Origin of the sequence: Vibrio sp. Y51_MX_L26, from assembly GCF_024181935.1 — a bacterium.
GTDB lineage: Bacteria > Pseudomonadota > Gammaproteobacteria > Enterobacterales > Vibrionaceae > Vibrio > Vibrio diabolicus.
Genome location: NZ_JAMZAS010000001.1, coordinates 1 through 57,671 on the forward strand (window position 1 = coordinate 1; position 57,671 = coordinate 57,671).

The 57,671-nt window shown below is 44.5% G+C and carries 47 protein-coding genes and 2 pseudogenes (1 of these 49 running past the window's edge); 30 read left to right on the top strand and 19 right to left on the bottom strand.

Translation table 11 applies throughout. From position 1 onward, the window contains the following. Nucleotides 1–122 precede the first annotated feature (122 nt). From NL645_RS00005 to NL645_RS00045, 9 genes and pseudogenes are all read left to right on the top strand, one after another. A pseudogene (locus NL645_RS00005) lies at nucleotides 123–1,931 on the top strand (putative bifunctional diguanylate cyclase/phosphodiesterase); the annotation flags it as partial. A gap of 212 nt (nucleotides 1,932–2,143) precedes the next feature. Then, entirely contained in the window at nucleotides 2,144–3,337 is a 1,194-nt protein-coding gene (locus NL645_RS00010) for a glycine C-acetyltransferase (protein WP_253650917.1), read from the top strand. A gap of 44 nt (nucleotides 3,338–3,381) precedes the next feature. Then, a complete protein-coding gene (tdh, locus tag NL645_RS00015; RefSeq protein WP_047009590.1) occupies nucleotides 3,382–4,413 on the top strand; it encodes an L-threonine 3-dehydrogenase in 1,032 nt (343 codons plus the stop codon). 376 nt (nucleotides 4,414–4,789) lie between these two features. Beyond that, a complete protein-coding gene (locus NL645_RS00020; protein ID WP_253650918.1) occupies nucleotides 4,790–5,323 on the top strand; it encodes a spore coat protein U domain-containing protein in 534 nt (177 codons plus the stop codon). After that, nucleotides 5,324–5,860, top strand: a complete 537-nt coding sequence (locus NL645_RS00025; protein ID WP_237309164.1) for a spore coat U domain-containing protein — start codon at nucleotides 5,324–5,326, stop codon at nucleotides 5,858–5,860. Between the two features lie 39 nt (nucleotides 5,861–5,899). Next, the gene (locus NL645_RS00030; protein WP_253650919.1) at nucleotides 5,900–6,658 is read left to right on the top strand and encodes a molecular chaperone; all 759 of its coding nucleotides are present in this window, start codon (nucleotides 5,900–5,902) and stop codon (nucleotides 6,656–6,658) included. Between the two features lie 31 nt (nucleotides 6,659–6,689). Then, nucleotides 6,690–9,065 (top strand): fimbria/pilus outer membrane usher protein, encoded by a 2,376-nt coding sequence (locus tag NL645_RS00035; RefSeq protein ID WP_253651412.1) that lies wholly within the window; start codon nucleotides 6,690–6,692, stop codon nucleotides 9,063–9,065. Beyond that, complete coding sequence (locus NL645_RS00040) at nucleotides 9,062–10,033, top strand: spore coat U domain-containing protein (RefSeq protein ID WP_253650920.1); 972 nt, start codon at nucleotides 9,062–9,064, stop codon at nucleotides 10,031–10,033. Before NL645_RS00035 ends, NL645_RS00040 begins: the two co-directional genes overlap by 4 nt. Nucleotides 10,034–10,174: 141 nt before the next feature. Beyond that, nucleotides 10,175–10,894: a carbonic anhydrase gene (locus tag NL645_RS00045; protein ID WP_104972908.1), complete on the top strand. Its 720-nt coding sequence runs from the start codon at nucleotides 10,175–10,177 to the stop codon at nucleotides 10,892–10,894. 71 nt (nucleotides 10,895–10,965) lie between these two features. Here NL645_RS00045 and NL645_RS00050 read toward each other — a convergent pair whose 3' ends face one another. Continuing rightward, nucleotides 10,966–12,069: a mechanosensitive ion channel family protein gene (locus NL645_RS00050; protein WP_046875767.1), complete on the bottom strand. Its 1,104-nt coding sequence runs from the start codon at nucleotides 12,067–12,069 to the stop codon at nucleotides 10,966–10,968. Nucleotides 12,070–12,369: 300 nt separating this feature from the next. On the opposite strand from NL645_RS00050, the gene NL645_RS00055 reads away from it, so the two are divergent. Then, entirely contained in the window at nucleotides 12,370–12,717 is a 348-nt protein-coding gene (locus tag NL645_RS00055; protein ID WP_005375109.1) for a helix-turn-helix transcriptional regulator, read from the top strand. 91 nt (nucleotides 12,718–12,808) lie between these two features. Here the strand turns inward: NL645_RS00055 and lldD are convergent, their stop codons facing one another. Beyond that, nucleotides 12,809–13,948 (bottom strand): FMN-dependent L-lactate dehydrogenase LldD, encoded by a 1,140-nt coding sequence (gene lldD, locus NL645_RS00060; protein ID WP_253650921.1) that lies wholly within the window; start codon nucleotides 13,946–13,948, stop codon nucleotides 12,809–12,811. A gap of 315 nt (nucleotides 13,949–14,263) precedes the next feature. After that, complete coding sequence (locus NL645_RS00065) at nucleotides 14,264–15,955, bottom strand: L-lactate permease (protein WP_253650922.1); 1,692 nt, start codon at nucleotides 15,953–15,955, stop codon at nucleotides 14,264–14,266. Between the two features lie 162 nt (nucleotides 15,956–16,117). On the opposite strand from NL645_RS00065, the gene NL645_RS00070 reads away from it, so the two are divergent. Then, nucleotides 16,118–17,017 (top strand): LysR family transcriptional regulator, encoded by a 900-nt coding sequence (locus NL645_RS00070; RefSeq protein ID WP_005375112.1) that lies wholly within the window; start codon nucleotides 16,118–16,120, stop codon nucleotides 17,015–17,017. Nucleotides 17,018–17,138: 121 nt separating this feature from the next. Continuing rightward, nucleotides 17,139–19,172, top strand: a complete 2,034-nt coding sequence (locus NL645_RS00075) for a prolyl oligopeptidase family protein (protein ID WP_253650923.1) — start codon at nucleotides 17,139–17,141, stop codon at nucleotides 19,170–19,172. Between the two features lie 241 nt (nucleotides 19,173–19,413). Here NL645_RS00075 and NL645_RS00080 read toward each other — a convergent pair whose 3' ends face one another. Both NL645_RS00080 and NL645_RS00085 read right to left on the bottom strand, forming a co-directional pair. Continuing rightward, the gene (locus NL645_RS00080) at nucleotides 19,414–21,045 is read right to left on the bottom strand and encodes an ABC transporter ATP-binding protein (protein WP_253650924.1); all 1,632 of its coding nucleotides are present in this window, start codon (nucleotides 21,043–21,045) and stop codon (nucleotides 19,414–19,416) included. 86 nt (nucleotides 21,046–21,131) lie between these two features. Beyond that, the gene (locus tag NL645_RS00085; protein WP_253650925.1) at nucleotides 21,132–21,629 is read right to left on the bottom strand and encodes a hypothetical protein; all 498 of its coding nucleotides are present in this window, start codon (nucleotides 21,627–21,629) and stop codon (nucleotides 21,132–21,134) included. 187 nt (nucleotides 21,630–21,816) lie between these two features. Here NL645_RS00085 and NL645_RS00090 point away from each other — a divergent pair, with 187 nt between their 5' ends. From NL645_RS00090 to NL645_RS00100, 3 genes are all read left to right on the top strand, one after another. Next, the gene (locus NL645_RS00090) at nucleotides 21,817–24,177 is read left to right on the top strand and encodes a Lon protease family protein (protein ID WP_005394880.1); all 2,361 of its coding nucleotides are present in this window, start codon (nucleotides 21,817–21,819) and stop codon (nucleotides 24,175–24,177) included. 294 nt (nucleotides 24,178–24,471) lie between these two features. Beyond that, nucleotides 24,472–26,100, top strand: coding sequence for a methyl-accepting chemotaxis protein (locus NL645_RS00095; RefSeq protein WP_005394881.1), 1,629 nt, complete (start codon nucleotides 24,472–24,474; stop codon nucleotides 26,098–26,100). 397 nt (nucleotides 26,101–26,497) lie between these two features. Next, entirely contained in the window at nucleotides 26,498–27,457 is a 960-nt protein-coding gene (locus NL645_RS00100) for a porin (protein WP_253650926.1), read from the top strand. Between the two features lie 122 nt (nucleotides 27,458–27,579). Here NL645_RS00100 and NL645_RS00105 read toward each other — a convergent pair whose 3' ends face one another. After that, nucleotides 27,580–28,317, bottom strand: coding sequence for a flagellar brake protein (locus NL645_RS00105; protein ID WP_041853113.1), 738 nt, complete (start codon nucleotides 28,315–28,317; stop codon nucleotides 27,580–27,582). Between the two features lie 136 nt (nucleotides 28,318–28,453). Here NL645_RS00105 and NL645_RS00110 point away from each other — a divergent pair, with 136 nt between their 5' ends. Beyond that, the gene (locus tag NL645_RS00110; RefSeq protein ID WP_006741945.1) at nucleotides 28,454–28,729 is read left to right on the top strand and encodes a GNAT family N-acetyltransferase; all 276 of its coding nucleotides are present in this window, start codon (nucleotides 28,454–28,456) and stop codon (nucleotides 28,727–28,729) included. Beyond that, nucleotides 28,729–29,706 (top strand): ecdysteroid 22-kinase family protein, encoded by a 978-nt coding sequence (locus NL645_RS00115; RefSeq protein ID WP_253651413.1) that lies wholly within the window; start codon nucleotides 28,729–28,731, stop codon nucleotides 29,704–29,706. Before NL645_RS00110 ends, NL645_RS00115 begins: the two co-directional genes overlap by 1 nt. Nucleotides 29,707–29,749: 43 nt before the next feature. Here NL645_RS00115 and NL645_RS00120 read toward each other — a convergent pair whose 3' ends face one another. Further along, complete coding sequence (locus NL645_RS00120) at nucleotides 29,750–30,250, bottom strand: GNAT family N-acetyltransferase (RefSeq protein ID WP_046875775.1); 501 nt, start codon at nucleotides 30,248–30,250, stop codon at nucleotides 29,750–29,752. Nucleotides 30,251–30,645: 395 nt separating this feature from the next. On the opposite strand from NL645_RS00120, the gene napG reads away from it, so the two are divergent. From napG to NL645_RS00140, 4 genes are all read left to right on the top strand, one after another. Beyond that, a complete protein-coding gene (napG, locus tag NL645_RS00125; RefSeq protein WP_006741942.1) occupies nucleotides 30,646–31,416 on the top strand; it encodes a ferredoxin-type protein NapG in 771 nt (256 codons plus the stop codon). Next, nucleotides 31,416–32,270, top strand: a complete 855-nt coding sequence (gene napH / locus NL645_RS00130; RefSeq protein WP_253644825.1) for a quinol dehydrogenase ferredoxin subunit NapH — start codon at nucleotides 31,416–31,418, stop codon at nucleotides 32,268–32,270. The genes napG and napH overlap by 1 nt, the downstream gene beginning before the upstream one ends. A 204-nt stretch (nucleotides 32,271–32,474) precedes the next feature. Further along, the gene (locus NL645_RS00135; protein ID WP_005394895.1) at nucleotides 32,475–33,656 is read left to right on the top strand and encodes an MFS transporter; all 1,182 of its coding nucleotides are present in this window, start codon (nucleotides 32,475–32,477) and stop codon (nucleotides 33,654–33,656) included. Between the two features lie 171 nt (nucleotides 33,657–33,827). Continuing rightward, on the top strand, nucleotides 33,828–34,139 hold the full coding sequence (locus tag NL645_RS00140; RefSeq protein WP_043884592.1) for a YrhK family protein: 312 nt from the start codon (nucleotides 33,828–33,830) through the stop codon (nucleotides 34,137–34,139). Between the two features lie 124 nt (nucleotides 34,140–34,263). On the opposite strand, the gene NL645_RS00145 is transcribed toward NL645_RS00140, so the two are convergent. From NL645_RS00145 to deoD, 9 genes are all read right to left on the bottom strand, one after another. Beyond that, entirely contained in the window at nucleotides 34,264–35,103 is an 840-nt protein-coding gene (locus tag NL645_RS00145) for an energy-coupling factor transporter transmembrane protein EcfT (protein ID WP_253650927.1), read from the bottom strand. After that, entirely contained in the window at nucleotides 35,100–36,839 is a 1,740-nt protein-coding gene (locus NL645_RS00150; protein ID WP_253650928.1) for an ABC transporter ATP-binding protein, read from the bottom strand. Before NL645_RS00150 ends, NL645_RS00145 begins: the two co-directional genes overlap by 4 nt. A 6-nt stretch (nucleotides 36,840–36,845) precedes the next feature. Continuing rightward, a complete protein-coding gene (locus tag NL645_RS00155; protein ID WP_005375133.1) occupies nucleotides 36,846–37,394 on the bottom strand; it encodes an ECF-type riboflavin transporter substrate-binding protein in 549 nt (182 codons plus the stop codon). Nucleotides 37,395–37,731: 337 nt separating this feature from the next. Further along, nucleotides 37,732–38,862 carry an HlyD family secretion protein gene (locus tag NL645_RS00160; RefSeq protein ID WP_005394904.1) on the bottom strand — a complete coding sequence of 377 codons (1,131 nt, stop codon included), beginning with the start codon at nucleotides 38,860–38,862 and terminating at the stop codon, nucleotides 37,732–37,734. After that, a complete protein-coding gene (locus tag NL645_RS00165) occupies nucleotides 38,862–39,242 on the bottom strand; it encodes a DUF3302 domain-containing protein (protein WP_006741936.1) in 381 nt (126 codons plus the stop codon). Before NL645_RS00165 ends, NL645_RS00160 begins: the two co-directional genes overlap by 1 nt. A 243-nt stretch (nucleotides 39,243–39,485) precedes the next feature. Next, nucleotides 39,486–41,069 (bottom strand): diguanylate cyclase, encoded by a 1,584-nt coding sequence (locus NL645_RS00170; protein ID WP_006741935.1) that lies wholly within the window; start codon nucleotides 41,067–41,069, stop codon nucleotides 39,486–39,488. Further along, entirely contained in the window at nucleotides 41,053–42,537 is a 1,485-nt protein-coding gene (locus NL645_RS00175; RefSeq protein WP_164665883.1) for a lipopolysaccharide assembly protein LapB, read from the bottom strand. The genes NL645_RS00170 and NL645_RS00175 overlap by 17 nt, the downstream gene beginning before the upstream one ends. A gap of 160 nt (nucleotides 42,538–42,697) precedes the next feature. Further along, a complete protein-coding gene (locus tag NL645_RS00180) occupies nucleotides 42,698–44,167 on the bottom strand; it encodes a hypothetical protein (RefSeq protein WP_005394913.1) in 1,470 nt (489 codons plus the stop codon). A gap of 71 nt (nucleotides 44,168–44,238) precedes the next feature. Further along, a complete protein-coding gene (deoD, locus tag NL645_RS00185; protein WP_005394915.1) occupies nucleotides 44,239–44,949 on the bottom strand; it encodes a purine-nucleoside phosphorylase in 711 nt (236 codons plus the stop codon). A 397-nt stretch (nucleotides 44,950–45,346) separates the two neighbouring features. On the opposite strand from deoD, the gene NL645_RS00190 reads away from it, so the two are divergent. The 5 genes from NL645_RS00190 (at nucleotide 45,347) to NL645_RS00210 (ending at nucleotide 50,353) form a co-directional block, all read left to right on the top strand. Beyond that, nucleotides 45,347–46,297, top strand: coding sequence for a DUF523 and DUF1722 domain-containing protein (locus tag NL645_RS00190; protein ID WP_046875782.1), 951 nt, complete (start codon nucleotides 45,347–45,349; stop codon nucleotides 46,295–46,297). Continuing rightward, on the top strand, nucleotides 46,287–47,090 hold the full coding sequence (locus NL645_RS00195; protein ID WP_005394919.1) for a MerR family transcriptional regulator: 804 nt from the start codon (nucleotides 46,287–46,289) through the stop codon (nucleotides 47,088–47,090). Before NL645_RS00190 ends, NL645_RS00195 begins: the two co-directional genes overlap by 11 nt. A gap of 19 nt (nucleotides 47,091–47,109) precedes the next feature. Further along, entirely contained in the window at nucleotides 47,110–48,525 is a 1,416-nt protein-coding gene (gene phrB / locus NL645_RS00200; RefSeq protein WP_253650929.1) for a deoxyribodipyrimidine photo-lyase, read from the top strand. Between the two features lie 6 nt (nucleotides 48,526–48,531). Continuing rightward, nucleotides 48,532–49,458: a L,D-transpeptidase family protein gene (locus NL645_RS00205; RefSeq protein ID WP_005394922.1), complete on the top strand. Its 927-nt coding sequence runs from the start codon at nucleotides 48,532–48,534 to the stop codon at nucleotides 49,456–49,458. Nucleotides 49,459–50,143: 685 nt separating this feature from the next. After that, nucleotides 50,144–50,353 (top strand): hypothetical protein, encoded by a 210-nt coding sequence (locus NL645_RS00210; RefSeq protein ID WP_253650930.1) that lies wholly within the window; start codon nucleotides 50,144–50,146, stop codon nucleotides 50,351–50,353. A gap of 176 nt (nucleotides 50,354–50,529) precedes the next feature. Here the strand turns inward: NL645_RS00210 and NL645_RS00215 are convergent, their stop codons facing one another. Both NL645_RS00215 and NL645_RS00220 read right to left on the bottom strand, forming a co-directional pair. Beyond that, entirely contained in the window at nucleotides 50,530–50,730 is a 201-nt protein-coding gene (locus NL645_RS00215; protein ID WP_253650931.1) for a hypothetical protein, read from the bottom strand. 615 nt (nucleotides 50,731–51,345) lie between these two features. Beyond that, nucleotides 51,346–51,812: pseudogene (locus tag NL645_RS00220) on the bottom strand (Sbal_3080 family lipoprotein). Between the two features lie 483 nt (nucleotides 51,813–52,295). Here NL645_RS00220 and NL645_RS23165 point away from each other — a divergent pair. After that, nucleotides 52,296–52,616 carry an AHH domain-containing protein gene (locus NL645_RS23165; RefSeq protein ID WP_309474387.1) on the top strand — a complete coding sequence of 107 codons (321 nt, stop codon included), beginning with the start codon at nucleotides 52,296–52,298 and terminating at the stop codon, nucleotides 52,614–52,616. Next, the gene (locus NL645_RS00225; RefSeq protein ID WP_193279572.1) at nucleotides 52,616–53,191 is read left to right on the top strand and encodes a hypothetical protein; all 576 of its coding nucleotides are present in this window, start codon (nucleotides 52,616–52,618) and stop codon (nucleotides 53,189–53,191) included. Before NL645_RS23165 ends, NL645_RS00225 begins: the two co-directional genes overlap by 1 nt. A 281-nt stretch (nucleotides 53,192–53,472) precedes the next feature. On the opposite strand, the gene NL645_RS00230 is transcribed toward NL645_RS00225, so the two are convergent. Continuing rightward, nucleotides 53,473–53,727: an Lpp/OprI family alanine-zipper lipoprotein gene (locus tag NL645_RS00230; RefSeq protein ID WP_005375145.1), complete on the bottom strand. Its 255-nt coding sequence runs from the start codon at nucleotides 53,725–53,727 to the stop codon at nucleotides 53,473–53,475. 552 nt (nucleotides 53,728–54,279) lie between these two features. On the opposite strand from NL645_RS00230, the gene NL645_RS00235 reads away from it, so the two are divergent. Next, a complete protein-coding gene (locus NL645_RS00235) occupies nucleotides 54,280–55,623 on the top strand; it encodes a DEAD/DEAH box helicase (protein ID WP_104972894.1) in 1,344 nt (447 codons plus the stop codon). Between the two features lie 326 nt (nucleotides 55,624–55,949). Next, on the top strand, nucleotides 55,950–57,671 hold the 5' portion of the coding sequence (locus NL645_RS00240; protein ID WP_253650932.1) for a prolyl oligopeptidase family serine peptidase. It continues 276 nt past the right edge of the window; the window shows 1,722 of its 1,998 coding nt (coding positions 1–1,722); the start codon lies at nucleotides 55,950–55,952; its stop codon lies beyond the right edge, outside the window.

Genomic DNA, 57,671 nt, shown 5'->3' on the forward strand with positions numbered 1-57,671 from the left:
ACTGCTGATAATTCATGGTAGTACTGCTTGTTTCTTTGGCGAGAAGAGCGTACCACTTTCAGCAGTTGGCTTCCTCTTCTACACCTTTCCATGAATGTCGCACTTATTATCTGAAATCGGGAGTCATTAAGCAAGTTAAGTTCTCTGGAAAGCCAGTTGCCTTTCTAATTGCAGATCTCAATAAAAACATTGTTATTGATCAGCTCACTAATCAAGAGCACGAAGACAGTTATAGCCGGATGGTGCTCAAAATAAAAGACGTTGAGATGGTCGTATGGGATACAATAAATAAAACGTCTTCTCATAATAAAGATGAGAATTATTTAATATCTGAAGCCGTTGATGGAAAGATATATTTTGAAGTGCCTGTTGAAAAACATCACTTCAAACTTATGGCTTGGTTTGAGCCTTTGAGTGAGCGAGATATTTTTACATCACGGATCTTCATTCTCGGTTTGAGTATTCTTGCTGTTATGGTTGTTATTGCGCTGTGTTATGCGTTCATTACAAACAATAATAGAATTGAATTGAAAATTAAACTTGAAGAAGAGAAAAAGCGAAAAGACATTCTTTCTCAACAGAACCAAAAACTAACTAACGAAATTGAACGCCGAAAAGCGTCTGAAAAAGAACTCGCCTTCCAAGCTAAATACGATACGTTGACTAACTTGCCTAATCGCAGCTACGGTTCTGAGAGACTGGCTTTGGAGTTGATTAGAGCGTCACGTAGTGGTTCAAAAGTATTGGTCATGTTTATTGATTTAGACCACTTTAAGCAGATTAACGATTCAATGGGTCACTTTGTTGGGGACGAGATCCTTAAACTTAGTGCTCAACGACTTCATCAAGTCGCGAGAAAAACAGACTTACTGGCGAGAATTGGTGGGGATGAGTTTTTATTAGTGATTCCTGACTTGCCTGATAATGACACCGCGAAGCGCGTTGCTTCAAGCGTGCTTTCGGCGTTTAACGATCCATTTGTATGGAACAACCATGAATTCTTCTTGAGTAGCAGCGTCGGAATGTCCGTATTTCCGGATGATGGAGATAATGCCGAGCAGCTCCTCGCCTGTGCTGACATGGCGATGTATCGCGTGAAGCAAGATGGACGCGATGCCTTCTGCTTTTATAACCACAATATGAACCAAGACTTGCAACGCTATTTGGATTTGGAAAATCGACTAAGAAATGCCATCTCTAGTCAATTACTAGAGTTGTATTATCAACCTATTATTGAGCTAAGCAGTGGTAAAATTGTTGGCGCAGAAGCGTTAATGCGTTGGAATGATGAGAAGTACGGATTCGTAAATCCTGAAGAGTTTATCTCTATTGCTGAGAAAAATGGCTTGATTCATCAAATTGGTGAATTCGCTATCCAGCAAGCGTGCCGCCAAGCGGCGCAATGGCAAAGTCTGACGCCGCTGTTTGTTTCTGTGAATTTCTCCAGTGTTCAATTTAGGTATTGTGATCGCTTACTTGCGTTTATTAAGAAAAGCCTTGAGGAATCTGGTCTTCCATCAGATAAGTTCGATATTGAGGTGACAGAGAGCCTTCTCTTTAACCACGACTCAGAGCTATTAGACATGCTCAATAACTTAAGAGCGTTAGGCACTAAGCTTACCATCGATGACTTTGGTACGGGCTATTCTGCGTTGAGTTACTTACAGAAATTTCCGTTCGATCGCCTTAAGATTGATCGCAGCTTTATGCAAAATATGTTCGAAAATGACTCCGATCGTGAGCTCGTCAACGTGATCATTGCAATGGCGAAAGCGCTGAACCTTAAGATTGTTGCTGAAGGCATTGAAGAACAGCGTCATGTCGATTATCTAAAAGACTTAAACTGTGAGTTCGGGCAAGGTTTCCACTATAGCCGCCCGTTACCAGCCAAAGACTTTGAAGCACTACTTAAACAACCAACTGGGCGATAACTCCTTTTATTACAATATTATAGGAAAGCATTAATTGAATTCGTGCCTTGAATTCATTAATGCTTTTCCACCTTAAGGGATAATCCTTCTTCCTTCCTTGAATTACACTACAATTAATTGATGAGCGATAGCCCGTGATGCCCGTCACATAAAGGCTCAACCTAATTCTAAACGAGTAAATACTCGCCAAAATAACCAGGAAGGAATTTCAAATGTCTTCTGCATTCTACCAACAGATTCAGCAGCAAATTGAAGAAGTGAAGGCTGAAGGTCTTTACAAATCAGAGCGCGTAATCACGTCTCAGCAGCAAGCGGCTGTTAAAATCTCTACCGGTGAAGAAGTATTAAACTTCTGTGCAAATAACTACCTTGGTCTTGCTAACCATCCTGCGCTAATTGAAGCGGGTAAAGCGGGTATGGACGAACACGGCTTTGGTATGGCGTCAGTACGTTTCATCTGTGGTACTCAAGACATCCACAAAGAGCTTGAGCAGAAGTTGTCTAAGTTCCTAGGTAAAGAAGATACGATTCTTTACACCTCTTGCTTCGATGCAAACGCAGGTCTGTTCGAAACCATTCTCGGTAAAGAAGACGCAATTATTTCAGACGCACTAAACCATGCGTCAATCATCGACGGTGTTCGTCTATGTAAAGCAATGCGCTTCCGTTACTCAAATAACAACATGGAAGAGCTAGAGCAACAACTGATTGCTGCGAAAGAAGCAGGCGCACGCCATATTCTTATCGTTACAGACGGCGTGTTCTCAATGGATGGCGTAGTGGCGAACCTTCCGGCTATTTGTGACCTAGCTGAAAAACACGGCGCACTGACCATGGTTGATGACTCTCACGCGGTTGGCTTCATGGGTAAAACGGGTGCAGGTACACACGAATACCACAATGTGGTTGACCGTATCGACATCATTACAGGTACGCTAGGTAAAGCAATGGGTGGCGCTTCAGGCGGTTACACATCAGGTAAAGCGGAAGTGATCGACTGGTTACGTCAGCGTTCTCGTCCATACCTATTCTCTAACTCTGTTGCACCAGCAATCGTAAACGCTTCTATCCGCGTTCTAGATCTACTAGAAGAGAGCGGTGACCTACGTGACCGTCTATGGGAAAACGCAGCACACTTCCGCGCACGTATGGAAGATGCTGGTTTCACAATGGGCGGCGCTGACCATGCGATCATTCCAATCATGTTAGGTGATGCGAAAGTTGCAGCAGAATTTGCTGAGCGAGCACTAGAGAAAGGCATCTACGTGATCGGCTTCTCATTCCCTGTGGTACCAAAAGGCCAAGCGCGTATCCGTACTCAAATGTCAGCAGCGCATTCTCGTGAGCAGCTAGATCGTGCAATTGATGCGTTCATCGAAGTTGGTAAGGACATGGGTCTTATTTAAGACTCTAGGTCCTAGATAATAGGGCCTTTAATTAAGGTTACATTATGAAAATTAAAGCATTATCAAAGCTAAAGCCTGAAGAAGGCATTTGGATGACTGAGGTTGAGAAGCCTGAAGTTGGCCATAATGACATTCTGATCAAAATCAAGAAAACCGCTATCTGTGGTACGGACGTACACATCTACAACTGGGACGAATGGTCACAAAAGACAATTCCAGTTCCTATGGTTGTCGGTCACGAATACGTGGGTGAAGTGGTTGCGATTGGTCAGGAAGTTCGTGGCTTTGAAATCGGTGACCGCGTATCTGGTGAAGGTCACATCACTTGTGGTCACTGCCGTAACTGTCGTGGCGGTCGTACTCACTTGTGTCGCAACACGATCGGTGTGGGTGTAAACCGTGAAGGCGCATTTGCAGAATACCTAGTGATTCCTGCATTTAACGCGTTTAAGATCCCTGACGAGATTTCTGACGATCTAGCATCGATCTTCGACCCGTTCGGTAACGCGGTACACACTGCGCTTTCTTTCGATCTAGTTGGTGAAGACGTGCTCATCACTGGTGCTGGCCCAATCGGCATCATGGCCGCCGCAGTTGCGAAACACGTCGGCGCTCGTCATGTGGTTATCACAGACGTAAACGAGTACCGTTTAGAGCTAGCTCGTAAAATGGGTGTAACACGCGCAGTAAATGTTGCTGAAGAGAAGCTTGAAGATGTAATGGCTGAACTAGGCATGACAGAAGGCTTTGACGTAGGCCTAGAAATGTCTGGTAACCCAGCGGCATTCAACTCAATGCTAACCACAATGAACCACGGTGGCCGTATTGCATTACTCGGTATTCCACCATCAGATATGGGCATTGATTGGAACCAAGTGATCTTCAAAGGCCTAGTTATCAAAGGCATCTATGGTCGTGAAATGTTCGAAACATGGTACAAGATGGCTTCACTGATTCAATCTGGTTTGGATCTATCACCAATTATCACGCACCACTACAAGATTGATGACTTCCAAGAAGGCTTCGATGTCATGCGTTCAGGCATGTCTGGCAAAGTGATCCTTGACTGGGAATAATCTGCTCAAATAAGAAAGCGCTCCGAAAGGGGCGTTTTTTTCGTTTTTTAAACGCTTAGATTTTTTATTATTTAGCTCACACCCTATCTCTTTTCGTTTCTAAAAGCTGTCTAATTCAGAAAAAACTGCCTTCTTCGTGTTTCAACGTATGCAGAATACACTAAAGACCTTCTATTTAATATGGTTAATTGGTGGTTTTATATTCCAACCTAAAAGAATATCTCGGTGTAAAGCTCTGCTTTTCTTTTGACAACTACAATTAACTGACTTCTTTTTATCTTTTTAATCTTGATATGCACTTTGTTTTATTTGTTGAGCTATAACTAATAATACAATCATCTGTATAGAGTTCACAGAGATAGAAATGGAGCTTCATATGAAAAAATTTTTTTTGATTATTCCCTTGTTATTTACAGTGTTGAGCTTACAAACGAGGGCAGAGACAATTAGCGGTACGATAGACGTTTCGATCAATTTAGTGGAAGGCTGTGTCATTAATGGCAACAATGCGGTGAACGGTTCCAGTAATATTGGTTTTGGCTCATTAAATTTTGGTGACGTTCCGGCCATTTTTACTGAGCAAGAAGCAGTCTTGACTGGGGAAGGTGGTACGGGGATCGAAATACTTTGCAGCAATGGAGTCACGCCTACTTTCTCTTTAGTCAGTGGTGCCAACGATCCCAGTTCGACGACAGGTAATCACGCAATGACCAACGGATCCGAGTTTGTGGATTACACTCTCTTCACTGATTCAGATCGTTCTACCCAGCTTACCTCGAGTAACCCTATAGCACTCTCTACATTTAATGGTGTTGATTCAGAGACCATTAATTTGTACGCCACGGCATACGGTACCAGCAGCGTCGCAGGAAATTATGTTGATACACTAAACGTAACTCTGAGTTGGTAAGTGAACTCTATATTACTCAAAGCATTTTTATTCACCGCCTGTGCCACTTTTTCCTATCCTATTTTTGCCGCGCAGAGTGAAACTTTCCAAGTGTCAGCAACCATTGATACGGGATGTCTGATCAATGGTGCGCTGACAGAAGAGAGTAACACTCAAATTGGAACAATAGGAGAGTTAAACTTTGGTGAACATTCTGCTATTTATGCTGCGGAAGTAGAAGGCAGCATCACCTACAACGGTGGGCTTACGTTAAGTTGTACCCCTGGCATAGCCATGAATATTAAGATTGACGGTGGTTTGAACGCTTCGGTAGGGGTACGCAAGCTGAAGCACACAGAAAAGTCGAGTACGGTGGATTATTTATTATTTGAAGATGCAGAACACTCTCAAGTATTAGACATTGATACCCCCTATTCTGTTGGAACTAATGAAGACCCTGACAACATTCAGGTGCCAATTTGGGCAAAGGCGATATTAAATGGAAATGAAATCGCTGGTATTTATACAGATACTCTTACCTTAACGCTTGAGTGGTAAGCGCTGTTTCGAAGAAATGATAACCTTCGGAGAAATTAAATGGATTTAATAATAAAAAGACTGGTTTTCGTCACTATTTTCTTATCAACGTTAACTTCACAGGTCTATGCTAATTCTCTCCTTATTTGGCCTATTTACCCTAAAATATCTTCTGAATCGAATGCGACATCAATTTGGATGGTTAATCAAGGCACTGAAGATTTTTATTTGCAGGTTCGTATTTTTCAGTGGGGGCAGAAGGATGGGCAGGATACATATGCGCAGCAACGACAACTGATAGCTACGCCTCCTTTTGTGAAAATTGCACCTGGTGCCAAGCAACTTATTCGTATATTAAATCAAGATGGAGCGCTTTCGAATAAAGAGTACGCATATCGTATTATCATCGATGAACTCCCGCCAGCTAAAGGGCCTCAAGATGAAAATAAAGAAAATGATCTGGCAGTAAAAGTGAGAATGAGATATTCCATACCATTGTTTATGTACGGTAAAGGGATGAAAAGACAATCCCAAGGAACAAATGAAGTTTGGAGCGGACTACAGGCAAAGATTATAAAGAGTAAAGATAAGAACCTTATTCATATAGAAAACACCAGTAATCACTATGTCAGATTAGTCAACCTAGCAGTGACCGCGCCAAACCAATCGCCTTTTATCGTTTCGAAAGGGTTAGCAGGGTATATATTACCTGAGCAATATAAAACGTGGCCTATTTCTTACTCCAATATGAAAAATATAAAAGTAAAGGCGGATATTGAAGGTAAGCGTTACGTTATTCCACTCGAACAAAATGAATAAGATTTTATATCTATCTTGTTTATTTACCAGTATGACGCCTGGCGTGGGTTGGTGCGACAACGTAGTGACCCATTTATCGCAGTTACCTAGTCCTGAAAACTTTTCTTATGAGAACTTTGAAAATATTCATTTGTCGTTAGAACTAGTAATTAATCAACGACCGACTGGTTTAATCGCGGATGTTGAACGTAAAGGCGAGCGTTACTTCGTGTATAGAGACGATTTACTGTCTGCTGGCGTGGTCGCGGATGTATTACCTGGGACGCAAGAGAAGTTAGACATAACATCAATATCGGGTGTAGAGGTCGATTATTTGCAATCGTCACTGCAATTATCAATCAAAGTGCCTCCGAATTGGTTGCCGATGCAACGTTTTTCTGCGCAGAACAGGAGGCGTTTTTCCCCTGCTAAATTCGGAACTGGTGGGTTATTTAATTACAGTGTGTTTGGTGTTTATGATCACGAGAGCAGTCAAAAAGAAGTATCTATTAACCACGAATTGAGAGCCTTTTCCGAATTCGGCGTACTTTCTACGACGGGAATATTTAAATCTAACCTTCATCGAGACGTTCAAGTGCAGCAAAGTAATAAATATACGCGCTTCGACACAAGGTACGAATATGTTGATCAAAGTCGTCGATTGCGCTTTGAAGTAGGGGATTACATTGTGAGGCCCCTTGCGTGGAGTCAACCAGTTCGAATGGCTGGTATTCAACTGTCACATGACTTCTCTATGCGTCCAGACGTGGTTACCGCACCTTTACCTGCATTTTATGGCGAAGTAACTGCTCCCACGACGTTAGATTTATTTGTAAACGGATTAAAAACCGATTCAATGTTTGTGGGGCCGGGACCGTTTGTTATCAATGATATTCCAATGGTATCGGGAGCTGGTGAAGCGACAGTGATTGCAACGGATGCCCAGGGAAGGCGGACTGCAATGACCAGTCCATTTTTCCTTTCAGCTAACTTGCTGAAGGCTAACTATACCTCTTACAACGCTAGTTTTGGTGCTTTACGCCGAAACTATGGCAACGCTTCAAATGACTATGGCGATGGTGCTGTTGTCGCAGCTGCGAGGCACGGAATGACAAACTGGCTAACGTTGGAGGCACAAACCGAAGCGAAAGATGACTTAATTGTTGCGGGAGTCGGTTTTGTTACCAACCTATTCAATATGGGAACGATTGATGGGGCGGTAAGGTTTAGCAATTATGAGCAGAGAGCGAGTTCCTATTCAGTTGGTTATAGTTATCAATCTCGAATGTTTAGCTTTGCCGCTCGTACCCAAGTTGAGAGCGAGGGATTTTACACGCTCTCCCAAACACCAGAGAGCTTGAGAAGTGACGGCACTAACGAGCGAGAGAATTTGTCTCGGCATGTCTCTCAGATAAATGTTGGCGCCCGGTTGAATGAGTTGGGTTCGTTATCAGGGGGATACTTTGATGTTCAGCAAACCGACTCTCGATCGAGAATACTTAATGTAACTTACAGCCGCTCGCTTCCGTTCGATATCAACATGTCATTATCGTTTAATCGAAACATCGGTGGGGAGGCCGTTACGTTAGCACAATTCTCATTACCTTTGAGCGCTTTCTCTGGTAGCGCGGGATTAACCATGAAGCGTGAAAGCGATGGTCATCTTAGTGGCCGTGCTAGTGTTAGTCGACTTGCGCCGATTCGAGGTGGTTGGGGAATCAACTTAGCGCATGATATTAATGAAAAGCCTGACAATAGAAAGCAGGCCGATGTTACTTACCGAGCCTCTTGGGCGGAGTTCCGAGCGGGCTTAAACGGGACGAGTGGTAATTACGATTATTTTGCCGAAATGTCGGGTTCGGTTGCGTCACTCGATGGTGAAATATTCCCTGCAAATAATGTGTACGATAGTTTCGCTGTTGTCAGTACTAGCGGTTTTGAAGGTGTGCCCGTCAAATATGAGAATCAAGTCGTTGGATTGACTGATGATGACGGTTACTTACTTGTGCCGTGGGCAATGGCATATTACACCGCAAAATATGAAATTGATCCGCTTAGATTACCAGCCAATGCTTTTTTCCCAACAACAGAACAATACGCGTCGATACATTCTGGGTACGGCTATTTGCTCGAGTTCCCAATAGCTTTGCAAGTTGCGTTAAGCATGGAGGTTGTTGATGAAAATGACGCCTACTTGCCATTAGGAACTTATGGTCAATCAGATACTGGAGTGGTAGGGCAAATTGGTTGGGATGGAGTGACGTATTTTGAGGGGCGTAATGTAGGTGAGTACATTATCTTTTACCCCGAAGGCTTTCCACCATGTAAAGTATTTATAACGGGACTCTATCAAACACGGAGCGAGAAAATACAGACATTAGGTAAACAAGTCTGCACGAAAGAGCAAAAAGCAGAGGTACAATTATGAGTCGGTATTCTCGTTATCTTTGGTTTTTTCTTCTTTTTATATCGTCCGGTAACATGGCTTGTGAGCTCACTGCGCCGACGCCTTTGATTCAATTTGGAAGCGTTTCCTCGTTTACCGTTTCAACTATTCAGCAACAGAGCTCAGCCCAGCCTCACGCAGGGATAACGTGTGACTTTTCTACACTTGTTTCTTTGTTGAGTGGCGACTATGTGTCTGCAACGTTTAACAGTACTAACGATGGGCGATTGCTTAATGCGGCGGATATTAGTTCGGAACTTAGCTATCAGATGTTTGGAGATCCAAGCCTTTCGCAAGAGTACATTTTTGGCCAAACTTACAATTTTTTTGAAATTGGGCTGCTCGATTTACTAGGTTTATTTGGCACTCAAGCTGAATTTCCGCTTTATGCCCGGACAGGAGCTGGTAGTAATCTCTCAGCAGGGACTTATCGAGACCAAATTACGGTGTCTTGGATTTGGAATTATTGCTCAGGAATTGGAGTTGGAGGCGTATGTCTTGGGCGAGAAACAGGCAATGCACAAAGCTTGATTACGGTAGAGTTAGAAGTCACTCCCGATTGTATGATCACGGCGCCAGATATTAATTTTGGTTCATCACCATTGGTGGCAGGTTTTGACCCTGTCAGTCAGGTTATATCATTAACCTGTACCAAGAACAGTGCTTTTACCATTGGTTTAAACGACGGTGTGAATGCCTCCGGAGGCCAACGACGCATGGCATCTGGCGGTAACTATTTGGAGTATGAAATCTATAAATCCTCATCGACGGAGCGGTGGGGGGGTACTGGTTCTGAACGTCGTGAACAGAGCGATGTGGATACGGGTGACACCATTCCCGATGGCATCACTCCGCAGAACTTCAATTATCGCGCAGAGATAATAACAAGCCAAACCACCCCACCATCTGGCACTTATACCGACTCGATAATCGTTGATGTTCAATTTTGAGCATCATATCAATTGCATAACTAGAGGCATCTATTCCAAAAAACTTTTGTAATCATAGTTTTCACTCTATTCCCGCTTAATTCTGTGCGATTAGTATGGTTTTGTTTTCACAACATTTAACTTGAAGGAATAAGGAAAACTATGAAGAAGTCACTGGCAGCACTAGGTTTGGCGTTGGTATTTACAGGAACAGCTTACGCAGCAAGCTGGGGTTACGAGGGGAGTCACGGGCCTGAGCATTGGGGCGAGTTTGCGTCTGAATGTTCCAAAGGTCAAAACCAAAGCCCAATTAATATTGTCTCCGCAGCAGAAGCGAAGTTAGACAAATTGCAGTTCGACTACCATGGCAAAGCAATCTCATTGCTCAATAACGGCCACACCCTGCAAACCAGCCTAGAGGGTGACAACACACTGTTGATTGATGGCAATGCATTCACGTTAAAGCAGTTCCACTTCCATACTCCGTCAGAAAACCATGTGGATGGCAAAGAATACCCATTAGAAGCGCACTTTGTGCATGCTGATACAACTGGCCATTTGGCGGTTGTGGCTGTGTTTTTTCAATCCGGAAAAGCGAACCCAGATTTAGCGAAGTTACTGGCAAACATACCAAGTAAAGATCAAGGTGTAGAGATTAAATTGCCATTTGAAGCGGATGCGTTGCTTCCAAAAGACAAAGCGTATTATCGCTTTAATGGCTCACTAACGACACCACCATGCTCTGAAGGGGTACGTTGGTTAGTGATGAAAGAAGCACAAACCATTTCCCCTGAGCAGATTAAAGCGTTTACGAAAGTGATGGGGAAAAACAATCGTCCCATCCAACCATTGAATGCTCGTATGGTGTTAATGCAACACTAACCAATCCAAGCAAATAAAAATGAAAAAGCCCGCTTGAATAAAGCGGGCTTTGTTATTGGTATTAATGGAAATTAGAAGCCGTGATCTTCTTGCTCCTCAGCTTTTATCATTTGAACTGGGTCGAGCTTGAGTGTTTGAGTTGGGAAGGCGATATCTGCTTCGTGTTCTTTAATGATGTTAATTACTTGAAGAAGAACATCCTGTTTAACCTCATGGTATCTCACCCAATTCACGGTTTTTGTGAAGGTATAAATGAAGAAATGCAGTGACGATGGACCGAACGTATCGAAGTTGACGATAAGCGTTTGGCGTGCATCAATATCTTTGTGATTCTTAAGCATCTCTTTCACCGCTGTAATGATTTGCGGCATTTTTTCGGCGTCGTCGTAACGAAGTCCAATTTTTTCGTAGATGCGTCGGTTTAGCATGCGAGATGGGTTTTCTACGACTATGTTGCTAAACACAGAGTTTGGCACATAAAGAGGACGCTTATCGAAAGTTCGGATGATGGTCATTCTCCAGCCAATTCGTTCTACCGTACCTTCAATTTGGCGATCTGGAGAGCGGATCCAGTCGCCAACTTTAAACGGTCGATCGAAGTAGATCATAAGGCCGCCAAAGAAGTTTGACAGCAGATCTTTCGCCGCTAAACCAACGATTAAACCACCGACACCACCAAAGGTGAGCAATCCTGACAGAGACAAGCCAAACGCCTGCATCACAGTGAGAATTCCGACGGTAATAAAGAACAAGCGCGCGACTTTAGCTATCGCTTGTACTGTGGTTTCATCTCGGTTTTTTTGTTCTAGGACGTACTCTTCAACATTGGTGATGAGTCGCATAACGGTCCAGACGAAGATACTGATCACCAAAATCAGTTTCAGCGTGCTTAACCAGTTTATTTTATCGTTGAGCTCGCTCTCTAATATGATGCCGATAGAGACGGTTGCTGGCCAACACCAAATGAGTGTACTGACTGGCGCTTTTAGCGCATCAAGCAACATGTCATCCCAGTGGAAAGGGGTTTTCTCTACTAGTACTGCGAGACGAGAGCGGATCAGTCGCCAAGCTATCCAAGCAATAAAGCTGGCGAGTGTAATGAAAAGGACACTCCCACTCCAATCTTGATGAGATGTTTCAATATAGCTTTGCAAATCGGTAAACCACTGTGACATATGTAACTTCTTTCTAGTGAACCATGGAAGGAAAGGTAGCAGATATTACTCCTTCACCCCAGTGATTTCCTTTAAATCATTTACTTATGTTTAAATCGCCTGAGGTAGGCTAGTTCGTGAGGTGAAAAGTGAGTGGTCGAAACTGGGTGATGAGCCGCCGTTCCATTCGTGCGCGGAGCTTCGTCATCTCCGATATGCGTTGATATTTGAACGATCAATTATAACTTCTCTGACTTATCGCTAACATTTATCTTAAGTAAGTGTGAGAGTGTATTGGCTCTTGAATTAGCGGAGGCAGATATGGAATTTACAGAGCTGGATCGAAACGCGCTCTACGACATCTGGATGTCACAAAAAGCCAAAATGCACATCACTCAAATGGAAATGGCGAAGCGCCTTGGTTTGAGTCTACACGAGTTTTCTGGCTTGTTACGTGGTAATTCTCCACTGACGCTAGGTTTTGTAAAACAGCTATGCGAGCAGCTACATGTACGTCCTGGTCAGGTGATTCCGTCTTTGACGGAGCGTGATCTATCTGCATCTGGTACGGTTTATTTACAAAATCGTGTGACGGTGGATGGCGATATCAGTAACGTGTTTATCGACGGAAACCAAGTCGTGATCGAGTACGTTCACCAAGTTAGTTAGCTTGCTCGTCAAATTATCGGGTTGAAGAGCAATAAAAAACGAGCCAACAGTGGCTCGTTTTTTCGTTTCTGTTTTTAATCGCCTGCAAAGATTATGGGATTTTCACTAGCGAATCGCGAGAAAGATCCGCGATAGACTTCGCGCCAGTAAGCGTCATAGCTACACGCATTTCTTTGTCGTACAGATCCAGTAGGTTTTCAACGCCTGCGCCGCCTTGTGCAGCCAATGCGTACACAAATGAACGACCAAGCAGTGTGCAGTCAGCACCCAGCGCGAGCATACGAACCACATCAAGACCAGTACGGATACCAGAGTCAACAAAGATCTTAAGATCGCCTTTTACCGCATCTGCAATGCTTGGTAGTGCTTTAGCACTTGAAAGCACGCCATCTAACTGACGACCACCATGGTTAGATACTACAATGCCATCCGCGCCGAAACGTACCGCATCTTTTGCATCTTCTTCGTCGAGGATGCCTTTGATGACCATAGGGCCATCCCAAAAGTCACGAATCCACTCAAGATCTTTCCAGGAGATAGACGGGTCGAAGTTTGCGCCTAACCAGCCGATGTAATCTTCTAGTTTTGTTGGTTCGCCGCGATACGTTGAGATGTTACCTAAGTCGTGCGGCTTACCAAGTAGACCCACATCCAGTGCCCAGCTTGGGTGGCGCATCGCCTGGAAGACACGACGCATGGCTGCGTTAGGACCACTCATGCCTGAGTGCATGTCACGGTAACGCGCGCCAGGAACTGGCATATCAACGGTAAACACCAGCGTTGTGACGCCCGCAGCTTTTGCACGCTCAAGCACGTTCTTCATAAAGCCACGGTCTTTAAGCACGTAAAGCTGGAACCACATTGGACGTTCAATTGCAGGTGCGACTTCTTCTATCGGACAAACCGAAACAGTCGACATAGTAAACGGGATGCCTTTTTTCTCGGCTGCTTTTGCTGCTTGCACTTCGCCTCGGCGCGCGTACATACCAGTTAGACCAACAGGAGCTAGCGCGATTGGCATTGCCAGTTTCTCACCGAAGATCTCGGTTTCTAGGCTCAAATCTGTCATATCGCGTAGGATGCGTTGGCGAAGAGCGACATCACCCAAATCGTCAGTATTACGCTTCAGCGTGCGTTCGTCGTAAGAGCCGCCATCAATATAATGGAATAGAAACGGGGGAAGCTTGGCTTTCGCGGCAGCGCGGTAGTCAGTAGAAGCTGAGATAATCATAATGGTGTCCTAGCGGTTATTCTAAGCAAAGTTGTGGAGCAATTTGCTCTTTCGTTGAGCCTTCATCGCAAAGCAGTGAAGGCATCAAAATGAGTATAGTTACCTATGGTTCACTTACTTTTGAACTGCTGATGTTGGTAACTCATTTACATAATTGATTGAAAAATTTTGTTAAATCACTCAATCAGTTATACAAATTGGAAAGGATGACACAGCTGCCGGGGGGATTGATGTAGCAAGCTAAATCAACATGTCGGGGTAGTAGTGCTGACAGCTGTGTCAAATTTGGCAGGGCTACAAACCCTGCGTTTCGCGTTACTTCATCAAGACATCTGTCATTTGGAGGCCGTAAATCAACACCAAACCAATAATGCCCGTCATTACAATGTAGTAGAACGTAGGGATAATCGTCTTACGCAATGTTGCGCCTTCACGACCAAGTAAGCCTACGGTGGCTGATGCGGCAACAACGTTGTGAATCGCAATCATGTTACCTGCGGCTGCGCCAACGGCTTGAAGCGACACAACAATCACACTCGAAATAGACAGTGTTTGTGCCACTTCGAATTGGAACTGGCTGAACATCATGTTTGAAACCGTATTTGAGCCAGCGATGAACGCACCCAGCGCACCAACGGTGGCACTTAGTGCTGGGAACGCAGAACCGACAAGGTCAGAGGCAAAGTTAGCTGTTGTAACCGGCATACTTGCTAGGTCAGCGCCGTTAATACCAGAGTTGATGAAGATACGAACCATCGGGATGGTAAATACCAAGACAAACCCCGCGCCAATCAGTGTTTTGCTTGACTCGCCAAACGCTTCACGCAATGGCTTTGCGCTGCCGCTTTGTAACATTGAGGCAAGCAGTGCGACAAACACGAGGATGCCACCTGGCAGGTACAATGGCTGAATAGCGGCACTCACACCAGTCTCACCAAGAATATTGCTGAACGACAAACTTACGCTTTGTACAAAGCCTTTCAGTTCTGGGCTTACGCGGCTTGCGACGAGAATTACCGTCAGCATTACATATGGAACCCAAGCTTTTACGATGCTCATTGGTTTGCCTGGATTGTCGTTTAGATCGACTTTTAGCGAGCCCAGCCATTCAGCAGGCCATTTGTCTTCGCTTTCGAAATCCCACTTAGTCTTTGGTACTAAGAAGCCTTTTTTGGCTGCGGTAACAACAATAGAAAGACCAACCAAACCACCGATTAGTGAAGGGAATTCTGCGCCCAAGAACACACCGGTTAACGCGTATGGCACAGTGAAAGAGACGCCTGCGAATAACGCAAATGGTAGAATATCCAGACCTTCACTCCAGCTTCTGTTCTTGCCGAAGAAACGTGTTAACATCATCGCCATTAATACAGGGATCATCGTACCTACAACAGCGTGAATCACAGCAACGTGCGCGGTGATATCTTGCAGGTACATTTCCCATGTTGCGCCTTGTGCAGCCAAAGACTCACTGATGTTATGGGTGTCTAAACCTTTGTTTACACCCACGATGATTGGCGTACCCACCGCACCGAATGAAACAGGCGTTGACTGAATCATCATGCCCATTAGGACAGCGGCTAGCGCAGGGAAGCCGATTGCAACCAGTAGTGGCGCAGCAATTGCTGCCGGGGTACCGAACCCTGATGCGCCTTCAATGAATGAGCCAAAACACCAAGCAATGATGATGGCTTGCACACGGCGGTCAGCTGAAATATCGGTAAATCCATTACGGATAGTGGTGATCGCTCCAGTGTGTTTTAAAGTGTTGAGCAAGAAGATGGCACCAAACACGATCCATAGAACAGAGACAGTAATGCCTAGCCCTTGGAATACAGAAGCCAGTACGCGATTGGCTGACATATCCCAAAACATTAGGGCAATAGCGACGGTTAAACCGAACGCAACAGGCATGGCTTTTTTAGCAGGCCAGTTGAGACCAACCAATAAGATGGCGGCAACAACAATTGGCGAAAATGCCACTAGGGCAAGTAGGGTTTCACTCATTTGTACATCCTTCGTACGCTGACTTCTCGAACGGTGTCAATCCGCTGTAGAGGTGACTTTTTGTTGTAATGGTTTTGTTAATTTGGCGTGAATTTACTCCTTTATTTTTTGTTGATATAGGGAAATAATGAAAATAATTAATTCCAAAAGTGACATAATCGTATGAGAGCAGACGACTTAATCCTATTTTCTCAAGTAATCGAACTGGGCAGTTTTAGTAAGGTTGCAGAAGCAAATAACCTTACAAATTCGGTAGTTAGCAAAAGAATGGCAAGGTTGGAGGAAGAGATAGGGGCGCAGCTATTATATCGAACAACGCGTAAATTGACCTTAACCGAAGCAGGTAAGGTGTTACTCCACAGTGCTAAAAATGTGAAGCAGGCCACTCAGGAGGCTATGGACGCTGTTGCAGGCTTTGGAGAGAATGTGAGCGGTCACATAAAAATGTCCGTGCCGTGTATCTCTGGAGATTTGATACTTGCTGATGCCGTTGCGGAATTTTGTAACCTTCATCCGGGCCTGACCGTGGATATGTCATTGGATAATCGCTTTGTCGATTTGGTGGCTGATGGTTACGATTTAGTCATTCGAACTGGCTACCTAGCCGACTCCAGTTTGATCGCACGACATATTCTCGATTCCCAATGGGTGGTATGCGCGTCCCCTTCATATATCGCTAAAAATGGGAAACCGATCGAGCCGATTGATCTCACCACGCACAATTGTCTGCAATACGCTTACCAAACCACAGGTGCAACGGATTGGGAGTTTAAAGGAGAAGATGGTAATTACATCGTCAAAGTATCGGGCTGTTTTTCTACTGATAACGCGACCGCATTACGTAAAGCCGCTCTGGGCGGCCATGGTATAGCTTACGTCCCGCGATGCTTGGTGTATCACGATATTCGCAATGGCCAACTGGTGGATATTTTTCCTGAACTAGTGGGTAAAAAGTTGGGTATCTATGCGGTGTACCCGTTTACTCGTCAACCACCGAATAAAGTGAAACTGCTTATTGAGCACATTCGTGATCGTTACTTAACGATATCTCATTATTTCTAGTTCCTTCATAGATTTAAAACAATGTCGTTGAAATCAATATTGGGTGCTCTAAGGTAATCACCGCAATAAAACGATATGAAAATAAACAACTTAATAAAAACAACGGAGTAACACGGACGTTATGCATTACCCAAAAACACGTAAAGATTCTGTCGTGGACACTTACTTTGGTCACGACATTGCCGACCCTTATCGCTGGTTAGAAAATGATCGCAGCGAAGAAACCGCACAATGGGTTTCGGGTCAAAACTCAGTGACCTTCGATTTCCTGGGTCAGGTCCCGTACCGCCAACAAATCCGTGATTTGGTCGCGAACAGCCAAAACTACGAAAAATATTCCCAGCCATTTGTACGTGGTGACTACACCTATTTCTACAAAAACGACGGTTTGCAAAACCAAAGCGTATTGTATCGCCGTAAAGGCGAGGGAGAAGCCGAAGTCTTCCTTGACCCAAATACGTTCTCTGAAGAGGGCACGACCTCTCTTGGCGAAGTCAGCTTCTCGAAAGATTATCGTTTGGTCGCGTATTCCATCTCGGAAGGGGGCAGTGACTGGCGCAAGATCTTTGTTATTGATGCGGAAACCAAAGAACAGTTAGAGCCTGAGATTGTGGATGCGAAGTTTATGTCGATTTCTTGGCGGGGCAGCAAAGGCTTCTATTACTCAAGCTATGATAAGCCGCAAGGCAGTGAGTTATCTGCGCGAACTGAACATCACAAGCTTTATTATCATGAACTTGGTACACCTCAGTCTGAAGATAAAGTGATTTTCGGTGAGTTGGATACGCAGGTTCACCGTTATGTGTCTGGTACCACGACGACGGACGATCGCTTCCTCATTATTTCTGGCGCAGAATCCACATCGGGTAATCGTCTGTTTTATATCGATTTACAGTCTGAGTCCCAAGCGATTGTGACGCTTCGTGATACAACGCAAGGCGACACCTACTTGATTGATAGCCAAGACGAAACCTTGCTGCTTTACACCAACCTAGATGCGCCGAATGGCAAAGTTGTCAGCTACAACACCCGAACAGCGCAATGGATGGATGTGATTGCTGAACAAGAACAGCCGTTAGAAATCAGCAAAGGTGGCGGTTATCTGTTTGCGACTTATATGGTGGATGTACTTTCTAAAGTGCAGCAGTTTAACTACCAAGGTGAATGGATTCGAGATGTTGAACTGCCGGGAGAGGGTACGGCTTATGGTCTAGCGGGTAAAAAAGAAGAAACCACGCTGTATTACACCTTTACTAACTACGTGACGCCACCGACGATCTTCTCATTTGATGTTGAGTCTGGTGAATCGACGCTGTTTCAAGAATCAAAAGCGCCATTCGATCGCAGTGAGTATGAATCAAAACAGGTGTTCTACACCTCAAAAGATGGCACGCAAGTTCCGATGATCATCTCATACAAGAAGGGCATCGCGCTTGATGGCAGTGCGCCAACCATGCTGTATGGTTACGGCGGTTTTAACATCAGCCTCACTCCGATGTTTTCTGGCAATGTGGCCAACTGGCTGGAATTGGGTGGTATTTACGCTGTAGCCAACATGCGAGGCGGCGGTGAATACGGTAAAGCTTGGCACAACGCAGGCACTCAGCAGCAAAAGCAAAACGTATTTGATGACTTTATTGCGGCGGCGGAATACCTGATTGAAAACGACTACACTAGCTCCGAGCGTCTAGCGATTCGTGGTGGTTCAAATGGCGGCTTGTTGGTTGGTGCGTGTATGACGCAACGTCCTGAGTTATTTAAGGTGGCGCTGCCAGCCGTAGGTGTGCTTGATATGCTCCGTTACCACACGTTTACGTCTGGAGAAGGCTGGAAGTATGACTATGGCACGTCTGAGCAAAGCGAAGCGATGTTCCAATACTTGCTTGGCTACTCTCCTGTTCACAATGTAAAAGAAGGCGTGCAGTATCCTGCGACATTGGTGACAACCGCCGATCACGACGATCGTGTGGTTCCAGCACATTCGTACAAGTTTATTGCGGAGCTGCAAGACAAGCAGCAAGGCGCTAATCCAGTATTAATACGCATTGATGTCAATGCAGGTCATGGTGCAGGGATGCCGCTGAGTAAGCAAATTGACCTCACCACAGACGTGTATGCATTTACGTTATACAATATGGGTATTGAGTCGATTTAATGCCTTAGTTGCTCGAAGCTTCTGAGAATAAAAAATGCCGCGACACTGTCGCGGCATTTTTCATGGTTGGGGGAACTCAATTCATACTGTTTACCAGTATTTGAGCCAGGTTGACTAAGTCTGACTCTTGAACCAACCAGTCTCGGCGGCCAAACCGAAAGGCAGCTACGCCATTCTTAAGACAAGATGAAATCATCACCTTTTCTTAATCCTAGTTTATGAATATGAAACTGTGATGAACCTAAGCCGCATTGTGCTGATTTTCACTGTTTTCAAGATCAAATGAGGCATCTATCAGTTTTTTCGTGTAGTCATTTTTAGGGTTTTGGAAAATATTTTCGGCTGTACCTTGTTCCATGACCTCGCCTTTTTGCATGACAAGAACACGATCAGAAAGGGCTTTGACGACTGATAGATCGTGGCTAATAAACAAGTAGCCAATGTTATGCTTTTTCTGCAAATCTTTCAGGAGATCAATCACAGTCAGTTGAACCGAGCGGTCCAATGCAGAGGTCGGCTCATCAAGCAAAATAAACGAAGGTTCAAGGATCAGTGCTCGCGCGATAGCAATACGCTGACGCTGGCCTCCCGAAAACTCGTGCGGATAACGGTTGATGGACGCGGGATCTAAGCGAACCTCTCGAAGCACGTCGCGTGCTTTCTGCATACGTTCTTTTTTACTCAACATTGGCTGGTGGACAGTTAATCCTTCAGTGATGATCTCGCCGATAGTCATACGAGGAGAAAGCGAACCATAAGGGTCTTGGAACACCATCTGAACGTCTTTTTTCAGCTCAAAACGTTCTTTGTTTGTCAGCAAAGCCATATCTTGGCCTTTGTATTCGATTTTACCTGTGGATGGCAGGAGGCCTATCAGTGCGCGGCCGAGGGTAGACTTGCCTGAACCGGATTCCCCAACAATCCCGAGTGTTTCCCCTTGTTTGAGCTCAAGAGAAATGCCTTTTACGGCTTCGAAGTACTCATTTTTACTGGCAATAAAATGCGACTTTATCAAGAATTTGACTCGTATATCGTCAGCTTTTAATAGTTGTGTAGCACTCTCGCTAATAGGGTCCTTACTGCCTTTTGGAATCGAGTTAATCAGCATACGAGTGTATTCGTGCTTTGGGTCTTCGAAGAGTGTTTGCGTTTCGCCTTCTTCGACGACTTCCCCTTTACACATCACAATGACACGGTCGGCAAAGTGTTTTACAACGCCTAAATCATGAGTAATAAAAAGTATCGCCATGCCCATCTGAGCCTGAATTTCTTTAATCAGGTGCAGCACTTCTGCTTGAACCGTGACATCTAACGCGGTGGTTGGTTCGTCGGCAATTAAAATATCGGGTTCGTTAATCAGTGCCATCGCAATCATGATGCGTTGCAACTGACCGCCAGAAAACTCGTGCGGATATTTGCTGTACGCTTTCTCTGGCTCTGGCATGTGAACCAGTTCAAACAGCTCTAACACTCTCGCTTTGGCTTTCCGTCTATCCACTGGACGGTGGCACATGATGGCCTCAGCAACTTGGATCCCCACCCGCATGTATGGGTTCAGTGAGGTCATCGGCTCCTGAAAAATCATACCGATACGATCACCGCGAACGCTTTGCATTTCACGCTCCGTTTTATCCAAGATGGAGCTACCCTCAAACATGATGGATGAGTCCGTATGCAAAATAGCGTTGTCTGGCAATAGTTTCATCAGTGCATTGGTTGATACTGACTTGCCAGACCCAGACTCCCCAACGATGGAAAGCGTCTCGCCTGCTTTTAAATCGAAGCTAACATTCTTTACTGCATCGACGATCCCATCGTTTGTCGTAAAGCTGACCGATAGGTTATTCACCGAAAGAATGGTTTTAGAAGACATCACAGATCCTTGTGGTTGATAAAGCAAATGAAACACAAGCAATGGGCTGCGCTAAGTCTGGCAGACCTCATTGCTTGGATTCTAGATTAATTGTACAGGTGAGAAGGCGAAGACTTTGCCGAACTCATCGCTTGCAAATGCAAAAACTGCTCATGTGCGCGCGTCACATGGTTTAGCTCAATCATCCATTGAGCATTACGTTGAGCGGAGCAAAATGCCGCCATATGAGCTAATAAGTCTTCACTTTGTTGACCAAGTAAATGACCCACACGCTCAATAAGTTCATGATTCTCTAGTTGCAAGAATTGGAATAGTGCGTACGTTTGATTGAGTGTTGAAAAAGCATCGTGCTGCAATCCGAGTTTGTTGAGAATCTCCGATTGTGCGACGCACGCATCTCTCAGCCCGGTGATGAGACAGACAAACTGACAAGGTTTGGTGTGAGCATTTTCGAGCGCCGAATGAATGTGGTTGGGTAGATTGCTGAGTACATCGTCGTATAAACGATGTGCTTCGGGCCAATGGCCTTGTTCCATCAATTGCTCTGCTTTCAAGTAGCGCATCCAGCATTGCTCAATATTCATGTCCATCTCCACAAGAGTTGATTTGTTTTGATATTAAATGAAATTGATTATCAATTGCAAGTGCGTATTGATATCACTTTTGTGCTCATAAAATGTCCAATCAAACTAGGGTGGAAGGTAAATCACTTAAAATTAAGCAAATAATCTCTACACTCAAATGACGAAAATAAGAAAAAAGGAAGTGGATATGGCAATACTAAGATTGGAAGCTAAGCAGCTATATTCTGTAGCAGATCTAGAGAATATGCCATGTAAGTCGACCAAGGAGTTACCTCCAATTGATGAGATTGTGGGCCAAGAGCGCGCGCAAAAAGCGGTCGAGTTTGCGATGTCCATCAAAGAGAAAGGGTATAACATCTACGCCATTGGTCAGAATGGGCTAGGTAAACGCACCATGATCCTGCGCTATCTGAATCGTCACCAGCACGATGCAGCAGCCTTGTTTGATTGGTGTTACGTTGCGAACTTTGAAGATACCCGCACACCCAAGGTATTGAAGCTGCCTTGTGGTATCGGGAATAAGTTACGTGTTGATATTGAAGCCTTAATGGGCAAACTACTGAATGCTTTACCCCTAGCGTTCGACAATGAAATGTACTTTAGCCGCGCTGAGCGATTAAAAAATCAATTGGCAGCGAAACAACAAAACGAGCTGGACCGCATTAGCCGAGAGGCAAAAGAGAAAGGCATTAGCTTGACGCTTACCACACAAGGCGATTATCAGTTTGTCGCCATGAATGGTGACGAGCTTCATACGGAAGAGTCTTTTGATGCACTAAGTAAGAAAGAGCAAGAGCAGTTCAGCGATGCTATTGATGAACTCGAAGTACGATTACGTTCGATGGTCCGTGAACTCACAGAGTGGGAAGAAACTTACAGCGACAAAATCAAAAAGCTTAATGATGAAGTGACGCTCGATGTGATTACTCACTTCATTAAAAAGCTCAAAGTGGATTACGCAGAATATTCTGAAATCAAAACGTACTTAACTGAGCTGCAAAAAGATATTGTTGAAAACGCAGATATCTTCCTTGACCAAAGTGGTGAGCAAGGCGAAATTGCGACGGCGTCGTTGGATAAAAAATTACCACGTCGTTATAAAGTGAACGTCTTGGTAAGCCGCAACAGCAGTGACTTTCCTATCGTTGTTGAAGAAAACCCCAATTACCATTCGCTCTTCGGTTCGATTGAGACAGCCACTTTCAAGGGAACCGTATTTACCGACTTTTCGCTGATTCGTGCGGGGAGTTTGCATAAGGCGAATGGCGGCGTTCTGTTAATGGATGCACAGAAAGTGCTTGAACAGCCTTACGTTTGGGATGGTTTGAAGCGCGCACTGCGTGCTCGTCAATTGAGCTTTACCTCCCTAGAAAAAGAAGTGACATTGACAGGGGCGGTATCACTCGATCCCGAGCCTATCCCGCTCGATATTAAAATCATTCTGTTTGGTGACTACCGAACTTATCAATTGCTGCAGCATTACGATCCAGAGTTCAGTGAATTGTTCAGAGTGACAGCGGATTTTGAAGATGAGATGAAGCGAACGCCAGAGTCGGAACTGCACTATGCGCGCTTTATTTCTAGCGTCGTGAACGACAACAATATGCTGCACTGTGATAGAAAGTCCATGGGACGGATTATCGAATACAGTTCACGCTTGTCTGGTGATCAAACCAAGCTATCACTCCACTCTGCCAATATTGCGAATTTATTACGTGAGTCAAACTACGTTGCTCGTCAAGCCAACTCCAACATGATCCGTATCGGTCATGTGGAGGAGGCACTCAAGAACCAAGAAATGCGAGTGAGCCGATTACGCGACAATGTGATGGAAACGTTTGTTAACGGTACAACCTTGATTCGCACTGAAGGGAAGGCTATCGGTCAAGTGAATGCCCTCTCGGTATTAAGCACTAGCGACTACATGTTTGGCGCGCCGAATCGCATCACCGCGACGACGTGTTACGGCGATGGGGATGTTATCGATATCGAACGCAGTGTGGATTTGGGCGGCAGTATTCACTCTAAAGGCGTGATGATTCTATCGGCCTACTTGTCTTCCGTGTTTGGTAAAACGGCGCGAGTACCATTAACCACAACGATTACGTTTGAGCAATCTTATGGTGGTGTCGACGGTGATAGTGCCAGCATGGCAGAGCTATGTGCTGTGGTGTCTGCTTTTTCAAAGCAACCAAACCGACAAGACATTGCGATTACAGGCTCGATGAATCAGTTTGGTGAAGCTCAGCCGATTGGTGGTGTGAACGAAAAAATTGAAGGCTTTTACGATGTGTGTGTGATTAAAGGTCGTCATGAAGGGCAGGGGGTCATTATCCCGCAATCTAATGTTCATAACTTGATGCTCCGTTCCGACATCGTGAAAGCAGTAGAAAAAGGTGAGTTTAATATTTGGGCGATTGATCATGTCACTGAAGCCATCGAGCTGTTCACGGGGAAAGTCGCCGGTGAGCCAACCGATGAAGGTTCTTATCCAATAGATACGATTTTTGGCCTTGCTCAAGCTAAGCTCAATTCGTTGAGAAAATAGCCTAAAACCGCCCTAAATGTGAATGTATCTCATCATAAGTGATCACAATTTATCATAACGACAATATCCCGACACTACTGTCGGGATATTGTCAATAACAGATTGAAAATGGGGACTTTTTGTACTAGACAAAAGTGTGATCGACCTCTAATATTCGCCACTTGTTTATTCGTCTGGGAACTTTCCCGTCGCAAGGAAGCATAGATATTCAAATAACCGAAATGCAGCTTCAGTATTGAGAGTTGCTTGAGTTCGTTTGGATATAGGCATCACGCATACAACTGAGGTCCAGTCATGCAGTTATCACTGAAAAATTTGTCAGTACGAACGCAAATTTTGGTTCCGGTATTATTTACCGCGATTGTTTTGTTTATTGCTTTGTGGATTACCAAAAACAATCTTCAAGCTGAGCAAGATGTTATTGCTTCCAACCAAGAGTCTTTGGTTTTCCATAAAGACACTTTGGCGCGTATTGACGATGAAATTTATCCACTTCGTATTACAGCGGTTTACGCTATCTACGACGCTTCCCGTCGTGAAAATTTTCTTAATGAATTGAAAGAAGGCTTAAAGCAGGTTGAAGCAGATTTAAGTGCGATTGAAGCTCGTAATCTGTTTCGTGAAGATGCGATTAAAGTTCGCCAAGCGATTGAAGCCTATGTTCGATATTCAGAGCGCTCAGTGGCTTTCTTTAACCAGTACGATCAAGGCTTGAAGTCGGACAGTGAGTACCGTGCATTCATTAAAGAGTACCGTAATGTTGGCCGAGAAATGGTTCAACAAATCAATACTCTGTCGAAGCATGTGAATGACCAAGCAGAGCAGTCGACCATAAGAAGCCATCAACAGAATGAGCGTGTACAAAACAACGCTATGTTGACAGTTCTTGCGGTATTTGCGTTCTCATTGGTCGGGGCGTGGATCTTATCAGGCATGATTGTTACGCCTATTCAAAAACTTCAAGAAGTTATGCGTCAGTTGGCAATGGGCAACTTATCAGTTCGCGCAGATGTAGATGGTGATAACGAAATTGCGAAGCTGAGCAAAGATGTTAACCAAACAGCAGAACAGCTTTATAACACGGTCGACCAGCTAACTCGTATCAGTGAAGAGGTTGCCTCGGCATCGACTGAGCTTGCCGCAGTAATGACGCAAGCAGAAGCGAATGCTCAGCTAGAGCTCGCTGAGATAGAACAAGTTGCATCGGCTGTTAATGAACTTGCCAGCACCGCAAACAACGTGAGCGATAACGCAACGTCTGCGGATTCGACAGCTCGCGAAGCTGATGGTCTTGCGCAATCAGGTCTGGCTATCTTCCAAGAGAGCGCAGAAGCAAGCGCACAGATGTCTCAGGCATTGAACGATGCAGCGCAAGTCGTACTGCGTTTAAAAGAGCAGTCGGTTCAGATCAACGACGTTATTGAAGTGATTCGCGGTGTCTCTGAGCAGACCAACTTACTCGCATTGAACGCTGCGATTGAAGCTGCGCGTGCTGGTGAGTCTGGTCGTGGTTTTGCGGTTGTTGCGGATGAAGTACGTATGCTCGCGGCACGGACTCAAGACTCGACTCAAGAGATCCAAACGATTATTGAAGAACTTCAAGCGCAGTCTGGGCTTGCGAATGACAGCATGCAAGTCAGCCTTGACATGCTCAGTCGTAACAACGAACTGACGCAACAAGCGAATGAGGCATTGGTTGGTATTACCGAGTCGGTAGCCAACATTAACGATTCAAACACGCAAGTGGCAACCGCAGCCGAAGAGCAGTCTCAAGTCACTCAAGACATCAACCGCAACGTGGTTAACATGTCTGAACTGGTTAACCAGAATGTGGCGGGTATTAGTCAAAGCGCAAGCGCGAGTACTGAGCTTTCATTACTTGCAGAGAAGCAGAAAGAGCAATTGAGCTTCTTTAAGCTTTAATTCGCTATTCGCCTAACAAAATGTATAAATCCCTGAGCTATTGCTTGGGGATTTTTTTGTTTGTGAGAAACTGATTTAAAATTAGGAAGTCTATCTAAAACAGTCATTTAGTGAAAATATTTTGCGAGCAAAATCACATATAATGAGATTGTTTTTACATTTTTTGCGTCAATTTTTTTTGACGCGAACGATTTTTTTACCTCAACCGATAACTTGATGGTTGAGAGGTATTCATATCGTCATTTTACTTGGTGTTTTCTTCTATAAGTGCTGTTTATTCAACGCGTTGCGTGAAAAATAACAGCTGCTACTATGCCGCCAGTTTTCTCGTTGGTACAGAAAAGTCCTGTTTTTCTGGTGAGAAAATACATATAAAACAATGATATGGAAAATAACAATGAAATTAAAAACTTTAGCTGTAGCAGTGGCGCTAATGGCATCAGGATCTCAAGTTGTCGCTTCAGAACTATACAACCAAGATGGCACTTCTCTTGAGATGGGCGGCCGCGCTGAAGCGCGTCTTTCTATGATGGATGGTAAGGCAAAAGACCGTACTCGCATCCGTCTTAACTTCCTATGCAAACAGGAAATCAATGAAAACCTATACGGTGTTGGTTTTTGGGAAGGTGAGTTCGAAACAAAAGAAGAAGGTGCCGTAGATAACAACAGTGATCTTGAAACTCGTTACGCTTACGCAGGCCTAGGCGGTAAATACGGTGAAGTAACTTACGGTAAAAACGACGGTGCATTATTCGTTCTTACTGACTTTACCGATATTATGGCTTACCACGGTAACACTACAGCACTTAAGCTGCCTGTATCTGACCGTACAGATAACATGCTTTCTTACAAAGGCCAATTCGAGCAACTAGCTGTACGTGCTAGCTACCGCTTTGCTGATCGCACAACAGATGCAAAAGGTTTTACAGACAACGAGGAAGATGGCTTCTCTCTATCTGGTATCTACGCATTTGCTAATACTGGTATTGAACTAGGTGCTGGTTATGCAGACCAAAACGATAGTGATGAGTTCATGCTTGCTGCTGCATACTCTGTAGGTGATTTCTACTTCGCTGGTAACTACACAGGCGCAGACGTGGATGTTGCAGGTGAGTCTGCGGATTACAAAGGCTACGAACTAGCTGCATCATACACTATGGGTCAAACTGTATTTACTTCTACGTTCAACAAAGGTGAGCTAGAAGATGCTGATACTGTAGAAAACCTAGCTGTTGATGTTACTTACTACTTCAAGCCTAACTTCCGTGGCTACGCATCATACAACTTCGATCTAATGGATAACGAAGGCGCTGATGAAAAAGATGAGCTAGCGCTAGGTCTACGTTACGACTTCTAAGTCGAAACTGTTATCTAAGATACTGCCTTATTCTTAGTAAACAAAACCCCTTACTTTACAGTAAGGGGTTTCTTGTTTTCCGGGTATCAAAACTGGCCGCTACTTGGTGCTCATTATCAAAGCTACCTTTTTAGTGTGAGTTTAGTCCCATCAAATTTTAGGTGACTCAGGAGACTTTTAGCGTTGGTTTTACCAACCTCATCAAACTCCATTCCATAGCGAGCATGGTGTGTCGATTTTTGTAAGTTACAAATACGACCTCGCAATGGCGCGAGCATGTGGCTTTCACCGGGCATGGTTAGGTCCAATGAAACGCGATCACCAACCTGAAGTGGTCGGCTCATTGGTGATGTCACAAAGCGGCAGCCACTACGAGATAAATCTCTTATCTCGCATTCAGTTCGATAGGCTTCTAAACAAACGCGCGCTCTCAAATTCACTTCGTAACGTACTTCTTTACGAAGCTGAAAGACCTGCATGGTGTTAGGTAGACTTAGCACTAAAATTGGATACGGGTCGCCGAGTCGGTGCTGCAATTGCGCCCGAAATGGAATGACAGCACCTTCCCCTCGATGAGAGTACGCTTTTACATTGATCCAAAAGCCTTCTTGAAAATAGAATTTCAAGTCCTCATCGGAGATGTTCGGAACCTCTATCAATGCGGTATTATTTGAGTGACAGCCGACAAATGTGCTGGTTGTAATAAACTTGGTACCAACAGGTGTCGTGACGTTTAAACTTACTTCACTGCCATGTTCGACCATTGCCATTGCATCGGTGCTATTTAGTGTACTTGCCTGACGTTCGGGTGCCTTCTTGCTTTGCAGAGGTAGTTTGCCGTCTCTGGCAATAGGGCTCATATTTCTCATTATTATTGTCGTACCTGATTTGAGAAGGTAATGGCGTGAAGTGACAGAGCACTTCCGCATGGTGTTGATTCTATTCAGTGATATAGTTTGATTCAATCAATCCGTAACAAAAATTAGAGAGCAAGATATGCATAAAGTAACTCATGAAGTTGAAAACAACACATTTTGGGTTGATTTAGAACAAGGTTATAAAGCCAAGGTGGTTTATCAGCTTGAGAATAATGTCATGCACATCACATCAACCGTAGTTCCTGAAGCATTACGAGGTAAAGGGTACGGAAAAGTGATGATGGAAGCGGTATTGCCAGAAATTGAGGCACTCGGTTATCAAATCAAACCAGTCTGTCCATATGTCATTCATTATATGGAGAAAAACCAAGCGTGGTCACATCTGCTTGCATGATGATGAACGACAACCACCAACGTTACCAAAGCATTGGCCAGGAGCTAAAGCTCGGGAATTATCAAGCGGTAGAAGTCATACAATCGCTATGGGGAGGCTATGGTGAGTTAGTCCGAGTTAATTATTCAACTTGTTCGGTGATCATTAAGCATGTAAAACTCCCTAAGTCTTCAGAGCACCCAAGAGGTTGGAATACTGACCGATCTCACCAAAGAAAGCTGCACTCTTATCAGGTGGAAGTGAATTGGTATACGCATTTTTCCAGAGAGGTGAGCACTCGCTGCCGAGTACCACAAGGTCTAAAAACGTTCCAATCGGAGAATGAATGGCTCATCGTGATGGAAGATCTCGCCGAGGCAGGCTTTCCAAAAGTCATCACCGATGCAAAGCTAGAACATCTACGAGCCTGCCTTGCTTGGTTGGCGAACTTTCATGCGCGCTACATCGGTGTTCGCTCGGATAAGCTGTGGCATAGCGGCACGTATTGGCACTTGGCAACCAGACCCGATGAGCTTGAGGTGCTGCAAGACACCGAGCTAAAAAATTATGCTCAATTGATAGATCAAACGCTTTCGCAAGCCAAGTTCAAGACTTTTGTACACGGTGATGCCAAATTGGCGAACTTCTGTTTTGATCGAGAAGAATCAAGCGTTGCTGCGGTCGACTTTCAATACGTCGGACAGGGCTGTGCGATGAAAGATGTAGCACTGTTCATGAGCAGCGCCGTCAAGCCAGAACGTTGTGCAGAGATGGAAGTTTGGGTCTTGGATACGTATTTTGCTCAGTTGCAACAGGCGTTAATGGTTTATCAGCCGAATCTTGACCCCAATGAAGTCGAGCGTGAATGGCGTCCTTTGTTTGCGGTTGCTTGGGCTGACTTTCAGCGCTTTGTGAAAGGCTGGAGTCCTGATCACTGGAAGATCAATCCCTACACAGAAGCATTGACTAGCAGAGCGCTGACTCACTTACGAAAGTGAGTAGAAGTTTAAGAAGAAAAGCCTCCAATTAGGAGGCTTTGATTTATTTTTTACTTGGCCTGATACGTGCCATGTAATAGGTATTGATGAACTCGCCATCTCGGAAGGAGCCATCAATCGCCTCTCCTTCAATTTCAAAACCATGCTTTTTGTACAGGCCAATCGCGGCCTCGTTGTCGGCATTCACTTCTAACTGGATGCGTCTTACATTCAACCAGTTATCCGCCAACTCGATGATGGTTTCAATTAACTTACTTCCCACGCCTAGGCCGTGAAACTGGTCGTGAACGCCAATACCAAACGCGGCCGTGTGCGCCGTTCTTGGACGCTGCGAGTGGTGAAAGCCAATGTTACCCACTACTTTACCATCGATTTCAGCGACGTAGCTATAAACGCCTGCGGGCATATTTGACAATCGTTCTACCCACATTGCGAGCGAAGGTTTTGGGAGTTGCAGGGTTTCACGTTGTGCTTTTGGTTGTGAATAGATTTCTACGAGTGCCGCTGCGTCTTCAACGGTTGTTGGACGTACGATAATTTCCATGCTTCTCTCCTTCGCTTTTTAGTATTAATTTTCAATCTAACCACAGTTCCTTATTTTGGATAGTATTTTTTGAGGTTTGAGAGATAAACACCTTTTAAATTAGGTTGTTATAGCGATGTTTTTCTAAATTTTAGTAGTCATTTATCTTTGAATTTAGCGAATAGATTGCAAAGGTGTTGAATTATTGTACTGAAAATGGCGTGCACGGCAGAGTATCGTGGTGAATTTCATGTTGGAGGAAATAAATGGAATTATTCAAACTGTGACGACGGCACTGTACATCAGTTGACTTGAATCAATTGAGGGTGGAGTTACCTCTTATGAGGTATGGGGAAGAGGTACGTTTAGCGCTATTTATGCTTAACTTGATAAAGGAGTTTCGTTGAGGAAATAGCATGAAATCCTCTCAGTCTAAAACATCGCAAAGTCGGCGTCGATTTTTGCGTGATACTGTCCGAACTGCGGCAGGCGTTGGCGCAGCGGCGTGTGTGTTGGGCTTACAATCGCTGCAAAGCCAAGCTCGAGAAACGAAAGGTGTGCCTATTCGCCCACCCGGTGCTTTGCCAGAAGGCGATTTCGAATCAGCCTGTATTCGATGTGGCTTGTGTGTTCAAGCATGCCCTTACGAAACATTGAAACTTGCGACATTACTTTCACCCGTCGCGACTGGCTCACCTTACTTTACTGCACGCGATATTCCCTGCGAAATGTGCGAAGACATTCCTTGTGTTGTCGCTTGTCCGAGTGGGGCGCTGGATCCGAAACTAACCGATATTGATGATGCTCGAATGGGTACAGCGGTTCTTATTGACCATGAAACTTGCCTTAACTGGCAAGGATTACGATGCGACGTTTGTTATCGCGTTTGTCCGCTGATTGATGAAGCCATCACGTTAGAGATGGTTCACAACGACCGAACCGGTTATCACGCCAAACTTATCCCAACAGTGAATTCCGAAGTGTGTACCGGATGTGGCAAGTGCGAACAAGCGTGCGTGTTGGATGTCGCTGCTATTAAAGTCGTCCCGACGGATTTGGCGAAAGGCAAAGTGGGCAGTCACTACAATTTTGGTTGGAAAGAGATCGACAAACCACTCGAAAATATCCTCCCTAGTGAGACGCCTGTACCGGAAGGTGCGCTTGAATCGCTAAAAGGAGGTAAGTAATGGCAAAGAACTTAGCTCAAAATGCTGGAAAAGAAGCGGTTGAAAAGCTTGGCTGGTGGCGCGCACATCGGTTTTTGATTTTACGCAGACTATGCCAGCTCACCATCATTGCGCTGTTTATGGCTGGGCCGACGCTGGGAATTCTAACCGGTAATCTGTCATCAAGTATGTTGCTCGACACAGTGCCGTTAAGTGACCCGTTAATTTTGCTTCAAGCTTTGGCGACAGGGCATGTTCCGGAGTTTAATGCGCTGTTAGGCGTAGTGATTGTCGTGGTGTTTTACGCGATTTTAGCGCCGCGCGCATTTTGTGCGTGGGTGTGCCCGTTAAATATCGTGACAGATTTGGCGGCTTGGCTGCGCAGAAAGCTCAACATTAAAGCGAGCTATCGTTGGTCTCCTACTATTCGTTATTGGCTGATCCCTGTTTTGATGTTGGGTAGTGCTCTGTCTGGCGCGATTCTTTGGACATGGTTAGATCCAGTGGCGGCATTGCATCGCGGATTGGTGTTTGGTATGGGCGCAGGTTGGGTGTTGATCGCACTGGTGTTCGTACTGGATTTACTCTTAGTTGAGCATGGGTGGTGTGGGCACTTATGTCCACTGGGGGCTACCTATGGTGTGATAGGCCGAAAAAGCCTGTTGCGCGTTACCGCTGTTCGCCGCGAGGATTGCACGAAATGCATGGACTGCTTTTATGTTTGCCCAGAACCAGAAGTGCTTCGACAACCATTGAAAGAGGGAGATCGTCGAGTTATGGATCAAAACTGCATTAGCTGTGGCCGCTGTTTGGATGTGTGTCCAGAACATGTGTTTGAATTTAAGAATCGTCTAACAGTAAAGAATATCGATTAAGTTACTGAGCCTCATCACTGGCGTTTTTACCTATTTCTCTCGATATTTCAACATCGCGCTTAACCAAGGAATTGAGTGCGATGTTTATTTTCATAACAATATCTCTACACCGTATCTGCTTGGCCAGGGTTGAAAATAATAATGATATTGCGAATTTGTTACATTTAAAGCTATGATGATGCCTTCATATTTAAAGGAAACATCATGACTACCTCATCGCAAGGCTGGAGAACGCCGCAAAATTTCCTCCTGTTAATTTCCATTATCGTGCCCATTGCTTTTTCTACTTGGATGGCGTTGTTGAACAACTTTGTTATCGAGAAAGCGAACTTTGATGGCGCTGATATCGGTTTACTTCAAAGTGTTAGGGAAGTACCTGGCTTTCTAGCTTTCACTGCGGTATTCGTTTTACTTTTTATCCGTGAACAACGCTTTATGCTCGTCTCTTTGGCGATGCTTACGCTTGGTACGGCATTAACAGGTTATTTTCCCACTTTGTACGGTCTACTTTTTACCACCTTGTTAATGTCCACCGGTTTCCACTACTTTGAAACACTAAAGCAGTCTTTGTCTTTACAATGGCTATCGAAAGAAGAAGCCCCGGAAATGCTGGGTAAATTTATTTCTGTTGGGGCTTTGGCTTCTCTGTTTACCTACGGCGCCATTTGGGTTTCGCTCGAACAGCTCAAACTTGATTTTAAAACGGTCTATCTAATGGCAGGTGGTTTAGGTTTTGTGCTTATTTTGGTGATGGCATTTGCTTTCCCTCAATTTAAAACAAAAGTGCCTCAAAACAAGAAACTCATTCTGCGTAAACGTTACTGGTTGTACTATGCGCTCACGTTTATGAGTGGTGCTCGCCGTCAGATTTTCACGGTTTTCGCTGGCTTCTTGATGGTAGAGAAGTTTGGATACTCTGCCGCAGACATTACCTTGCTGTTTTTGATCAACTATGTCTTTAACTTCTTGTTTGCGAAGCGAATCGGCCGCTTCATCGGCGTTGTTGGTGAGCGTAAAGCGCTGATGTTTGAGTACGTCGGTTTGATCTTCGTATTCGTCGGTTATGGTTTGGTGCAAACCGCGGAGTGGGCTGCTGCATTGTATGTTGTCGACCATTTGTTCTTCGCGCTAGCGCTTGCTATCAAAACCTACTTCCAAAAAATTGCTGATCCTGCCGATATGGCGTCGACCGCTGGGGTTGCGTTTACTATTAACCATATTGCGGCGGTTGTGATACCCGTTACGTTTGGTGTGATTTGGCTGGTTTCTCCTGCTAGCGTATTTTACATCGGTGCAGGTATGGCGGCTGTGAGCTTACTGCTGTCACTCAATATTCCAGCGAAGCCAGAAGAGGGCAATGAGACCCGCTTATTAAAGTGGAGCTAAGTTGGTACTTACTATCTAGTAATAGAAGTTAATTACTGTTAATAGCTTTATTGACTTGGGTGCTTAGGCACCCTTTTCTTTATCCTCATGTTGTGTCTTCTATGGTTGTACATATCTATTGGGTCCGTTAGGGTTTTATACCTAAGTATGTTGAAATTACTCGGATACAACATGAGTCGAAACACTAAGGAGGGTTTTACAGTGCAGGTACATGGCAGGGAGTTGGATTTAGATCTAGGAAACCGTCACGTCGTTATTCAACGTCGCTATGAGGCGTTAGGTGCTGCCAACGATCTGCTCATAGCTATTTGGTTTTTAATTGGTAGTTTTTTCTTTTTGAATGATTCGTTGATTGAAAGCGGGACTTGGCTGTTCATCGTAGGCAGCGCACAGTTGATCATTAAGCCCCTGATAAAACTGATGAGTTTAGTTCATGTTGGTCGCTTAAATAAGCAACTTTCTGGCACATCAACGAGCCGCTGAGATTACACGCCTATTTTGAGCACCTGCAAGCAAGAGGCTAATGAGCGGGTTATCGAGGAGAAAGAGGGAAACATAACGTGGTCACAACACTAACCACGTTATGTTCAGTTTGAAGCTTTAGAATTTAAAACGGATACCAGAACAGTTGTGTGTCCATAACACGCTTGCTGATCGCAGCCATCACTATCACTGCAATCCCCGCCATGCAGATCATATCGGCTTTGGTCAGGGGTTTTAGGCTGTACCAGGTGCGAGATGAGTGACGGCCAAAACCACGTAGCGTCATCGCGTTTGAGATTTGGTCTGCTCTGTCCAAACTAGAGAAAATCAGAGGGCCAAGAATCTTTGCCACGTTCTTCATACGAGTGAACAACGGAGCCTTCTTACTCAGTTCTACTCCGCGTGCTTGTTGCGCGTGCATGATGTTAACAAAGTCCTTTTTCACTTCCGGCAAGTAGCGCAGCGTTAAGCTCACGGCATAGGCGATTTTGTAAGGCACACCCAAGCGGTTCAAGCTAGCTGAAAACTCCGTCGGGTGAGTGGTAAATACAAACACTAACGCGATTGGGAACATGCTAAAGTATTTCAACGTCACTGTTACTAGGTAAAACAACGTCTCTTGAGTGAGCGAGTAATTACCGGGTAACGAGAGTAAAACCGTTGATGAGCCCATGAACTCAGTACCTTGTTGCGGTGCTAACGCGAACATAAACAGGGCATTGATCAGCAATACCGTGCCTGTACCGAGTAAAAGTGGTTTGTAGACATGAAATGGCACTTTGGTCACTTTCAATAAGCCCAAACCAAGCACAATCAACAGTGCAATGATTCGCAAGTCAAACGTGGTCAACACCACCGTTACCCAAGCAATGAAAAGCAAGAACTTAGTAATGCCATTCAACTTATGAAGTGGCGATTGGGTATCGATGTAGTTGATACCAAACTTCATCTTATTGTCTTTCATGCCACCGCTTTCTCTGGTTGGTTTACTTCGCTGCTTTTTTGTTGGCGGTGCGCTTTCTCTACATTGATAAAATGCTGCATAAAGCCATTGGTGTCTTCGATGCCAACTTTCGTAGCCAACTCAAACAGACTTGTTGTGGTGAGGTTCGCTTGGTCTAGTAGCTCTGGACTGCTGAATACCTGCGTCATTGGTGCATCCGCGACTAATTTACTGTCTGCAATCACGATAGAGCGCGTGGTGTATTCCAGCACTAAATGCATGTCATGAGAGATGATCATCACGGTTACGCCCAACTCGCGATTGAGCTTTTCGATGAAACTCAGCATAGACGTGTAGTTCCGGTAGTCCTGACCTGCCGTCGGTTCATCAAGGATCAGAAGCTCTGGTTCCAAGACCAGAATTGACGCAATGGTCACGCGCTTTTTCTGGCCATAACTCAATGCTTCGATTGGCCAGTGACGGTATTTGCTCAAACCGCACAGCTCAAGGACTTCAAGTACTTTAGCTTCGATCTGTTTCTCTTCAATGCCACGATTACGGAGGCCGAAGGCCACTTCGTCGAAAATCATGTGATGGGAAATCATGTGATTCGGGTTTTGCATCACCACGCCCACTTTCTGGCTGCGCTCGAAGATGGTCAGTTCGTTAAGATCTTGACCATTCATGCTCATTGAGCCGCTATCCGCTTCAATAACGCCCATAATCAGTTTGGTGATGGTCGATTTACCCGAGCCATTTTTGCCAAGTACAGAGACAAACTCGCCACGCTTGATGTCAAAACTCACGTCTTCTAACGCGTTTTTCTCACCGTCGTAAGAATAGGTAAGGCCACGGACTTCAAGCAAAGTCTCGGCTGGCGTTTTAGGTGGTTGTGCTGTTGAACCATCAAACCATGCTTGTACTGCTGGTTTATATTGCTCCAACGGTAAGGTAGTTAAGCTAGAAGGTTTTGCATCGCCCTCAATCGCGCAGCCTGCTTCTTTCAGAGCCGAAATATAAAGCGGTTCGCGGATGCCGTAATCTTCTAGCAGAGGCGACGCTAAAATTTCATCTGGCGTTGTATCGGCAATGATTTCGCCGCTTTCCATCAAGATAATACGGTCAACTGAGCGATGCAGAACGTCCTCAAGACGATGCTCAATGATTACGATGGTTTTGCCTGTTTCGCGGTGTAGCTCATCGATGATCTCGATGGTTTTTTTACCCGTTTTAGGGTCAAGCGCAGCTAATGGTTCATCAAACAAAAGGATATCGACGTCATCGACGAGAATGCCCGCCAAAGAAACACGCTGTTTCTGCCCGCCAGATAAATCGTGGGGAGAGCGATCTAACATCTGTTCCAAGTCGACCATTTTGGCCGTGGCTTTGACCAATGGGTACATGTCGATGTTAGAAGTTAGCTGGTTTTCCAGCGCAAATGCGATGTCTTCGCCAATGCTCAAGCCGACAAATTGGCTGTCCGTATCTTGCAGTACGGTGCCAACTTGCTCAGTGTATTGGTGCATGTCGAAAGGGGCAGTGTCTTGACCATTGATGGTCAGTGTTCCACTGGCTTCCCCTTTGATTGCGTGTGGGATCAGTCCGTTAAGACATTGCCCAAGGGTAGATTTACCACTACCACTTGGACCTATAATGACGATTTTCTCTCCTTTCTCTATCCTTAGATTGATATTTTTTAGCGTCGGTTTGTCCAGCGACTCATATCTAAAAGAGAAGTTAGAAAATTCGATTGTCATTCGACATTAAGCCTCTGTTAAGTTACGGCTTTGCTTGTTACGTTTAGCGACAGACTTAAGAATGAAGAAGCCAACAATAGCAATAAGAATAGTGTTACCGATCGCGATAATTGAAAGCTGGGTAAACACTTTAGTGAACGGTTCTGCGTATAAAATCGTGTCGAGGAATGCAGAGCAACCGTAACCAAATACGTTGCCTAATAGCGCAAGTACTACGAATAACGCGAAGTCTTTCATATTGAAATCGCCTTTCTCTAAACGGTAGCGCGTTAGAGAAGGGAATAGACCGATAATCAAACCAACAATACCTGAACCAAGTACCCAAGTGAGCCATACGCCCCAACCTGCGAATAGGTCAGTGACCCAGTGGCCAATAAAACCAACCAAAAAGCCAACAAGTGGGCCAAATAGTACTGAGAACAATGCTAATACTGCCATGGCTGGTTTTAGCGTTGTGTTTGCAAACACAGGGATGCCAAACATAGGTAGGCCACCGATGCCGTAAAGAGCAGCACCGATTGCAATAACCACAACGGTTTTAGCAGAAAGATTCATAGATAACCTCAGTTCAATGGTCGATTTTAAAGAACGTTCATTTATATTGTTGGAAAGCATTGGTTATTTGATTGTGTAACATATATACAAAACAACCAAGTTGCTTATTGTTTGCTCTATTTTTCTTCAGGAAATGTGTGATTTGATTCACGTATCCCTTTGACTGGCTTTGTTTTTTAGCAAGCATTAAAAATAAGGCGCGCATTATACAGAATATTGATAAAAGTGGGAATGCTATCTGTCTGGATGGCTAGAATGAAATCGGAGGCTGATTGTCAGCCCCCGATTACACTTTCTGATACTATTTTCATCGATAAATGAATGAGCTAGCTGTTCATTAATGGTCTAGGTACAAATAGTTCTGCCAGCTCTTCATGCGAATCAGCACTTTGCGCATCACTGACACGTGAGTAAAGCTGTCTGAGTAAACGGCGACTTCAACCGCGGTACCCATTGGTAGGTGGTATTCGCTCAAATCGTCCGTGATTTTCAGCTTCGCAAATACACGTCCGCTTGTGCGCAGGGCATCGGTACCAAGCAGAGCACCTCTGGCTTGAATTTGGCTTTCACCAATGGCTGGAATCACGTCGATGACTTCGCCACGGAATACCTTGCCCGGTATCGCACGGAACATAAACTCCGCTTCAAAGCCTGCCTTCAAACGTTGTAGCGAGTTTTGTCTGAACGCAGCGGTGTACGTAATGTCTTCGGTATGCACGAAGGTCATTGCTGGGGCAAGCGGCAATGGCACAGCCATCACACCAGGGCGCAAAGCCAATTGCGTAACGTAACCATCGGTTGGCGCACGAACGACGGTTTGCTCAAGGTTGAACTCTGCTTTACGTAGCTCAGCGAGTAGTTGCGCGACTTGGGTATTCTCACCGCCGATTTCCGACTCTAATGCGATCTGTGCTTGCTCTTGCTGCAAAATGGCAACGTCTAGCATGGCTTCTGCCGCTTTGTACGCTTGGCGTCGAGTATCTAAATCTTGTTCCGTAAACGCGCCGCGATCAAAGCCCCTTTGATATCGGCTAAATTCTCTTTGTGCTTTATCTCTATCGGCTTGCGCTTTCAAAACCGCCGCTTCTGCTTCTCTCAAGTCAGACTCTAAACCCAACGCACCTTGGCTTGCTTCTTTCACTTTCGCTTCAAGGCGTGCGACTTCTGCTTCAAAAGGCACAGGGTCGATTTTGAAAAGAATATCGCCCGTTTTGAGCGGTTGGTTGGCCTGGACTGGTACTTCCACCACGCGGCCACGCACGCCAGAGACGATAGGCGTAGTCGGGAATACTTGGTTACCTAACTGAGTAAATGGGTGGTTGTAGTTCATAAGAAGGACGAGTGTGCCCACCAACACTACGCCGCCAAGTACGGCTGTAGGTACGGTCCATTTGTTCAAAGGAATATTAAAGACTTTAAAAATGGCGATACAAAGGGCTGTGTAAGTCAGAATCAGCAATAAATCCATTATTCGTCCTCTTTACTTTGTTCAGTCAAAGGCCTTTGCTGAATCTTTTGTTGTTTCAACATCGATACTTCGTTTTTGAGTTCGTTGACTTCGTCGATGAGCTCTTCAAGGCGGTGATGAATGTCGTGCGTTTCTTGCTCAAGTTGTTTGAAGCCCCAGCCTCGCTCCTTGCGCCACAATGTTGCCCATATCCATAAAAATGGCCACAGTGCATGTAAAGTGAAAAGGCTAACCCAGCCTGCGTAATGAATTGCGTCTTGATGAGGGTGTTCGCGTTCTTTAGCAATTTCATACGGAATATCATGAATAACGATAATCCCGTAGAAGATCACCAAAGCAACGAAGATGAGTAACCCAAGTGCAAAATAGTCTAGAAACATCTTACCTGCCTGTGCTTGTTACCTAATGGAAAATCTTACGTAAATTAACAGTTTAAGTATTTGTCTTAACTATCGTTCAATCAAGTTATTTTGTACTTGAATTATGTTTATGCGATATCCGTATCGATTGCGATTCGAGGACAATAAGAAGTGAAGGCGACTATATTCAAACTAAGTAGTAATAAAGGAAGGAATAGAGAATCAAAGCCACGGTTATGCCCCAAGTGAAGATTGGGGCATGGTTTAAAGTTCGGTACAGACTTGGTTTCGGCCATTGGCTTTGGCGCGGTACAAGGCTTTATCGGCGCGGTAGAAGGTACGTTGTGTATTCTCTCCTTCTCGATGTAAGGTAATCCCGATCGATACGGTCAACCCCCGCTCGCCAAGAATATCGTCCCAACCATATTGATAAATGCGTTCGCGGTAATTCTCGGCATGCATTTCTGCCCGTTCTAGATTGCTATTCTCTAGAATGACAAGAAACTCTTCACCGCCAAAGCGAACGCAAGAAGCGCCTTTAAATTTGAAGTATCCTGCTAATTCTTGAGACACACGTTTAATAGCTTTGTCTCCAACAAGGTGACTGAGCTCATCATTGATGGACTTAAAGTGGTCAATATCGATGACCATCAACGCAAATTCAGTATCGTGCAAAAGCAGGTCTTTGAGTTTGACTTCTAACCAGCGCCGGTTGTGCAAAGAGGTTAGCGGGTCAGTAAAGACATCTTGCTGTAGTTGGGCGACCGTATTCTTATGTTGTTTGGTGGTTTCCTTGAGTTCTTTGTTTTCAAGTTCTGACAAAATGAGTTTGAGCTGTAGCTCAAAACGAGAAAGTCGACGTAATTGAGTAGAACCCAACTCACCAATTGGAATGTGTTTGACAAGGTCAGATTCAATGCGAAACGCTTTTTTTTCACAGTTTAATGCTTTCTGAAATAACCCTTGAGAAGCGTAAACTTGACTCATTGCGTTGTAAAAATGCTGAGCGACAAGAGGAGAAGAGTGCTTCTGAATTCGTTTACCGATAGAGTCCAACACTAAGTTGGCTAAAGAGATGTGTCCGACACCGTTTAGACAATATGCGGTCTCGATTTTGACCATTGTGGACAACCAGTACGTGGTAGCACTGCCCGTCGTATACTGAACATTCGAGATAGCAAGCAATGCGTTAGGGTAATCCTCTTGCAAACGATGCAGTTTGGCTCGGTAGAGATGAATTTGCGCAGCAAGGTTTTTATCACTGACGAGGATACTTAGCTCTTCACACTCACTCAATAATTCTTGTGCATCTGCGGTACGGTTCAAACTGATGTAACAGGCAAGCATGTAAAGTTTGTAGCGCAGACGTAGGGAGCGACTGCTAATGGCGTGATCGATCGCATCGATTTTTTGGTAATAACGCAAGGCGCGATGGTGATCCCCATAGGCATCGCACAAATTGCCCATTCCAATAATAGCCAGTACGTACTCATCAATATAGCCATATTCGACGGCGATATTCGTTGCAGCGACATACTCGGTTAATGCTGCGTTGTAGTCACCTACTTCTACTAAACGATCACTCAAGCTTGCTTTTACAGACAGAATATCTTCTACATCGTCGGGTAAAACGAGCAACTCAAGGGCTTGTCGTAGTTCTTCGATACTGTCGTTGAGCTGTTTAATTTCTCGTCGATACTCGGCACTAATGATATAGCAATGTGCTTTTTCTCGGTTCGTGGATGCAATATGTAACCCGATGTGCTCCCACAGCGTAATCGCTTCTTCACCAGAGACGGAAGAAGGATCGATGCCTGCGTCAGTGACCTTGCTAAGCAGTTGTTCCATGCTTCATTACCTCAATATAGCTTTCTTCGAGTTGCTCTAAAGTGAATGGGAAGGTCAGGATATCTTGCAAATACAGTATCGGTTTGGGACCTTTTAGCCCGCGACGTTTCCATGGATAGATGTCTAACATTGCCTGAACCGTGCGATAGACATCTTCTGCTGCTTGACCTTTCTCTGCAATTAACATAGCTAGTCTGTCACTGGAAATTCGTGAGATGAGATCATTTGAGGTCGTCAATGCATGAACTAGCTCAGTACAAACATCGAGAAATTCGGGGTTTGCATGCTGAATCATAATGATCGCGTGGTTGGAGCGTTTGAGCTCTGTTTTAAACAGAACTAACTGTTCCCACCAGTAGGTCTCGGACACAACATTAGAAAACTGTTTTTCAGGGTCATATTCATGTTGGGAACGGATACGATTAATCAGCTTACGCGCTCGTTGCTCTAGCTGGCGTTTGGAGCCGCGTGCTTTATCCATACTGACTCGATGAGTCTGTTCTTTGAGCATTTTAAGTGCATGTTTACGGTATTTTTTAAACGCGTTAAACGCTGATTCAAAATCACCTTGCTCTTCAGCGACTCGGGATTGCTGAAAGCAGATCTGACTTAGTAGCTCGCCGTTGTCAAAACTAAGCGCGGACTCTTCTGCTGCGAGTAGTAACTTTGCTGCACTATCCGTATTTTTGCGCAAGAGTTCGAGCCTTGCGCGGCTAATAAACGAGTGTGCCTTCATCCAAATGAGATCATGTTCAATAGCGAGTTTATGGGCCTTTTGTGTGGCTTCTTCTGCGGCATCAAGGCGTTCTAGCCCAAGTAGCGCTAAGCCTTTAAAGTCCCAGATCTCGGCTTGCCATGTGCTGTCATCATGATCTTTTAGTACTTCGGTTGCACCATCCAGCACAGTGAGCATTTCGACAAACTTATTCAGTAAGTAATAGTCCCAAGCCAACAGGATACGAGCTTTGCCTTCCAACCAAGCAATACGGACGTTGTTTGCCACTTTAACGGCCAGCTCATGAGTGGAAGCGGCAAGTTGATGCTCATTTGTGATGCGCCATACGTTGCCAAGCCCAATTAGAGATTCGATTTGAATTTCAATATCATCAACGAGGGCAGATTGTTCGAGTGCATTAATCCAATATTGTTGGGCTGAGTAATACTTTGCTTGTCCCCAATATTGGAGAGCAAACAAATGAAGAATTTCGGGCAGGTGGTCGTCGGTTTCAAGTTGGGTTTGCTTGCTGTAGGCGTCTTTGACTAGCTTTAAGCCTTGTCGGTAATCCATTAGGCACCAACAGCACTGCGCCATTATCAGCAATGCTCTGATTTCACCATCCACAAATAAAATTTGCTCCGCGCGGATACGGTATTGCTGCGCAATACTGAAGGTGTGTTCAGGGGCCGTTTTTATTTGGCCTTTAAGCTTTTTGAGCTCATCTTCTAGCTGAATTTGGTTTTTATCCAACGTTCACATCCATGACTATCGAACTGGAATTCACACCTAATATTAAGTGGTTAGATGCATGTTTTATTACCAAAACGATGCGGATAACGCTTTGGTAAACGATTAGGTGCCGTAATGTATACTGTCACAGCCCCTAATTACTACATCTAAATGCCAATAGTTACGATAGGAGCTGTTTGATGGTCAAAGGAGCATCAGTGACTTCTAGCCTTTGTGCGGCGGTAAGACCCTGCTTATCCTGATAGCACAAATTATGCCAAGCTCTGAATATATCTAAAAGAGGTAAAATTCCAGCAGGTCGTAATTTGCGACGTGGCTCGTTAATGAAGCTTTCGAAAAGGATCTGGAAGCGATTTTGATAGAACTGCACATGGCGAGTTGTTGCAACGTTAAACCATTTCTCGGGCTCATTTCGATCACCTGCAAGGTAGCAAATGCCTTTGTGGCTTTCGTCTTGAGTGGAGATCGCCCAGCGATCTCGCCACCAGCTCATATAGGCGATATCGACCTTGCCAAAAGGTGTGCTCATGTCCCAATTTGCGTCTTCTTCTACGTACATCAAGTCGACATTTTTCTCTTTAATTCGAGACAAACAAACGCTCAGTGCTGCCGAACGTAGTAGGGGGTCTTGAGGCATATATAGAGATACACGTTTGTTGGGGCAACACATATCAAGTACATGCAGGTAATGAGCGTATGATGTGTAAGGCGGACGAACTAATGCACCTTTAGATGGGTAATGGAATACAGAAAGATTACCAAGAGGATCTTCCACGTTACCGCGAGCCAAAATGGTTTGGTATTTTTGGTCAATACGCTCACGCAAGAGGTTCGAAGGTTCCGCTGGCGGTTCACTTGCTTCCGCTGTGTACTCTTGGGAAACAAAACGAGAGACCTCGTCGTACGGGTTATGGTCTAGCGTGGCGATTGGCTCTTCATCAGCAGAATAGTTCACATGTTGACAAAGAATATAGCCTGAGTGGGCTTCACCAGAAACAATCCAGTAGACACCATTATTGCTGTTTGGCTGCAATGCAACATAGTTTGAGGCCAATTCATAGTGCGTTGCGTGGTTTACCCAACGAGCATCAATAGTGGCTAATTTACGGCGACAGCGACTCGCAATATGATCAACATGGTCGTAAAAGGTTTTCGGGTTGATACTGAGTTTTCGGCAGATCTCGCGCACAGAGTAACCAGTAAACAATAAGCCCATTAAATTCTCTTGGAATTGTAGCTTCTTGTTCGCGCCTGACCATTTATCAACAAAGGTACTTTGACACGCTTTACAACGGTAACGTTGACGATCGCCGCTGTAACCGAAAGCGTGGTAGAGGTGTTTATGTGTGTGGACGGATAGTCCAAAGTTCTCGCAATCATCATTGCGGCACGCAGGCAACCCGTCACTGTGGACGTGTCGCAGGCGATGAAGTTCGTTCACGACATCGCGATTGTTAAGTAAGGGGGGGAAAGCTCCACATTCACGGCATACCATCGCCGGACGTTTAGGGTTAGCATGTTGCAGAACGTAACGCTTTGCATCACTCAATCCAAAGTTGTCACACGCCAATGTTTTACAAAAGTTGAGTTGTAACCCATCTGCGTCTTTTGGCAGTTCGCCGTTAGACACAATCGCCCCCTCGGGATAATTCGGGCAGCCAGCAATAACTCTGGCTGCAAATTATTACTTACTACTTGTTCTTAGATGTTGATTGCGGTTTCTAGCGCAACTTTCATCATGTCGTTGAACGACTTTTGACGCTCTTCTGAGCTTAGTTTTTCGCCACGGATGATGTGGTCAGAAACCGTTAGGATAGTTAACGCCTTCGCACCTAGGTCTGCAGCAACACCGTAGATACCAGCCGCTTCCATGTCTACACCTAGGATGCCTAGTTTTTCCATCTTCTCGAAGATGTCAGCTTCTGGTGTGTAGAACAGGTCTGCAGAGAATACGTTACCAACTTTCACTGGTACTTGTTGAGCACGCGCTTGGTTTACCGCTTCTTCTAGAAGGCCGTAGTCAGCGATTGCAGCGAAGTCGTGGTTGTTGAAACGGATACGGTTTACTTTAGAGTCTGTAGAAGCACCCATACCGATAACAACGTCCATTAGGTTAACGTCGTCACGTACCGCACCACAGCTACCTACACGGATTACGTTTTTCACACCGTATTCTGCGATTAGCTCGTGTACGTAGATACAGCAAGAAGGGATACCCATGCCGTGACCCATAACAGACACTTTTTTGCCTTTGTAAGTGCCAGTAAAGCCGAACATGTTACGAACGTCACAAACTTGCTTCACATCTTCAAGAAACGTTTCTGCGATGTATTTAGCACGTAAAGGGTCGCCTGGCATTAGAACCGTTTCAGCGAAATCACCTGGTTGTGCATTGATGTGTGGGGTTGCCATAAGTGCTCTCCAAAGTTTTGTTTTGATAAAACGCCTCTAGTATAGAACGCTATTACCAATTCTGTTGAACTTGTTCGTTTTCGTTGAAGCAATAATATCGGGACGTACAGTGCCCCCTTGAGAGCTTAGTCACAAAAACCACGCTTTTAGAAACCATGAACATCATTGATAACTAAATCTGTTGAAAGCGAAAGAGCAATCGATTCGCTTTTGAGCGATTTGTCGATTGCGCGCACAAAATGGACATTGAGAACATAAAAAACTTTTGAGAAAGCGCTGATCGAAATGCTCTTGAGAAGAGTAAAACGATTATATTGTACAATTTATTTTCTTGTACAATATAAAAAGCCTTGCTATAAGTTATACAACAAAACATTTTGTATAGGGATGCGTCATCATGGAATCTTCAATCAAAGTAGGTATCAGTTCTTGTGTTTTGGGTGAAAGGGTTCGTTTTGACTCTGGTCATAAAGTCAGTAACTTTGTGACTAAAGAGCTCAGCCCATATTTTGACTTTGTTTCGGTATGTCCCGAAGTGGGCGTCGGAATGCCAGTGCCGCGACCAACAATTCGTTTGATTTCCGAAGAAGAGCGTGTGGCGCTGGTAGAAACTAAAAATCCAGAAAATGACCATACCGATAATATGCTTGCTTACTCTGCTAACAAAGTGGAGGAGCTACAAAGCGAGCAACTTTGTGGTTACATCGTCTGTGCCAAGTCTCCAACTTGCGGTATGGAGCGCGTCAAGGTTTATAGCAAAAATAACGCAGCGAAAGAAGGCGTCGGCTTGTACACACAAACGCTGATGAAAAAAATGCCTTGGTTGCCCGTCGAGGAGGATGGCCGACTCAACGATCCTGTATTAAAAGAAAACTTTATTACCCGAGTATTTTGCCTAAACGACTTTTATGACTCGATGGACGGAGAGCCAACTCGAGGCAAAATTATCGATTTTCATTCGCGCTATAAGTTGACCTTGATGGCGCATCACCCTGAGTCATACCGCTCTCTTGGTCGTTTAGTTGCCGATGTCGCTAGCTATGAAATCGAAGAATTCTATCAAGAGTATCGCTTAGGTCTTATGAAGGCACTTGCGAATCGTGCTAGCCGAAAAAACAACACTAACGTACTAATGCATTTACAAGGGTATTTTAAACGCGCTTTAACTAAAGACGAAAAAGAAGAATTAGCAACAGTAATTCATGACTACCGCACTGGTACATTGCCATTGTTAGCACCGTTGACATTGATTAAACACTACTTAAACACTTACCCAGATGAGTATTTAGCAAAACAGAAGTTTTTAGAACCGTATCCGCAGGAGATGAGATTACGCTATGGTTTGTAGTTCAGAAGAAAAACTATACGCGATCCGAGATGTCGCAGAAATCACGGGTGTGAAGCCAGTTACGCTGAGAGCTTGGCAGAGAAGATACAATTTGATCCAGCCTCAGCGAACAGAAAAAGGGCACAGACTTTATCGACAGCAAGATCTCGATACGATTCGTGAAGTCCAGAGTTGGCTCGCGAAGGGGATTGCAATCGGTAAAGTAAAGGGACTGTTGGGAAAAAGTGCGGACGTAGAAGTCAACAATGAAGTTCGTACTCTCGAAGAAGTAGAAACCATGTTATCAGCACTGTCGAAACTGAATCGAGGCAAAGCGGAGAGCTTACTTGCCTCTGTTATCAAAGAGTATCCATTGAACTTGGTTATTGAACAATTTATTGACCCTGTATTTGACGCGCTGGAGATGGTCAAAGGATCGCTGAGATCGTTGCAGATGGGGTTATTTCAAACTTGTTTGATCACTCGTCTTGCCCTTGTTATCGACTCTGAAAACAAAGCCGCTTCCAAAGGGAAGTGCTTGCTTATCAGCTTTGAACAACATAGGGAAGCAGAGAGCTGGATTCAAGCGGCGAAGTTGTGTGAGCAAGGGTATCACACGACGTTGATCGACAAAGTTGATGATGTCTCTGGTTTGCTGGAGCACGAAGTTGTTGATAGCTACTCGCTCATTTACCTGTTTTCCAATAAAGCGCTGGCAGCTAAGCAAGTGGAGTCCATCAAAATGCTTCAAACACGTTTTGGAGAACGTATTGGATGTTCTGAAGTGATTGAGAAACTGCACCTAACAGAGTAGACGAAACGAAGGAGACACCATGATCTTAGTATGGTTTCGACGTGATTTACGAACGTTAGACCACACCGCATTTAAGGCGGCGTTAGATTCAGGTCAGCCTGTTGTCGCTTGTTTCATCGCGACGCCAGAGCAGTGGCGAGAACACCACATGGCACCGATGCAGGCGGATCTCATTGCTCGTCGTTTAGAGTATCTCAACGACGAGTTGGAAAGCCTGAATGTTCCTTTTTTATATGAAGAGGTGCCGTCGTTTTCTGATTGTACCGAAGTGATTAGTGGATGGGCGAAAACACTTGAAGCAACGTCTGTTATGGCGAATATTCACTATGAAGTGAATGAACGAGAGCTCGATGCACAAGTGAGTGGGGCGCTAGCTTCCCATGATATCGACTTTGAACTGTTCCACGACAAATGTGTGCACCCACCAACGACGGTTCCCAATAAGCAAGGTGAGTATTTTAAGGTATTTACACCATTCAAACGTGCTTGGTTGACGCAGTTTCAAATGCCAACGGTAACAAAGCCTCACGAACAAGTGCCGCTAAGCAGCAAACTATTGGAACAATTAGAGCCAATTCGATTTAGTTCAGACTTCACGTTTAGCTATCCTCGAGAGTCCAGCGAGGATTGGTTTGCTTCGACGAATGATGTTTTAAAGCAGCTTAGGGAATTTGCTCGTGAGCGCAGTGATGCTTACAAGGAAGATCGAGACTTTCCGGCTATTGATGGCACCAGTCAATTGTCTCCCTATCTTGCGATTGGTGCATTGTCACCAAGGCAATGTATTGCTCGCTTGTATGCTGAAAACCAACAAAATGACCTAACAGAAGGAAAAGCAACTTGGTTGAGTGAGATCATTTGGCGTGAGTTTTATCAGCATCTGTTGGTTTTCGAACCAAAGCTCGTTAAAGGCAAAGGCTTTATCGACTGGGAGGATAAAATTCAGTGGTCTTATGATGAGCAGGCTTTTGAGCGATGGAAGACTGGAGCGACAGGGTATCCGATCGTCGATGCAGCAATGCGTCAGCTCAACCAAACAGGCTGGATGCATAACAGGCTTCGCATGGTTGTCGCGAGCTTTCTCACCAAGGATTTACACATTGACTGGCGTTGGGGCGAAGCGTACTTCATGAGTAAGCTGGTGGACGGCGATTTCGCAGCAAACAATGGTGGTTGGCAGTGGTCTGCATCGACGGGTTGTGATGGGCAGCCGTACTTCCGTATTTTCAACCCGATAAGCCAAGGTGAGAAGTTTGATTCTGATGGCCAATTCGTGCGCCACTGGGTGCCTGAACTCAAAAGTGTGCCAAACAAATACATCCATAAACCTTGGACTTGGGAGGGATTTTCTTTACTGGAATATCACAAGCCGATGGTTGATCACAAGACAGAAAGAGAGATAACCTTACGGCTCTTTAAAAGTGCCAAGGAATAAAGTGAAATGCTTAGCAAAAAGCGATCAATGAGTTTCGCAAAACGTACGCTGTTATCTGTATCGTTATCTTTAGCGAGTGGTTTGTCATTCGCTAAAATGTACGAGCTACCAGAGGATGGCAGTCGTTTAATTGGTCGCCTTGAAAACCACGTCGTGCAAGAAGGCGAAACCATGGCAAATATTGCCAAGCACTACGATGTCGGGATGCTAGGTTTAATGGCGGCAAATAAAGGCGTGGATCCCTTCTTGCCAGAAGAGGGACACGTTCTTACTATTCCAACACAACTGATCCTCCCAGATGTACCCCACAAAGGCATTGTCATCAATTTAGCGGAATTGCGCTTATACTATTTCCCGAAAGGGGAAGATATTGTGCATGTATTCCCCGTGGGAATCGGGCGAATTGGGCGAGACACCCCGGTGATGACAACGCGTATTAGCCAAAAGCGTCCAAACCCTACGTGGACGCCGCCAGCCTCGATTCGTGCCGAGTACAAAGCGAAGGGCATTGACTTGCCAACCGTTGTACCTGCCGGTCCAGACAACCCACTTGGGATGTTTGCATTGCGTTTAGCCTACGGAAATGGCGAGTACCTTATTCACGGTACCAACAAAGATTTCGGCATCGGCATGCGCGTGAGTGCAGGTTGCATTCGTATGGACCCAAGCGACATTGAATGGTTGTTTGAAAAAGTTCGTAACGGTGAAGAAGTGAATATCATTAACCAACCAGTGAAAGTATCACTAGAGCCGGACAGAAGTGTATTTTTAGAGGCACATGAGCCATTGACTCGCAGCAATGGTGAGAAAGATCACCTACAGGTACCAAAAGAGTTAAAGTGGTGGCTGGATGAGTTCGGACTGAAAAATGTGAAGGCTAAAGCAGCGATTGCCGCACAGAATGGGGTTCCTGTCGAAATAACCGCGCCTTAACAGGCGTTAAGACGCGGTATCAAATCTTACTTAGTGTAATGCGTAGAGCACTCTACAATCCAGTAAAATTAACACTTAATAACTAATTTCAATACCTTAAAAACAATCCCTTTAGTATGTCTCACCGTCGACCGAGCTGCACAACCATGTATTAGAGGTGGAATCGGTTCGCTTCACGGTCAATGATACGGTTCAGAAAAACATCGTCAGTGAGTTGAGTCAGCTGCTCGGGGAATTACGAATAGCTGAGCGAAGTGATCATCCTCTAGAGTTGGGAGAGCTCTCAGCGCGTTGGTAGCAAGACGGCAGCACGACATCAGAAATACTCAAAGGGTCTTACTTTTGGAGTAATGATACATTTTTGGGGTATGACCAAAATTCGTGATTTGCTGTAGTTTCCCGTCAAGCAAGTCGACCCCATGACCTGTAGCGAAAAAGTGTTAAACTTGATGGAGTGAGACGCGAATATTATTCAGTTCTCTGGGAAACTGAAGCGATGTTTCGCAAGCGTGTAAAGTAAGCCTTTTAGAATGCGAAAGATGCTGGCTGTCAGCAAGGTTTACCAAGACCTTTGAGCGGATCGACGTTAAAGTTCTTGCACAAAATGAGCGATTACCAGGCCGAGACTGGTAAATTAGTAGGATAAGAAGAAATTTGCCACTGCTTAGTCATTTAGTGCACCAGTATGGCAGAACGTGTCGGTGGCACAAAGCATGTAAATGTAAAGCAATTGTCTTTGATTCACTCTCAAGCTTACACCACTGATTCAAAAGAGTGGACTAAAGCCGTGGAGCTGAGCAGCGAGTGCTTCATTAAAAGGCTGTGGTTTGGTGCTGGCTACGGCGATGAGTTTAGTGTTAACCAGATATGCCGAAGTGATCGTGACCTCAGGTAGTTTTATAGGAGTATACAAAATCACAGTAAGAGGGTACAGGCGCATATATCACTTCAAGAATCGTCAAATGGGTCCAAGGTTTGTTTAATCTCGACCTGTCTGTGCTATTGGTCCTTCTTGTAAGTTTTCAGCTAAGCCCATTTGACCGAGCGTAAACAAAGCATTGCCTATTTCGTCTAAAGTTTCATTTCCTTTTCTTCAGGGAAGTCGTTCGCTTGGTTAAGACTTTCAGGCTCAATAATATTTTTACAAGCTACACTAGCACAACCTTGTTCATCTGCGTCAAAAAATTGAATATTTAGACCTTCGTTTGCCGCGCTTCCTGCGGAATAAATACTTACTAAGATTAAAACAGGACTGAGAAGCCGATTTTTCATTTTCTACTTTAACAATTGATTGACGACACTGCTCACACATAATTATTGCTAAGATAAGAAATACGAGTGCGTCGGTAATATTGGGTGTCTTCTTGTCGTAGGGGCATGTGTGGTGCAATTAATACGGTTTATATACCTGATTTCACCAGAGTCAAGAAGGTAATTCTCTTGCCTGATACCTCTGTAATTATATACGCCATTTAAAGCTACTAATATAGTATTTTTAGGGACGGATAAGAAACTTTGCATTGATGACCCAAACTCATCGAGACTTACTTCTCCCCATCCTTTGAAAGGCATTTCACGTTCTATATTTAGAGATTTGACATTACTCATCACCTCCCCCATGACATTGATATTCAATCCTTCAGTGGGTCATTCTAGATAAATTTTTAGTGCTATCTAAATAGGAAATAATGTCATCATACAATACTTGAGAGTTTTCCATACTTAACTTGTTAATGATTGGGACTGAATTTCTAATGCTATAGACTCCGCACAACCCATCTAGTGTCCCTTGCTTGAAGGTCTAATATTCTATCCTTACACATGCATACCAATGAGAAATCAACGCGTGCTCTAGTGTATACGACGCTCGACTAGTTTGTTGTAAAGCTACATTTCGCCTGATTTAATTTTGAACTGAGCTTCACTGACCGTTTGTTTCCCAAATAACAAATCCATCATAGTGATTATTCGTTTATTGTCGTTTCCAATTTGTTGGTATTGGCACTGTTTGGTGCTTTGAACTCGATTTGACCAACTTTATCGTTATTTTTATATGCATTAACTCGGGTATCTGCAATAAACGTTCTAAAGTCCCAGCTCCAGCGAGATACATAAATAAGTGTCAGTTCAGAGCTTTTAGGAGGAGTTCCAGTGCTCACAACAGTGCATTTATGAGCTGTATCCAAACACCATTCTTGCATTGAATCTAAGAAAATGTCTCGTGTTGCGTCGTCTTTTATAATAGTAATTTCTGTGCTTTGGAATTGTTCAGAGATTGCTTCTGCTGTATATTTCGGAGCAGCGCACGCTGCCAAAAGAACAGGTGAGCTAAGAATGATTAGTTTTTTATACATTTTAAGTATCTTTTTATAAACTTAGAAGTCTACATAAATTTCTTTTATCTGCATAACTCCTGCAGCTTTAAGGTGTGAGCGACTCCAGCATGTCCGTAAACCAATATCCCCTTAAACACGAGACATAAAAATTAAAATCAAGTGCAATATCTGACCAAAAGTCTATCAGTGATTAGCTTACCTTCGACTTCGGAGGATTCCCTAAGTAAGTTTAACGATACTCTTTGAAGTAATGCTTTTCCATTTCATTTGCTCCCTCAAGCGGGATATCCAAGCCTCATACCACCGTAGTGTTGATAATATACCCATAGAAAACACCACTTGAGTCAGTTGTTTGCAGATTTGGAAGCGTATTAAGACGATAGCAAAGACAAGTCTCGTTACGAACTGATACAGGAAAAGAATTATCCTACTATTCGCTTGGTAAGCAACTTGTATGCTGTTGCAGATCCGTAGCCGAACCATGTAGAGTAACATATCATCATGGGGAATGGCCGTGTTAGGGCCATGACTAACGCTCGGTTGCAAATGTTCATGTACGGAATAGGCATTAATGATTCAATTAATGGAATTTGGCTTCCTCGTTCTACCGCCTACAAAGGGCATTACACTACGCCAAAAGCGCCGACGCACTCGCGCATACATGGCGATAACTATCAGAGGTGGGTTGGCAGGTTAGCGGTTATTCGCAACAATGAAAGTGCATTTAGAGCGAGACTTGTGACTATCAAATCTCAGTTAAAGGATGGCTCTCATCCTCCCCAAATTCTTATGAAGAAAGATCCATCTTGGAAGCCAGCTTAATGAGTATATATCAGGTAAGAAACCTCAATCGTTACTTTAAAGTTCTTGAGCATGATCCGTTTCAAAGGGCCATTGATGCGGGCGATGATGCCCTGTTGGATAGGCTTTTCAATGAGCCAGTAAAAGCACAAGGGCTGGCTGATGTTTGGGTAGAAGAGAGTGTGGAGTTTACCGCTCACTACAAGACGTCGGTAAAAATCCCGGACATATCCGTTTGGGGTGCGAGCTTGGTGCTAACGCCTCGAGCGGTCGAAGTGTTAAAGCCATACATTGAATCAGATGGTGAGTTTTTACCTATCGTGATTGATGGCGAGAAGTTTCAGGTTTTCAATGTCATGAGTTTTGGCGAAGAAGACAAGGAACATACGAAACACGAATACATTGATGAGCATCCGGTTGGCTTGGTGTCGCTCAAGTTCGTTGAGTCTAGCGTTTCCGATAAGTACGTTTTCAAGTCATTGATGGAAGGATGTGAGTTGTTGTATTGCGATGACAAGCTAAAGAACTTGTGTAATGAACATGACTTACGTGGTGTTGAATTCGATTTAGATCTATTGGATATATTCGACTACTAGTCAACGGTTTTAGCGTGACTCATCATTTAGTGCTTCACATCGCTTGCTCCTAGCTGATAAAAGAAAGCATGCAGTAATGAGTTTCAACCCTTGATTTCGGCCGAACTAAATTAACAAAATGATTCAGGTTGTTTTTGTTTAAGTTCACATAGCATGGTCACATAAGTGACAGCAACAATAAAACAAAATGGCGGCATAGTACATGTCGCCATTTTATCGCCATTTTTGTTTTTAATGGCCACTAACTAACTGATAGTTAATGATGTTTTTTTCTTTTTGTCTTACTTAGTGTAAGACTGAGCGATGTTATCGATACGCTCGTTAGCACGCTCAGCTTCTTCTTGAGCAGCCATTGCTGCTGCACCTGATTTTTGAACGTCAGATTGAAGAGCTTGTACGTCTTGGCTTAGTTGGCTAACTTGGTTGCTTAGTTCGTCTAGTTTTGCTGCATTTGCTGTTGCTGCGTCATCAGAAGAAGCACAACCTGCTAGTAGAAGTACTGAAGTTGCTGCAGCTGCGATCAACGTTTTGTTCATATAAGAACTCCTTGCTTATAGTGAAAGTCTCGCTACCAACTATTATTTTATACAGTAGCGAGGTTAAATGTGGATACATTTTATCAGTACATGATGTAGCAAAAGTCAAAAAAACCCAAGAATTTCATGGAGTACCTGACGTCAACTTTTACCTGAGCTTAACAAAGGTGAGTGAATTATCATCTCCCTTATTCCCACAACAGTTCTCATAGCAGGTGTTTTTGCCACGTTCCTGATATCAATAATTTAGACGATATTGACACAAATGAAAGTTTCTCGGCGCAAATAACTGCTATTTACGCAGTTTTATTGGAGAACGAGAGGCGCACCTTGAGCTCGCTTTTCTCTAAATCTTAAGCCAAGCAGCTGACCAATAAAGCGAGGGTTTGTTCTTAATTGAGCCGCAAAGGATGTTTTGTTTTCATCCGTGGGAATTAGTTTGTGTGATCTCTATCTATACTCCTATGATTTGCGGTATTATACCGAGCTTTATTTTTTTGCTGCGTTAGAGCGGAAACGACATTACAGAGCGCTCAGACGCTGACTGATTTATTGGAGAATACTTTGCAATTTAAAGATCTAGGCCTAGACAACCGATTGTTGAAGAACCTAAAACACTACGATTTTAAAAAACCAACTGACATTCAAAAGCAGGCTATTCCTGTTGCGATTGCAGGCAAGGATTTATTGGCATCTTCGAAAACGGGTTCGGGCAAGACTTTGGCGTTTGTATTACCAATGCTTCACAAGTCTTTAAAGACAAAATCGTTTTCTGCCAAAGACCCTCGCGCAGTTATTCTTGCTCCCACTCGTGAGCTAGCGAAACAAGTGTATGGTGAGCTTCGCTCTATGCTTGCTGGCCTATCTTATGAAGCTGCATTGATTTTGGGTGGTGAGAACTTTAATGATCAAGTGAAAGCACTGCGCCGTTACCCGAAATTCATCGTGGCGACACCAGGACGTCTGGCTGACCACTTAGAGCACCGCTCGCTTTACCTTGAAGGTTTGGAAACTCTGATCCTTGATGAAGCAGACCGTATGTTGGATTTGGGCTTTGCACCAGAGCTTCGTCGTATCCATAAGGCAGCTAAGCATCGTCGCCGTCAAACATTAATGTTCTCTGCGACGTTGGATCACGCCGACGTAAATGACATTGCGGCTGAAATGCTTAATGCTCCGAAACGTATTGCTATCGGTGTTTCTAACGAAGAACACAAAGATATCACGCAAAAATTCTACTTGTGTGATCATCTTGATCATAAAGAGGCGATTCTAGATCGCGTACTTTCAGAAGCAGAATATCGCCAAGTTATCATCTTTACGGCGACGCGCGATGATACTGAGCGCCTAACAGCGAAGCTAAACGAGAAGAAACTGAAGGCCGTTGCACTGAGTGGTAACTTGAACCAGGCTCAACGCAATACGATCATGAGCCAGTTTGAGCGAGCGGTATTCAAGATCCTAGTGACAACAGATGTTGCTTCTCGTGGCTTGGATATTGCGACAGTGACACACGTCATTAACTTCGATATGCCAAAGCATACTGAAGAATATGTACACCGTGTTGGCCGTACGGGCCGTGCTGGTAACAAGGGTGATGCGATTTCTCTTGTTGGTCCAAAAGACTGGGATAGCTTTAAACGTGTAGAAGCTTACCTACAACAAGATCTTGAGTTTTCAGTATTCGAAGATCTGAAAGGTAAGTTCAAAGGCCTGAAGCCACCTAAGCCAGATTTCCGTAACAAGAAAGCGACAGCGAAGAAATCACGCCCTCAAGCGAAGAAGTCGGCTAAGAAACCTGTTAAACGTGACAAGAGTTTCTACAAAAACGTATCAGTGGGTGATGATGTGTTCATCCCGAAGAAAAAGCCAGCGGCACCAAACTCTGAAGAGTAAAAGTCGCACCAGTTTTCAACTGATTTTAGTTTTTCAAAACCCGAGTGTTCGCACTCGGGTTTTTTTATGCTTATCTCCAGGCGAAATGATGTCTTTCTATACTAACGTGTTTGCTAGGCTTTTATATTTATCTGGTTTTATATAAACAGCATAGATCGCTAATTTAGAGAGATATTAAGTTTTATCACCTCGGTCCAAGCAAACGTTTTTCCTCACATACTAGATAAAAATTTCACATGATTATGAAAATGATAATTGATCTCATTTTTATTTAAGGGCAAAATACGCGCCATTGTATTAATCCTATAAATGAATTCGCTCTCTATATGAAATTTACTCATGTTTTTTTAGGGCTCATAATTACCTCTAGTTCTTGCTTTGCCGTTAATGACTTTAATTGGTTGCGAGATGACGCTCGTAAAGATGAGCGAGTTCTTACCTACCTAACAGAGCAGAACCGTAAGACTGAACAGCATCAAAAAAAATATCAGACGTTGACGCAAGATCTGCTCGCGCAGTGGGAAGCCATGGTGGCAGATAAAGGTGATAAACCATGGTCGATCGTAAATGGACGCGAATGGACGTTAACGCGTCGTGACAGTGGTTATGTGTTGCTATCACGTTCGAACCAGTATGCACAAGAGAACACAGTATTTGATTTCTCTGAACGTCAATCTGCATATCCGTATTATCAAGTAGGGCAGTGGCAAGTAAGCGGAGACACTTTGCTTTTCACTGAAGATATTGATGGAAGCGAGCAATATCGCGCCGTGGTTGTTGATTTACTCTCTGGCCAATCTACGGAGCTGGCAACGCACGTCGATAGCGGTGTATTGCTTTCACCTGATGGTAAGATGGCTTACCTCGTTTCGAAGGAAATGCGTACACAGCGACCTCATCAGATCCTACGCATCTCCACTGAATCTTTGGCTAAAACAGTTGTATGGCACGAATACAAATCAGATTGGTTACTTTCTTTCTACCGTGCGGCAGATAGCCGTTACGTGGTGCTGCAAAGCAACAACGAGTCAACCACAGAGCAGAAGCTCGTTGATCTAGAAACGGGCACCGTAAGCGATTCACTGAGAGTGCCGGAAGCGGGCGTGGAATATTACGCGGATGTGGCGAAAGGGCGCGTTTACATCAACAGCAACCTTGAAGGTACATTTGCACTTTATCAAACCGATCTAGCACCTCTTAGCGCAACATGGCAACGCTTTACTACCCCTCGTGAACCGCTTGACCAGTTCTACCTTTATGATGCAGGAGTTGTGGCACTCAGTAAGCCGAACAACGTGGCGACATTGACGGTGTATTCATACCAAGGTCAGGAAAAAGTGATACTGCCATTGGAACAGGATGGCAATGTCGCTTGGTTGAGCACGTTGGGCGATTTTGAATCAAACAAGATTCGTATACGAAGCATGTCGATGACTACGCCTCCTCAGTGGGAAGAGTTCGATGTAAAAACGCTGACTAAAACCTTGTATTCTCAAGATGCTTACCAAGATTTTGATAGTCAACGTTATGTCTCCCAACGCATTTTTATCAAGCACGATGGTGTTTCTGTCCCGGTCTCTTTGGCGTATCGCAAAGACAAATTACACGCGAAATCACCCGTGATGATTTACGGTTATGGCGCATATGGTTTTACGATGAAACCGTACTTTATGCCTCAAGTCATAAGCTTGCTCGACCAAGGCGTGATTTACGCTATCGCCCATGTTCGCGGCGGTGGGTATTTTGGCGATGAGTGGCACGAACAAGGCCGTGGTGTGCGAAAAGCCAATTCTATTGGTGATTTTGTCGCGGCGGCTAAGGCGTTGCAAACATTCGAACGTGGCAATAGAGAGGTTTTTGCCATCGGCTCAAGTGCTGGTGGCACGTTGGTCGCAGGAGCGGTTAATCAAGACCCTAAATTGTTTTCAGGTGTCGTGCTTAAAGTACCTTTTGTTGATGTGGTAGCAAGCATGTCGGATACCTCACTTCCGCTGACCACACAGCAGTATGGCGAATGGGGTAACCCAACCAAATCTGAGCAACTGGCG

What these genes read in the sequence shown, in the direction of transcription:
- NL645_RS00010 (WP_253650917.1), top strand. Translation starts at nt 2,144, where the DNA reads ATGTCTTCTGCATTCTACCAACAGATTCAGCAGCAAATTGAAGAAGTG.
- tdh (WP_047009590.1), top strand. Translation starts at nt 3,382, where the DNA reads ATGAAAATTAAAGCATTATCAAAGCTAAAGCCTGAAGAAGGCATTTGG.
- NL645_RS00020 (WP_253650918.1), top strand. Translation starts at nt 4,790, where the DNA reads ATGAAAAAATTTTTTTTGATTATTCCCTTGTTATTTACAGTGTTGAGC.
- NL645_RS00030 (WP_253650919.1), top strand. Translation starts at nt 5,900, where the DNA reads ATGGATTTAATAATAAAAAGACTGGTTTTCGTCACTATTTTCTTATCA.
- NL645_RS00035 (WP_253651412.1), top strand. Translation starts at nt 6,690, where the DNA reads ATGACGCCTGGCGTGGGTTGGTGCGACAACGTAGTGACCCATTTATCG.
- NL645_RS00040 (WP_253650920.1), top strand. Translation starts at nt 9,062, where the DNA reads ATGAGTCGGTATTCTCGTTATCTTTGGTTTTTTCTTCTTTTTATATCG.
- NL645_RS00045 (WP_104972908.1), top strand. Translation starts at nt 10,175, where the DNA reads ATGAAGAAGTCACTGGCAGCACTAGGTTTGGCGTTGGTATTTACAGGA.
- NL645_RS00050 (WP_046875767.1), bottom strand. Translation starts at nt 12,069, where the DNA reads ATGTCACAGTGGTTTACCGATTTGCAAAGCTATATTGAAACATCTCAT.
- NL645_RS00055 (WP_005375109.1), top strand. Translation starts at nt 12,370, where the DNA reads ATGGAATTTACAGAGCTGGATCGAAACGCGCTCTACGACATCTGGATG.
- lldD (WP_253650921.1), bottom strand. Translation starts at nt 13,948, where the DNA reads ATGATTATCTCAGCTTCTACTGACTACCGCGCTGCCGCGAAAGCCAAG.
- NL645_RS00065 (WP_253650922.1), bottom strand. Translation starts at nt 15,955, where the DNA reads ATGAGTGAAACCCTACTTGCCCTAGTGGCATTTTCGCCAATTGTTGTT.
- NL645_RS00070 (WP_005375112.1), top strand. Translation starts at nt 16,118, where the DNA reads ATGAGAGCAGACGACTTAATCCTATTTTCTCAAGTAATCGAACTGGGC.
- NL645_RS00075 (WP_253650923.1), top strand. Translation starts at nt 17,139, where the DNA reads ATGCATTACCCAAAAACACGTAAAGATTCTGTCGTGGACACTTACTTT.
- NL645_RS00080 (WP_253650924.1), bottom strand. Translation starts at nt 21,045, where the DNA reads ATGTCTTCTAAAACCATTCTTTCGGTGAATAACCTATCGGTCAGCTTT.
- NL645_RS00085 (WP_253650925.1), bottom strand. Translation starts at nt 21,629, where the DNA reads ATGAATATTGAGCAATGCTGGATGCGCTACTTGAAAGCAGAGCAATTG.
- NL645_RS00090 (WP_005394880.1), top strand. Translation starts at nt 21,817, where the DNA reads ATGGCAATACTAAGATTGGAAGCTAAGCAGCTATATTCTGTAGCAGAT.
- NL645_RS00095 (WP_005394881.1), top strand. Translation starts at nt 24,472, where the DNA reads ATGCAGTTATCACTGAAAAATTTGTCAGTACGAACGCAAATTTTGGTT.
- NL645_RS00100 (WP_253650926.1), top strand. Translation starts at nt 26,498, where the DNA reads ATGAAATTAAAAACTTTAGCTGTAGCAGTGGCGCTAATGGCATCAGGA.
- NL645_RS00105 (WP_041853113.1), bottom strand. Translation starts at nt 28,317, where the DNA reads ATGAGCCCTATTGCCAGAGACGGCAAACTACCTCTGCAAAGCAAGAAG.
- NL645_RS00110 (WP_006741945.1), top strand. Translation starts at nt 28,454, where the DNA reads ATGCATAAAGTAACTCATGAAGTTGAAAACAACACATTTTGGGTTGAT.
- NL645_RS00115 (WP_253651413.1), top strand. Translation starts at nt 28,729, where the DNA reads ATGATGAACGACAACCACCAACGTTACCAAAGCATTGGCCAGGAGCTA.
- NL645_RS00120 (WP_046875775.1), bottom strand. Translation starts at nt 30,250, where the DNA reads ATGGAAATTATCGTACGTCCAACAACCGTTGAAGACGCAGCGGCACTC.
- napG (WP_006741942.1), top strand. Translation starts at nt 30,646, where the DNA reads ATGAAATCCTCTCAGTCTAAAACATCGCAAAGTCGGCGTCGATTTTTG.
- napH (WP_253644825.1), top strand. Translation starts at nt 31,416, where the DNA reads ATGGCAAAGAACTTAGCTCAAAATGCTGGAAAAGAAGCGGTTGAAAAG.
- NL645_RS00135 (WP_005394895.1), top strand. Translation starts at nt 32,475, where the DNA reads ATGACTACCTCATCGCAAGGCTGGAGAACGCCGCAAAATTTCCTCCTG.
- NL645_RS00140 (WP_043884592.1), top strand. Translation starts at nt 33,828, where the DNA reads ATGAGTCGAAACACTAAGGAGGGTTTTACAGTGCAGGTACATGGCAGG.
- NL645_RS00145 (WP_253650927.1), bottom strand. Translation starts at nt 35,103, where the DNA reads ATGAAAGACAATAAGATGAAGTTTGGTATCAACTACATCGATACCCAA.
- NL645_RS00150 (WP_253650928.1), bottom strand. Translation starts at nt 36,839, where the DNA reads ATGACAATCGAATTTTCTAACTTCTCTTTTAGATATGAGTCGCTGGAC.
- NL645_RS00155 (WP_005375133.1), bottom strand. Translation starts at nt 37,394, where the DNA reads ATGAATCTTTCTGCTAAAACCGTTGTGGTTATTGCAATCGGTGCTGCT.
- NL645_RS00160 (WP_005394904.1), bottom strand. Translation starts at nt 38,862, where the DNA reads ATGGATTTATTGCTGATTCTGACTTACACAGCCCTTTGTATCGCCATT.
- NL645_RS00165 (WP_006741936.1), bottom strand. Translation starts at nt 39,242, where the DNA reads ATGTTTCTAGACTATTTTGCACTTGGGTTACTCATCTTCGTTGCTTTG.
- NL645_RS00170 (WP_006741935.1), bottom strand. Translation starts at nt 41,069, where the DNA reads ATGGAACAACTGCTTAGCAAGGTCACTGACGCAGGCATCGATCCTTCT.
- deoD (WP_005394915.1), bottom strand. Translation starts at nt 44,949, where the DNA reads ATGGCAACCCCACACATCAATGCACAACCAGGTGATTTCGCTGAAACG.
- NL645_RS00190 (WP_046875782.1), top strand. Translation starts at nt 45,347, where the DNA reads ATGGAATCTTCAATCAAAGTAGGTATCAGTTCTTGTGTTTTGGGTGAA.
- NL645_RS00195 (WP_005394919.1), top strand. Translation starts at nt 46,287, where the DNA reads ATGGTTTGTAGTTCAGAAGAAAAACTATACGCGATCCGAGATGTCGCA.
- phrB (WP_253650929.1), top strand. Translation starts at nt 47,110, where the DNA reads ATGATCTTAGTATGGTTTCGACGTGATTTACGAACGTTAGACCACACC.
- NL645_RS00205 (WP_005394922.1), top strand. Translation starts at nt 48,532, where the DNA reads ATGCTTAGCAAAAAGCGATCAATGAGTTTCGCAAAACGTACGCTGTTA.
- NL645_RS00210 (WP_253650930.1), top strand. Translation starts at nt 50,144, where the DNA reads ATGGCAGAACGTGTCGGTGGCACAAAGCATGTAAATGTAAAGCAATTG.
- NL645_RS00215 (WP_253650931.1), bottom strand. Translation starts at nt 50,730, where the DNA reads ATGAAAAATCGGCTTCTCAGTCCTGTTTTAATCTTAGTAAGTATTTAT.
- NL645_RS23165 (WP_309474387.1), top strand. Translation starts at nt 52,296, where the DNA reads ATGGGGAATGGCCGTGTTAGGGCCATGACTAACGCTCGGTTGCAAATG.
- NL645_RS00225 (WP_193279572.1), top strand. Translation starts at nt 52,616, where the DNA reads ATGAGTATATATCAGGTAAGAAACCTCAATCGTTACTTTAAAGTTCTT.
- NL645_RS00230 (WP_005375145.1), bottom strand. Translation starts at nt 53,727, where the DNA reads ATGAACAAAACGTTGATCGCAGCTGCAGCAACTTCAGTACTTCTACTA.